The 55756-nt window shown below is 63.9% G+C and carries 56 protein-coding genes (2 of these 56 running past the window's edge); 25 read left to right on the forward strand and 31 right to left on the reverse strand.

The window, feature by feature from the left end:
- The 5 genes from EN845_RS11950 to EN845_RS11975 all read right to left on the reverse strand — a co-directional run.
- Window positions 1–198 carry the start of an RES family NAD+ phosphorylase gene (locus EN845_RS11950; protein WP_127278906.1) on the reverse strand. The gene continues 501 nt to the left of window position 1, outside the view, so only the first 198 of its 699 coding nucleotides appear in the window; the start codon lies at window positions 196–198; its stop codon lies beyond the left edge, outside the window.
- The gene (locus EN845_RS11955) at window positions 192–602 is read right to left on the reverse strand and encodes an MbcA/ParS/Xre antitoxin family protein (protein ID WP_127278907.1); all 411 of its coding nucleotides are present in this window, start codon (window positions 600–602) and stop codon (window positions 192–194) included. Before EN845_RS11955 ends, EN845_RS11950 begins: the two co-directional genes overlap by 7 nt.
- A gap of 331 nt (window positions 603–933) precedes the next feature.
- Entirely contained in the window at window positions 934–2367 is a 1434-nt protein-coding gene (locus tag EN845_RS11965; protein ID WP_127278908.1) for an aldehyde dehydrogenase family protein, read from the reverse strand.
- Between the two features lie 166 nt (window positions 2368–2533).
- Window positions 2534–2917, reverse strand: a complete 384-nt coding sequence (locus tag EN845_RS11970; protein WP_127278909.1) for an ACT domain-containing protein — start codon at window positions 2915–2917, stop codon at window positions 2534–2536.
- Window positions 2918–2919: 2 nt separating this feature from the next.
- Window positions 2920–3405, reverse strand: coding sequence for a GNAT family N-acetyltransferase (locus tag EN845_RS11975; RefSeq protein WP_127278910.1), 486 nt, complete (start codon window positions 3403–3405; stop codon window positions 2920–2922).
- Window positions 3406–4225: 820 nt separating this feature from the next.
- Here EN845_RS11975 and EN845_RS11985 point away from each other — a divergent pair.
- The 4 genes from EN845_RS11985 to EN845_RS12000 all read left to right on the forward strand — a co-directional run bounded on the left by EN845_RS11985 (window position 4226) and on the right by EN845_RS12000 (window position 6489).
- Window positions 4226–4603, forward strand: coding sequence for an ester cyclase (locus EN845_RS11985; protein ID WP_127870188.1), 378 nt, complete (start codon window positions 4226–4228; stop codon window positions 4601–4603).
- A gap of 73 nt (window positions 4604–4676) precedes the next feature.
- Window positions 4677–4958: a type II toxin-antitoxin system ParD family antitoxin gene (locus EN845_RS11990; RefSeq protein ID WP_127280280.1), complete on the forward strand. Its 282-nt coding sequence runs from the start codon at window positions 4677–4679 to the stop codon at window positions 4956–4958.
- Entirely contained in the window at window positions 4955–5239 is a 285-nt protein-coding gene (locus EN845_RS11995; RefSeq protein WP_127280279.1) for a type II toxin-antitoxin system RelE/ParE family toxin, read from the forward strand. The genes EN845_RS11990 and EN845_RS11995 overlap by 4 nt, the downstream gene beginning before the upstream one ends.
- A gap of 188 nt (window positions 5240–5427) precedes the next feature.
- Window positions 5428–6489, forward strand: coding sequence for a YeiH family protein (locus tag EN845_RS12000; protein ID WP_127280278.1), 1062 nt, complete (start codon window positions 5428–5430; stop codon window positions 6487–6489).
- A gap of 221 nt (window positions 6490–6710) precedes the next feature.
- On the opposite strand, the gene EN845_RS12010 is transcribed toward EN845_RS12000, so the two are convergent.
- Window positions 6711–7208 carry a GAF domain-containing protein gene (locus EN845_RS12010; protein WP_127280277.1) on the reverse strand — a complete coding sequence of 166 codons (498 nt, stop codon included), beginning with the start codon at window positions 7206–7208 and terminating at the stop codon, window positions 6711–6713.
- A gap of 323 nt (window positions 7209–7531) precedes the next feature.
- Between EN845_RS12010 and EN845_RS12015 the strand changes: the two genes are divergently transcribed.
- The 7 genes from EN845_RS12015 to EN845_RS12045 all read left to right on the forward strand — a co-directional run bounded on the left by EN845_RS12015 (window position 7532) and on the right by EN845_RS12045 (window position 14751).
- Complete coding sequence (locus EN845_RS12015) at window positions 7532–7786, forward strand: hypothetical protein (protein ID WP_127280276.1); 255 nt, start codon at window positions 7532–7534, stop codon at window positions 7784–7786.
- Complete coding sequence (locus EN845_RS12020) at window positions 7783–8049, forward strand: DUF1488 domain-containing protein (RefSeq protein ID WP_127280275.1); 267 nt, start codon at window positions 7783–7785, stop codon at window positions 8047–8049. Before EN845_RS12015 ends, EN845_RS12020 begins: the two co-directional genes overlap by 4 nt.
- 252 nt (window positions 8050–8301) lie before the next feature.
- Entirely contained in the window at window positions 8302–9345 is a 1044-nt protein-coding gene (locus EN845_RS12025) for a LacI family DNA-binding transcriptional regulator (protein WP_127870187.1), read from the forward strand.
- 62 nt (window positions 9346–9407) lie between these two features.
- Window positions 9408–10655, forward strand: coding sequence for a sugar ABC transporter substrate-binding protein (locus EN845_RS12030; RefSeq protein ID WP_127870186.1), 1248 nt, complete (start codon window positions 9408–9410; stop codon window positions 10653–10655).
- Window positions 10656–10966: 311 nt separating this feature from the next.
- Window positions 10967–11890, forward strand: coding sequence for a sugar ABC transporter permease (locus EN845_RS12035; RefSeq protein WP_127870409.1), 924 nt, complete (start codon window positions 10967–10969; stop codon window positions 11888–11890).
- A complete protein-coding gene (locus EN845_RS12040; protein WP_127870185.1) occupies window positions 11890–12747 on the forward strand; it encodes a carbohydrate ABC transporter permease in 858 nt (285 codons plus the stop codon). The genes EN845_RS12035 and EN845_RS12040 overlap by 1 nt, the downstream gene beginning before the upstream one ends.
- Window positions 12748–12768: 21 nt before the next feature.
- On the forward strand, window positions 12769–14751 hold the full coding sequence (locus EN845_RS12045) for a glycoside hydrolase family 127 protein (RefSeq protein ID WP_127870184.1): 1983 nt from the start codon (window positions 12769–12771) through the stop codon (window positions 14749–14751).
- Window positions 14752–14780: 29 nt separating this feature from the next.
- Here the strand turns inward: EN845_RS12045 and EN845_RS12050 are convergent, their stop codons facing one another.
- The 9 genes from EN845_RS12050 to EN845_RS12090 all read right to left on the reverse strand — a co-directional run bounded on the left by EN845_RS12050 (window position 14781) and on the right by EN845_RS12090 (window position 20786).
- Window positions 14781–15881, reverse strand: a complete 1101-nt coding sequence (locus EN845_RS12050; protein ID WP_127870183.1) for an acyltransferase family protein — start codon at window positions 15879–15881, stop codon at window positions 14781–14783.
- Between the two features lie 384 nt (window positions 15882–16265).
- Window positions 16266–16664: a DUF1801 domain-containing protein gene (locus tag EN845_RS12055; RefSeq protein ID WP_127870182.1), complete on the reverse strand. Its 399-nt coding sequence runs from the start codon at window positions 16662–16664 to the stop codon at window positions 16266–16268.
- A gap of 33 nt (window positions 16665–16697) precedes the next feature.
- Window positions 16698–17132: a DUF1801 domain-containing protein gene (locus EN845_RS12060; protein ID WP_127870181.1), complete on the reverse strand. Its 435-nt coding sequence runs from the start codon at window positions 17130–17132 to the stop codon at window positions 16698–16700.
- A gap of 6 nt (window positions 17133–17138) precedes the next feature.
- Window positions 17139–17360 carry a hypothetical protein gene (locus EN845_RS12065; RefSeq protein WP_127870180.1) on the reverse strand — a complete coding sequence of 74 codons (222 nt, stop codon included), beginning with the start codon at window positions 17358–17360 and terminating at the stop codon, window positions 17139–17141.
- A gap of 37 nt (window positions 17361–17397) precedes the next feature.
- Complete coding sequence (locus tag EN845_RS12070; protein ID WP_127870179.1) at window positions 17398–17790, reverse strand: VOC family protein; 393 nt, start codon at window positions 17788–17790, stop codon at window positions 17398–17400.
- 78 nt (window positions 17791–17868) lie between these two features.
- On the reverse strand, window positions 17869–18300 hold the full coding sequence (locus EN845_RS12075) for an SRPBCC domain-containing protein (RefSeq protein ID WP_127870178.1): 432 nt from the start codon (window positions 18298–18300) through the stop codon (window positions 17869–17871).
- A complete protein-coding gene (locus tag EN845_RS12080) occupies window positions 18297–18620 on the reverse strand; it encodes a metalloregulator ArsR/SmtB family transcription factor (RefSeq protein WP_127870177.1) in 324 nt (107 codons plus the stop codon). The genes EN845_RS12075 and EN845_RS12080 overlap by 4 nt, the downstream gene beginning before the upstream one ends.
- Window positions 18621–18996: 376 nt before the next feature.
- Window positions 18997–19725, reverse strand: coding sequence for a gamma-glutamylcyclotransferase (locus tag EN845_RS12085; RefSeq protein ID WP_127870176.1), 729 nt, complete (start codon window positions 19723–19725; stop codon window positions 18997–18999).
- 152 nt (window positions 19726–19877) lie between these two features.
- Window positions 19878–20786 carry a LysR family transcriptional regulator gene (locus EN845_RS12090; protein ID WP_127870175.1) on the reverse strand — a complete coding sequence of 303 codons (909 nt, stop codon included), beginning with the start codon at window positions 20784–20786 and terminating at the stop codon, window positions 19878–19880.
- A 98-nt stretch (window positions 20787–20884) separates the two neighbouring features.
- Between EN845_RS12090 and EN845_RS12095 the strand changes: the two genes are divergently transcribed.
- The 3 genes from EN845_RS12095 to EN845_RS12105 all read left to right on the forward strand — a co-directional run bounded on the left by EN845_RS12095 (window position 20885) and on the right by EN845_RS12105 (window position 25287).
- Window positions 20885–22108: an MFS transporter gene (locus EN845_RS12095; protein ID WP_127870174.1), complete on the forward strand. Its 1224-nt coding sequence runs from the start codon at window positions 20885–20887 to the stop codon at window positions 22106–22108.
- 52 nt (window positions 22109–22160) lie between these two features.
- Complete coding sequence (locus tag EN845_RS12100; RefSeq protein WP_127870173.1) at window positions 22161–22853, forward strand: DUF2270 domain-containing protein; 693 nt, start codon at window positions 22161–22163, stop codon at window positions 22851–22853.
- Window positions 22854–22953: 100 nt separating this feature from the next.
- On the forward strand, window positions 22954–25287 hold the full coding sequence (locus EN845_RS12105) for a cation:proton antiporter (protein WP_245511721.1): 2334 nt from the start codon (window positions 22954–22956) through the stop codon (window positions 25285–25287).
- Window positions 25288–25298: 11 nt separating this feature from the next.
- Here EN845_RS12105 and EN845_RS35470 read toward each other — a convergent pair whose 3' ends face one another.
- From EN845_RS35470 to EN845_RS12130, 6 genes are all read right to left on the reverse strand, one after another.
- Entirely contained in the window at window positions 25299–25442 is a 144-nt protein-coding gene (locus EN845_RS35470) for a hypothetical protein (protein ID WP_167531334.1), read from the reverse strand.
- Between the two features lie 111 nt (window positions 25443–25553).
- Entirely contained in the window at window positions 25554–26435 is an 882-nt protein-coding gene (locus tag EN845_RS12110) for an ABC transporter permease (RefSeq protein ID WP_127870172.1), read from the reverse strand.
- Window positions 26432–27391: an ABC transporter permease gene (locus EN845_RS12115; protein ID WP_127870171.1), complete on the reverse strand. Its 960-nt coding sequence runs from the start codon at window positions 27389–27391 to the stop codon at window positions 26432–26434. The genes EN845_RS12110 and EN845_RS12115 overlap by 4 nt, the downstream gene beginning before the upstream one ends.
- Window positions 27392–27399: 8 nt before the next feature.
- Entirely contained in the window at window positions 27400–29037 is a 1638-nt protein-coding gene (locus EN845_RS12120; protein ID WP_127870170.1) for an ABC transporter substrate-binding protein, read from the reverse strand.
- A gap of 40 nt (window positions 29038–29077) precedes the next feature.
- Window positions 29078–29851, reverse strand: a complete 774-nt coding sequence (locus EN845_RS12125; RefSeq protein WP_127870169.1) for a DUF427 domain-containing protein — start codon at window positions 29849–29851, stop codon at window positions 29078–29080.
- A gap of 13 nt (window positions 29852–29864) precedes the next feature.
- Window positions 29865–31217 (reverse strand): LLM class flavin-dependent oxidoreductase, encoded by a 1353-nt coding sequence (locus EN845_RS12130; RefSeq protein WP_127870168.1) that lies wholly within the window; start codon window positions 31215–31217, stop codon window positions 29865–29867.
- A 190-nt stretch (window positions 31218–31407) separates the two neighbouring features.
- Between EN845_RS12130 and EN845_RS12135 the strand changes: the two genes are divergently transcribed.
- From EN845_RS12135 to EN845_RS12155, 5 genes are all read left to right on the forward strand, one after another.
- On the forward strand, window positions 31408–33222 hold the full coding sequence (locus tag EN845_RS12135) for an ABC transporter ATP-binding protein (RefSeq protein ID WP_127870167.1): 1815 nt from the start codon (window positions 31408–31410) through the stop codon (window positions 33220–33222).
- Between the two features lie 76 nt (window positions 33223–33298).
- The gene (locus EN845_RS12140; RefSeq protein ID WP_127870166.1) at window positions 33299–33745 is read left to right on the forward strand and encodes a DOPA 4,5-dioxygenase family protein; all 447 of its coding nucleotides are present in this window, start codon (window positions 33299–33301) and stop codon (window positions 33743–33745) included.
- 72 nt (window positions 33746–33817) lie between these two features.
- Window positions 33818–34783 carry an ornithine cyclodeaminase family protein gene (locus EN845_RS12145; RefSeq protein WP_127870165.1) on the forward strand — a complete coding sequence of 322 codons (966 nt, stop codon included), beginning with the start codon at window positions 33818–33820 and terminating at the stop codon, window positions 34781–34783.
- A 554-nt stretch (window positions 34784–35337) separates the two neighbouring features.
- The gene (locus EN845_RS12150) at window positions 35338–36270 is read left to right on the forward strand and encodes a retron St85 family effector protein (protein ID WP_127870164.1); all 933 of its coding nucleotides are present in this window, start codon (window positions 35338–35340) and stop codon (window positions 36268–36270) included.
- Window positions 36270–37229 (forward strand): retron St85 family RNA-directed DNA polymerase, encoded by a 960-nt coding sequence (locus EN845_RS12155; RefSeq protein WP_127870163.1) that lies wholly within the window; start codon window positions 36270–36272, stop codon window positions 37227–37229. The genes EN845_RS12150 and EN845_RS12155 overlap by 1 nt, the downstream gene beginning before the upstream one ends.
- Window positions 37230–37364: 135 nt before the next feature.
- Here EN845_RS12155 and EN845_RS12160 read toward each other — a convergent pair whose 3' ends face one another.
- A complete protein-coding gene (locus tag EN845_RS12160) occupies window positions 37365–38156 on the reverse strand; it encodes a hypothetical protein (RefSeq protein ID WP_127870162.1) in 792 nt (263 codons plus the stop codon).
- A 479-nt stretch (window positions 38157–38635) separates the two neighbouring features.
- On the opposite strand from EN845_RS12160, the gene EN845_RS12165 reads away from it, so the two are divergent.
- Window positions 38636–39409: a reverse transcriptase domain-containing protein gene (locus EN845_RS12165; RefSeq protein WP_245511722.1), complete on the forward strand. Its 774-nt coding sequence runs from the start codon at window positions 38636–38638 to the stop codon at window positions 39407–39409.
- Between the two features lie 30 nt (window positions 39410–39439).
- Here EN845_RS12165 and EN845_RS12170 read toward each other — a convergent pair whose 3' ends face one another.
- The 4 genes from EN845_RS12170 to EN845_RS12185 all read right to left on the reverse strand — a co-directional run bounded on the left by EN845_RS12170 (window position 39440) and on the right by EN845_RS12185 (window position 43364).
- The gene (locus EN845_RS12170; RefSeq protein WP_127870160.1) at window positions 39440–39685 is read right to left on the reverse strand and encodes a MoaD/ThiS family protein; all 246 of its coding nucleotides are present in this window, start codon (window positions 39683–39685) and stop codon (window positions 39440–39442) included.
- A 76-nt stretch (window positions 39686–39761) separates the two neighbouring features.
- Window positions 39762–42026: a xanthine dehydrogenase family protein molybdopterin-binding subunit gene (locus EN845_RS12175; protein ID WP_127870159.1), complete on the reverse strand. Its 2265-nt coding sequence runs from the start codon at window positions 42024–42026 to the stop codon at window positions 39762–39764.
- Between the two features lies 1 nt (window position 42027).
- On the reverse strand, window positions 42028–42504 hold the full coding sequence (locus EN845_RS12180; RefSeq protein ID WP_127277000.1) for a (2Fe-2S)-binding protein: 477 nt from the start codon (window positions 42502–42504) through the stop codon (window positions 42028–42030).
- Window positions 42504–43364, reverse strand: a complete 861-nt coding sequence (locus EN845_RS12185; RefSeq protein ID WP_127870158.1) for a xanthine dehydrogenase family protein subunit M — start codon at window positions 43362–43364, stop codon at window positions 42504–42506. The genes EN845_RS12180 and EN845_RS12185 overlap by 1 nt, the downstream gene beginning before the upstream one ends.
- A 326-nt stretch (window positions 43365–43690) precedes the next feature.
- Here EN845_RS12185 and EN845_RS12190 point away from each other — a divergent pair, with 326 nt between their 5' ends.
- A complete protein-coding gene (locus tag EN845_RS12190; protein WP_127870157.1) occupies window positions 43691–44839 on the forward strand; it encodes an amidohydrolase in 1149 nt (382 codons plus the stop codon).
- Window positions 44840–44841: 2 nt separating this feature from the next.
- Here the strand turns inward: EN845_RS12190 and EN845_RS12195 are convergent, their stop codons facing one another.
- The gene (locus EN845_RS12195; RefSeq protein WP_245511723.1) at window positions 44842–46269 is read right to left on the reverse strand and encodes a PLP-dependent aminotransferase family protein; all 1428 of its coding nucleotides are present in this window, start codon (window positions 46267–46269) and stop codon (window positions 44842–44844) included.
- A gap of 76 nt (window positions 46270–46345) precedes the next feature.
- Between EN845_RS12195 and EN845_RS12200 the strand changes: the two genes are divergently transcribed.
- Window positions 46346–46972: an FMN-binding negative transcriptional regulator gene (locus EN845_RS12200; RefSeq protein ID WP_127870156.1), complete on the forward strand. Its 627-nt coding sequence runs from the start codon at window positions 46346–46348 to the stop codon at window positions 46970–46972.
- 82 nt (window positions 46973–47054) lie between these two features.
- Here the strand turns inward: EN845_RS12200 and EN845_RS12205 are convergent, their stop codons facing one another.
- Together EN845_RS12205 and EN845_RS12210 are read right to left on the reverse strand one after the other, a co-directional pair.
- Entirely contained in the window at window positions 47055–47984 is a 930-nt protein-coding gene (locus EN845_RS12205; RefSeq protein ID WP_127870155.1) for a sigma-70 family RNA polymerase sigma factor, read from the reverse strand.
- Window positions 47981–48739: an SDR family NAD(P)-dependent oxidoreductase gene (locus tag EN845_RS12210; protein WP_127870154.1), complete on the reverse strand. Its 759-nt coding sequence runs from the start codon at window positions 48737–48739 to the stop codon at window positions 47981–47983. Before EN845_RS12210 ends, EN845_RS12205 begins: the two co-directional genes overlap by 4 nt.
- A gap of 455 nt (window positions 48740–49194) precedes the next feature.
- Here EN845_RS12210 and EN845_RS12215 point away from each other — a divergent pair, with 455 nt between their 5' ends.
- Together EN845_RS12215 and EN845_RS12220 are read left to right on the forward strand one after the other, a co-directional pair.
- Window positions 49195–51816 (forward strand): serine protease, encoded by a 2622-nt coding sequence (locus EN845_RS12215; protein WP_167531335.1) that lies wholly within the window; start codon window positions 49195–49197, stop codon window positions 51814–51816.
- A gap of 307 nt (window positions 51817–52123) precedes the next feature.
- Window positions 52124–53182: an aminopeptidase gene (locus tag EN845_RS12220; RefSeq protein WP_245511724.1), complete on the forward strand. Its 1059-nt coding sequence runs from the start codon at window positions 52124–52126 to the stop codon at window positions 53180–53182.
- Window positions 53183–53230: 48 nt separating this feature from the next.
- Here EN845_RS12220 and EN845_RS12225 read toward each other — a convergent pair whose 3' ends face one another.
- On the reverse strand, window positions 53231–54124 hold the full coding sequence (locus tag EN845_RS12225; RefSeq protein WP_127277014.1) for a LysR family transcriptional regulator: 894 nt from the start codon (window positions 54122–54124) through the stop codon (window positions 53231–53233).
- Window positions 54125–54278: 154 nt separating this feature from the next.
- Here EN845_RS12225 and EN845_RS12230 point away from each other — a divergent pair, with 154 nt between their 5' ends.
- Entirely contained in the window at window positions 54279–54932 is a 654-nt protein-coding gene (locus EN845_RS12230) for a hydrolase (RefSeq protein ID WP_127870152.1), read from the forward strand.
- Window positions 54933–55269: 337 nt separating this feature from the next.
- Here EN845_RS12230 and EN845_RS12235 read toward each other — a convergent pair whose 3' ends face one another.
- Window positions 55270–55756, reverse strand: the 3' portion of a protein-coding gene (locus tag EN845_RS12235) for a GNAT family N-acetyltransferase (protein ID WP_127870151.1). Its footprint extends 74 nt past the window's final position; the window shows 487 of its 561 coding nt (coding positions 75–561); its start codon lies off the right edge, out of view; it ends in the stop codon at window positions 55270–55272.

The following is a 55756-nucleotide window of genomic DNA, read 5'->3' on the forward strand; positions in this document are numbered from 1 at the left end:
TGCGGCCGGCACCTTGCCGAGATCGCCGAGCTCGAGCCGAATGCGCGGGTTGGTCTTCTCCTCGACGGCGGCCAGCGCCTCCCAGTCGCGCGGGTCGGCGATGTCCTCGAACAGGTCGATCGGCGGATGGATGGAGCGGATGATGCGATAGGTCTGTGGCCAGTGGACGCGGCGCCGGACCGCCAGCCCACTCACCATGCACCACGCTCCGCGTCGAGCCATTCGCGCATCGCCGCGAGATCGGAGATGTCGCCGCGCAGCATCAGGTCGAGCGCCGACTGCCCGCCGAAAGTGGCATTGGGCTTGCGGATCCAGGCATAGCCGCGCGCCGGCTCGGTGAAGAGGTAGCGCAGCCCCTTGTGGATGCCCATCAGATGCGCCATGCGGGTGCGCAGGTCGCGGTCGATCCGGCCGATGCCGCCTTCCTTCCACCGTGCCCAGGTGCGGGCCGAAATGCCGCCAAGCAGCACGCAGGCCTCGAAGTCGGTGAGGTTCCAGGCCTTGAACAGATTGACCGTGGTGCGCGCCAGCGCACCGGCCTCTTCATCCGATATGGCCGAGCCGACCGCGGTCGGCGTCGTGGTGATGGCTTGAAGCTGCATGTTTAGACCTCGCTAATGGCAGATATATAGCATGTATCTGCCAATTGGCAAGGAGGGGGGGTATGGCTGAGCATATCAGTGTGGGCCTTGTGACCGAGACCGCTAATCGCCGAGGTCGGCGCCGCCCCTCATTGTCCTGCCGGACATTTCTCCCCGTATAGTGACGGGGAGAAAGATGCAGGCCGCAATGCCGGCGCCGCCTTCGCAATGCTGGAGATTGGCGAAATCATCCGCGAAAGCGTCCTTCTCCCGTCACTATACGGGGAGAAGATGCCGGCAGGCAGATGAGGGGCGGCGCCGGCCCCTCTCCAGCTACGCTGCGGCCAAAGAACTACTCCGCCGCCTCATAGCCCGCGATGCCCTTGATCTCGAGGAAATCCTCGAGCCCGTATTCGGCATATTCGCGGCCGTTGCCGGACTGCTTGTAGCCGCCGAAGGGCAGGCCGGCGTCCCATTGGGGATAGTTGATGTAGACATTGCCCGAGCGCATGCGCGCCGCCACGTCGCGGGCCTTCTGCAGGTCCTTGGCCTGGATGTAAGAGGCAAGGCCGTAGACGGTGTCGTTGGCCTGCTCGACCGCCTGCTCGACCGTGTCGTAGGGCAGGATCGCCAGCACCGGGCCAAAAACCTCTTCGCGCGCGATGCGCATGTCGTGGGTGACGTCGGCGAACACGGTCGGCCTGACATAGTAGCCGCGATTGAGTTCGGCAGGGCGGCCGGGGCCGCCGGCGACCAGCGTCGCACCCTCGTCGATGCCGCTCTGGATCAGGTCCTGGATCTTGTCGAACTGGACCTGGCTGACGACAGGGCCGAGCTTGGTGTTGGCGCCGTCGGCCGGGCCGACGGTGAATTTTTCAGCCGCGACCTTGGCGTATCCGGCGGCCTCGTCATGGCGGTCGCGCGGCACGAACATGCGCGTCGGCGCGTTGCAGGACTGGCCGCTGTTACCGAAGCAGCCGGCGACCCCCTTGCTGACGGCGGTGGCGAGGTCGACATCCGGAAACAGGATGTTGGCCGACTTGCCGCCAAGCTCCTGATGCACGCGCTTGACGGTGTCTGCTGCGGCCTTGGCCACCAGTATGCCGGCCCGCGTCGAACCGGTGAACGACATCATGTCGATGTCGGGGTGGCTGGACAGCGCCTGGCCGACGCCCGGGCCGTCACCGTTGACGAGGTTGAACACGCCCTTCGGCACGCCGGCCTCATCGATGATCTCGGCGAAGATGATGGCGTCGAGCGGCGCGATTTCGGACGGCTTCAGCACCATGGTGCAGCCGGCGGCGAGTGCCGGACCCACCTTGCAGGTGATCTGGTTCAGCGGCCAGTTCCACGGCGTGATCAGGCCGACGACGCCGATCGGCTCCTTGACCACGAGATGGTTGCCCTTGACATGGCGGAACTGGAAATTCTTCAGCGTCTCGGCCATCTTCTGCAAATGCGCGAGACCGACGCCCACCTGGCTGTCGAGCGCCATCTGGCGCGGCGCGCCCATCTCGCGCGATACGGCAAGCGCCAGGTCCTTGCTGCGCTTCTTGTAGACCTCGATGACGCGGTTCAGGATATCGAGGCGCTCCTCGACCGAGGTGAAGCCGTATGTGTTGAAGGCGCGCTTGGCGGCGGCCACCGCCTTGTCGACATCGGCCTTGGAGCCGAGCGAGATCTGCGCGAAGGCGTCCTCGTTCGACGGATCGATGACGTCGAGCGTGTTGGGCACCACAGGATCGACCCACGCGCCATCGATATAGAACTGCAGATCGTGTGACATGGTTTTCTCCCTGGGGGTGCCGCATGGCCGGTCCGGCCGTGATATCGGGCTAGAAATAACGATGCGCGAACGGCGCTGTCAAACGCAACCCCCGAAATGGTTGAGCCAGCGCGCCAGGGATTGAGCCAGAGCGCCAATCGTTGATCAGCGGCCGGCGATGAGCTGCCTAGAGCAGCGTATGCCCGGCTTCGCGCAGAAATCCTCTAGCCGCGGGCTCGTCTGTCGCTTTCACCAGCAGGTGGTCGCCATCGAAGGTCGATACCAGGAAGATGCCCAAACCGTTTTCCGACAGCGGCCTGATGACGGACAGCACAATGCCGGTTTCGTCGAACGCAAAGGGCCCCTGCAACTTGAAGGCGACCCAGTCGCGATCGTGCTTGACGGCATCCGGCACGCGATCCTGAAGGCAGGTGATCGAGAGCTCGTCGTCGGTTCTGGTGATGCTGACGAAGCCTGGTCCGTCAGCCCAGGCAGGAATGCCGTCACCGGCTTGAAGCCGCGAAATCGCATACAGGCCGGGGAGTTGCTTGAGCTTGATCCTGGCAGCCATCCTCACGCTCCGGTTGGTGGGCATCCAACAAGCCGCTTGCTCATATAGACCGTCGTTCCGTTCAGGAACGGCTCCTCCCGATCGATCGTATAGCCAAGCTTGCGATAGAGCGACACATTGGCTTCGAAGGCGCCGTTGGTCAACAGTCGCAGCTCCGCGCGTCCCGCCGCGCGCGCCTTGGTTTCCACGCGCTCCAGCAGCAGCCGGCCGATGCCCCTGCCCTGCGCCTGCGGCGCAACGCAGACATTCTCGACCCACAGGTGATCGTCGGCGAGCAAAGTCTCGATCATGCCGACGATGCGGCCGTCCTCGACGGCGAGATCGAACGGATGCTCGGCGACAGCCTTGTCGTAATCGGCACGCATCGGCAGCGGCTCGCGGCCGATCACCGGCACCCATCTGGCATAGGCGGCACGCACGATATCCCTGATCGCGGCGGCGTCGGCAGGCTCGGCCGGCCGAAACCGGATGGAAGGATTGGCAATCATCAAAAGGCTCCAGACATGAAAACCCCGCCGGCTGATGGTGCGGGCGGGGCGGGAAACGAACAAACCGGATCTATCGTGCCGGATTTATCGTCGCGCAATCAGCCTGCCGCTCCGCGCTATGCAGGAGCGGCCTCGCTTGGTGTTGGCGGGCGCGCGAGCGAACATGGCGGCAAGCTGGCGCAGGAAGAGCGGTGCGTCAAGATCTGGGGATTGGCCCAAGCCCCCGACTTCGTCATCCACGGGCGAAGCAAGGAGCGTAGCGACGCGGCGCAGACCCGAGGATCCATGCCGCGACTTCCAGGCGCCGCAGCGGTGCAGAATCGGGCTCCGCTGCACCTGCCACCAAGGTCGCGGCATGGATCCTCGGGTCTTCGCGACGCCGCCCTCATCGCCCTGCCGGGCACTTCTCCCCGTATAGTGACGGGGAGAAGGGGCTGGCGGCAGCCTCGGCGTCCTCCTTGCAACGCAGGTGATTGGCTAAACCGGCGATTGCAGCGTCCCTCTCCCCGTCACTATACGGGGAGAGGATGCCGGCAGGCAGGTGAGGGGCAGTGCCAGCGCTCGAAAAATGAGCGAATTCGAAATCCGAAACGATTGCCCTGTTCAACACTCCTGCGCCGTCGGCCTAGACAGGATCTTGTTGATGTCGACCTCATCCGGCTGGGTCGTAGAGCGCGCACGCCTACTGCGACATCAGCCTGCTCGCTGCTGGTCGATGCATTCCGGTACCGGGGGCTGGAACGTCTGGACTGTGCCCACGGTCGTTCTATCTTCCGGTCGAGCATGATCTCGTCCAAGCGTCAGCAACGGAGCCATCACCGTGACCGAAACCGATCTCTATCGAGGCTATATCGACTGCCTCAACAATCAGGATTGGCAAAGGCTGCATCGCTTTGTCCATGACGAGGTGCATTACAACGGCGACCGCGTCGGATTGTCAGGCTACCGCGACATGCTGGAGCGGGATTTTCGGGAAATTCCCGACCTCTATTTCGATGTGCAACTGCTGATCTCCGATCCGCCTTTCATCGCCAGCCGCCTCCAGTTCAACTGCACGCCCAAGGGAACGTTCCTCGGCCTGCCCATCAATGGCAAAAAGGTCTCCTTCAGCGAGAACGTCTTCTATGAATATCTGAACGACAGGATCAGGAACGTCTGGTCGGTGATCGACAAGGCGGCGATCGAGGCACAGCTTTGATGTCATGCGCCACCTGGCCTCCTTGCGGCCGGTGGTAAACTTGCCTACTTTGCCCAGGTAGGAGAACCCGCCGATGGCGAATGTCGAGAAAGTGAGCGTTGCCCTCACGCCCGAAATGGCAACCATGATGCGCGAGGTCGTTGCGGCGGGCGAATACGCTTCGGCGAGCGAAGTCATGCGCGAGGCCTTGCGCGAGTGGAAGTTTCGTCGGATGCAACGCGACCAAGCCATCGACGAGCTAGGCCGGCTTTGGGACGAAGGCATGGCAAGCGGCGATCCGGTCGACGGCCGCGATGCCTTCGCCCGGATCAAAGGCAAGCTTGATGCGAGGATTGCCGAGCGCACATCGCGATGACGCTACGCCTTCGACCGGAGGCCGAAGCTGATATCGAAGCCATCGCGCTTTATATAGCCGAGGACAGTCCTGCGGCGGCGTTGCGTTGGTATGACGAAATCCATGCCCATTGCGAACGCATCGCCGACATGCCGGGCATGGGCATTGCCCGGCCGGAAGTGCGACCGGGCTTGCGCACGTTCCCTGCGGGAAACTACTTGATCCTCTATCGCCAAACGGACGACGGTGCGGAGATCGTGCGTGTCATTCATGGCGCACGGCGGTGGCAGGACTTGTTGTAGCCCGACGGATTGCGTTCTCGCAGCTCGGTGCGATGCATCGCCAAGCCATAAGCAATGCGCCCACGCGTCCTTGAGACCGTTTGGACGGCCAATCGTTCGTAAAAATAGATCATTCCAACCAAAATAATTCGTTGGAAAGATCGATTATGAAATGGCATTTCCCCGGGATACCCGCCTGGAGAATTGCATTGTCTTCCCTGACCCGCATCGCGAACGATATTCCGAAAAGCAGGATTTCCGCCGATCTGGCGCGGGGCCGCAAGCGCCTCGATTCCCTGTGGAACGGCATCATCCCCGGGATCGTGCTGGTGTCGATGATCACGGCCGTCGCCTTCTCCGCCCGCAATGTCTCCGGCTTCGCCTTGTTCAGCCCGATGATCCTGGCCGTCGTGGCCGGCATGGTCTATTCCAATGTGCTCGGCACGCCGGCGCACGCCAGGGCCGGCATCGCCTTCTCGCAAAAGCGCCTGCTGCGCTTCGCCATCGTGCTGCTCGGCTTCCAGTTGACGCTCGGCCAGGTGGTTTCGATAGGCGCCAGCGGCGTCGGCATCGTGGCGGCGACCCTTGGCGCCACCTTCCTCTTCACCATCACGCTCGGCCGGCTGATCGGCGTCGATGCCAAGCTGGCGCAGCTGATCGCCGCCGGCACTTCGATCTGCGGCGCCTCGGCGATCGTGGCCACCAACATCGTCACCGACGCGCGCGATGAGGACGTCACCTATGCCGTCGCCTCGATCACCTTGTTCGGCACAGTCGCCATGCTCGGCTTCCCGCTGCTGGCGCCGCTGCTTGGCCTCGACCAGCACGCTTTTGGCCTGTGGGCGGGCGCCTCGATCCATGAGGTGGCGCAGGTCATCGGCGCCGGTTTCCAGAACGGCACCCAATCCGGCGAGATCGCCACCGTGGCCAAGCTGACGCGCGTCGCCATGCTGGCGCCGATGGTCATCGCGCTCGGCCTGATGGCACGCCGCAAGAGCGGCGACCCCTCGGCGGCGCGCCCGCCCATGCCGTGGTTCGTCGCCGCCTTCGTCGCCGTCGTGGCGCTGAACAGCCTTGTGGCGGTACCGGCCGAAGTGAAGCAGGCGATAGTGCTTGCCACCACCATCATGCTGACCATGGGGCTCGCCGCCATGGGCCTGCAGGCCGACATTTCGCAGCTTCGCTCGCGCGGCCTGCGCCCGCTGGCGCTCGCCTTCTGCGCCTTCCTGTTCATCGGCGGCTTCAGCCTGATGCTGGTGAAGCTGGCCTGATCCGCCTGTCCCTGCGCGTGAAGGCATAGGGGCACACGGCATCTGTCAAAACAAGGGCTTAGAGCAATTCCAGGAAAAGTGCGTAGCGGTTTTCCCGGGAGAAGCGCCTAGCGCTTCCCCTTGGGAGTTGAGTAAAAACAAGAAGTTAGAGCGGGTCAGAGATTCTATCAAACTCTGAACCGCTCCAGGAGGCCTTGTCTGAATCTGATTGTGAGCCGGATTCAATCCTCGAACGAACTCGCCGCGACATAGATTGCCGCCAGCGCCTCGATGCCGGCCTGGTCGGCACTGTCGAAACGGCCGGGCGTCGGGCTGTCGAGATCGAGCACGCCGAAGACACCCTCCTCGTCTTCCAGCAGCACCACCAGTTCGGAGCGCGAGTCGGCGTCGCAGGCGATGTGGCCGGGGAAATCATGCACGTCCTTGATCAGCATCGAAGTGCCGAGCTCGACCGCCGTTCCGCACACGCCCTTGCCGACAGTGAGGCGCACGCAGGCCGGCTTGCCCTGGAAGGGGCCGAGCACCAGTTCCTCGTCCGATGCCAGGAAGTAGAAGCCGGCCCAGTTGAGGTCGGGCACCATCTGGAAGATCAGCGCCGAGGTGTTGGCGGCGTTGGCGATGGAATCGCCCTCGCCCTCCAGCAATGCCTTCAATTGCTTGGCGAGGTCGCGGTAGAATTCGGCCTTGTTGGAGGCGTCGATGGCCTTGGCGGCAAACATGGCTTGTCTCCGTATACAGAATCGCGGTTCCGTTTTCCGCAAACGCCCCCAATCGACCACCGGACCATCCTAGGCAATTTCAGGAAGGTGCGAAACGGATTTCCGTTCGAAATAGCGTCCGTTGGCACCTCGGCCCGACCTACATTTCCCGGAGGCAAGGATAATCTTGGCCGCGGGAAAATATTCAAAAGTATTATTTCAGCGCTCGCTTTCTCGGTGCCCGCAAAGCGCCAAATAATTCGAAAGATTGAATTTTTCCTGCCGAGCGCCTATTTATCGGACAAGTTCGTTTTCACGATTTCAGCATGAAGGAGATTTGTTCGATGGCCGATGGCAATCAGACTCTGATGGAAAAAGCCCAAGCCCGCTTTGTCGACAAGCAGAAGAAGACGGCGGAGCACAACAAGGCGACCGCTGAATACATGTCCGAGGCGCGTGCCAGGGAGATCAAGACGAAACGGCTGAGGGAGTTGCGGCTGGCCAAGGAAGAAGCCGACCGCGTGGCCGAAGCTCTGAACCCGACGCCGAAGGCGAAACGGGTGGCCAAGAAGGCCGCCGCAACGGGGGTCAAGACATGAGCCTGACCTTCCCCAACCGCAGCCGCAGCTATGACGTGGCCGGTCAACGCATCCGCTTCGTCGGCCATGACGGCATGCTGCAGATTTCCTTCTCCGTGGCCGCCGATGCCATGACCAGGATGCAGCCCGACACCACCGCCGACGAGGCCGGCTATCTTGCCGCCTTCGACAGGTCGAGTTCCACGATCCACGACGTCGCCGCCAAGGCCTACAGCCGCACCCACAAGAGCTTGTATGTGCTGACATCGGATGATTTCCGCTGAGAAGCTGCCGAAGCGGTCTTGAGTCCATGAATGCGCACGGCGACCTGTGAACCCGGCACCGATTGGCCGCGCCCCCCGCGAAATCCGATCGCGCCAGCGACTGCAATTTTTCTCTTGAACAGGTCTTTGATGTGCCCTAGCTTGAGTTGAGAAAAGGTTTTTCCAAACAGTCCCGATCAGGCTCGGCCATTGGCCGGGCCTTATTCCGGCCGATAAGGGAAAACCTTTTCCCAGCTAAGGATTCTTGCCGCGATGGCATCGGACGATCAGCCAGCTCCGGTCTTTCCCAAGCCCGTCACCTTGCGCGACGTGGCCGCCCGGGCCGGCGTCAGCGTCGCCACCGCCTCGAAGGCGCTCAACGGCCAGGGGCGCATGACGGCCGAGACCCGCGAGCGCATCCGCGAGACGGCGCGCAGCCTGGGATTTCGTCCCAACAGCCTGGCGCAGAGCCTGCTGAGGCGGCGCTCCTTCACCGTCGGCCTGCTTACCAACGATACCTATGGCCGTTTCTCGCTGCCGCTGATGTCGGGCATATCGGACGCCCTGGTCGATGCCGGCGTTTCGGTGTTCCTGTGCAATGTCGAGGAGGATCCGCGCCTCGGCCAGCTCCATGTCGAGGCCATGCTCGACAAGCGCGTCGACGGCATCATCGCCACCGGCAAGCGCATCGACCGCCATTTGCCGGTCGACCTGTCCAACCTGCGCGTCCCGGTGATCTACGCCTTCACCCAGCCCGATCCCGACGCCGTCGCCTTCGTCTCCGACGATGGCGGCGGGGCGCGGCTGGCGATCGAGCATTTCCGCCGGCTTGGCCGCAAGCGCATCGCCCATGTCACTGGCCCGGCGAGCTTTGCCGTGGTGCACGAACGGGCGCAGGCTTACCGCGCCGTCCTGACGGAGAACGGCCTGCCGGTGATCGAGCCGCTGCTCGGCTCCTGGTCGGAAGCCTGGGGACATGACGCCGTGGCGAAACTGTTCGATGGCAACGGCGAAAAACCGGACGCCGTCTTCTGCGGCAACGACCAGATCGCGCGCGGCGTCATCGATGCTCTGCGCGAACGCGGCCTCGGCGTGCCCAATGATGTCGGCGTCATCGGCTTCGACAATTGGGAGATCGTGGCCGAGGCGACCCGCCCGCCGCTGACCTCGGTCGACATGAACCTGGCAGCACTAGGCCGCGAGGCCGGGCTGACCCTGCTTTCCCTGGTCGGCGGCAAATCCGCCGCGCCAGGCATCAGAAAACTGCCGTGCCGGCTGGTGGTGCGTCAGTCCTGCGGCCGTCCGCCGGACGGCTGAAACAAAGCGCCACGCGATCGGCGCCAAGCCGCGGACAGCGGCCAACCCTGGAGGAGGAGAACATGAGGAACCTGATTGCCAAACTGGCCCTGGCCGCTGCCGCTCTGGGCTGCGGCCTGCAACTTGCCGCCGCCGAGACCGCCAACATCTGGGTGCGCGCCGACGGCTCGAACTTCATGCCGAGGATCGTCGACGCCTTCAACAAGGCGAACAAGGACCAGGTCAAGCTCGACATCATCCCCAATGCCGAGATCATCCCGAAATATGGCGCGGCCGCCGCCGGCGGCACGGCGCCCGACGCACTGTCGCTCGACCTGATCTACACCCCGTCCTTCGCCGCTGCCGGCCAGCTCGAGGACATCACCGACTGGGCGAAGTCCCTGCCCTATTTCGCCAGCCTGTCGCCGGCGCATGTGAAGACCGGCACCTACAAGGACCATATTTACGGCCTGCCCTTCTCGGCCGACGCCTCGGTGCTGATCTGGAACAAGAAGCTGTTCAAGCAGGCCGGCCTCGACCCCGAGAAAGGTCCGACCAACTGGGCCGAGATCGAAGCCGATGCCGAGAAGGTCAACGCGCTTGGCGGCAACATCAAGGGCTTCTATTTCTCCGGCAATTGCGGCGGCTGCAACATCTTCACCTTCACGCCGCTGATCTGGGCCTCTGGCGGCGACATCCTGTCGGAGGACGGCTCCAAGGCGACGCTGGACAGCCCGCAGCTGCGTGGCGCCATCGATCTCTACCGCTCCATGGTCAAGAAGGACCTGGTGCCGGCGGGCGCGCAGACCGACACCGGCGCCAATTTCTTCGCCGCCTTCGCCGCCGGCAATATCGGCATCTCGCCCTCTGGCGCCTTTGCCATCGGCGCGCTCAACACGCAGTATCCCAATGTCGACTACGGCATCACCTTCCTGCCGGGCAAGGATGGCAACTGGTCGTCCTTTGCCGGCGGCGACAATTTCGTCGTCACCAAGGGCACCAAGAAGCTCGCCGTGGTGAAGGAGTTCCTGGACTTCGCCTATTCGCTCGAGGGCCAGACCATCCTCGCCAAATACGGCAGCCTGCCGGTGCGCGGCGACATCGCCAAGGACGCGCTGAAGGATCTCGATCCGCGCTACCAGATCGCCGCCGAGGCGATGGCCAAGGGCAAGACCCCCTACTCGGTGGTGTTCAACGATTTGATCAACTCCGCCAACGGCCCATGGACGCAGATGATCAATGAGGTGTTCTTCGGCGACGACGTCGATGGCGCGATCGCCAACGCCCAGGAAACCATGCAGTCGATCATCGACCAGGCGCCGCAGAAATAGGCGCCTGTCCGGCCGCCCGCCTGTCTCCCTGGGCGGGCGGCCGGAAATTGTTTTGGTTCAAATGGCAGGGCTATCGCGTTGAGAAGACTCGGTTGCATCTCCGCTTCGGAGCGTCGGAGGGTTGGTTCTCCCTTCTCCCCTTGTGGGAGAAGGTGGCCTCGCGAAGCGAGGTCGGATGAGGGGTGCTCCAGCTTGGCAACAAGTTCGAAATCGCACCTGCCTCATTGCTTGGCGCACCCCTCAACCGTCTCGGCGCTGCGCGCCGATCCACCTTCTCCCACAAGGGGAGAAGGAAGAACGAGCGCCCAGCCATGACCACCATCACAACCACCGCCCCGCCCCGCGCCCGCAAGCTCGTCGGCGCTGGGCGCCGGCAGTGGATCGGCCTGCTCTATGTCGCGCCGGCGGTCGCGCTCGTCATGCTGTTCTTCGTCATCCCGCTCGGCATGACGGCGTGGATGTCGCTGCACAATTGGCCGCTGATGGGCGAGCATTCCTTCATAGGCCTCGGTAATTACTGGGCAATCCTGCGCGATGCCAGGTTCTGGAACGCGCTGAGGTTCACCGGCTACTACACGCTGATCGTCACCATCGCGATCTTCGCCGTCGCCTTTCCGCTGGCGATCTTCATCGAGCGGCCGCGCCCGTTCACCAATGTCTACCGCACCATGTTCTTCATGCCGGCGGTGGTCGGCTTCGCCTCGGCGAGCCTGCTCTGGTCGTGGCTGCTCAACGTCGATTCCGGCCTGTTCAGCCCCGCCGCCTACGACCTCGGCCTGATCGACAGGAAGTTCAACCTGCTCGCCACCTTCCAGCCGGCCTTCTGGTCGATCATCGCCATGGTGGTGTGGAAAGTCGCCGGCTTCACCATGATCATCCTGATGACCGGCCTGCAATCGATCCCGCAGGACCTGCAGGAGGCCGCCGTCATCGACGGCGCCGGGCCGTTCGCAAGGTTCCGGGCGGTCACCTTGCCGCTGATGCGCCGCACGCTGGCGCTGGCGCTGATCCTGTCGGTGGCCGGCTCGATCCTCGCCTTCGACCAGTTCTACATCATCCTGCGCGGCGGCCCGCGTAACCAGACGCTGACGGCGGTCTACTGGATCTTCAACCAGTCGTTCGTGTCGTTCAAGCTCGGCTATGGCGCGGCGCTGTCGATGGTGCTGCTGGTCATCCTGGTGGCGCTCAGCCTCGTCCAGCTCTGGCTGCTGCGCAAGCCCGAGGGGCTCGACTGATGGCGCAGGCGATATCAGCCAGAGGCAAGCTCGCCGCGCGCTTGGCCAGGCACTCCACCGGCATCATCGCCTCGCTGCTGTTCGTGGCGCCGATCGTGTGGACGGTGCTGTCGGCCTTCAAGCCGGCGCAGGAGGCGCGCCTGCCACCGCTGCCGCCCTGGCCGACCACGGGCTTCTCGCTCGAGAACTATCAAACGCTGAACAGTTTCGGCGACGGCCTGTGGGTCTCGGCGCAGAACAGCATCTATGTCTCGGTGATGACCGTCATATTGTCGGTCATCGTCAGCGTGCTCGCCGGTTACGGCTTCTCGCGGTTTCGGTTTCCGTTCAAGGACCTGTTCTTCGTCCTCATCCTGTCGACGATCATGATCCCGTTCCAGTCGATCCTGACGCCGATCTTCCTGGTGCTGACCAAGCTTGGCCTGCACAACACGCTGACCGGGCTGGTCGGCGTCTATGTGACGCTTCAATTGCCGTTCTCGATCTTCATGATGCGCAACGCCTTCGACGCGGTGCCGCGCGAGATCGAGGAGGCCGCTCGCATGGACGGCGCCGGCAACGCCACCATGCTCATAAAGGTGATGCTGCCGCTGGTCTGGCCTGGCGTCGTCACCATCGCGCTGTTTGCCTTCCTTGGCGCCTGGAACGAGTTCCTCGCTGCCCTGGTGCTGATGACCGACCAGTCCAAATTCACGCTGCCGGTGATGATGACGGCACTTCAGTCGGGCCGCTTCGGCGCCATCGACTGGGGCGCCGTGCAGGCGGGCGTCACCGTGATGATGGTGCCGTGCCTGATCCTGTTCCTGGCTTTGCAGCGCTTCTACATCCGCGGCCTGATGGCCGGGGCCGTCAAGTAATCGATCGAATGGAGTGAGTTCATGACAGCATCGCCATCCCCCCGGCCCGCCACCACAGCCAGGCCCAAGCTCGCCTTCCGCCCGCTGCCGGTGCCGCAGGTCGACGTGCGCGGCTTCTGGGGCGACCGCGCCGAGGCGGTCGCGACGCGCACCGCCGACATCCTTTACGACCGCTGCGTGGAGGCGCGCATGCTGGAGCAGATCGATCCCGATCGTCCCTCGCCCGGCATCGTCATTCCCTTCCACTCGCCGTCGCCCGACGAGGCCGCCTCCCCCGGATTCACCGGGTCGACGGTGACCACGCAGATGTTCTGGGATTCCGATCTCGGCAAGACGATCGAGACATCAGCCTATTCGCTCTACCGGCGCAAGAATCCCGAACTGGAGAAGAAGATCGACGCCGTCATCGACATGTATGGCAGACTGCAGCAGGAGGACGGCTATCTCTCCAGCTGGTACCAGCGCATCCAGCCCGGCAAGCGCTGGACCAATCTGCGCGACTGCCACGAGCTTTACTGCGCCGGCCACCTGATCGAGGGCGCGGTCGCCTACTACCAGGCGACCGGCAAGCGCAAGCTGCTCGATATCATGTGCCGCTATGCCGACCACATCGCCTCGGTGCTCGGCCCGGAGCCCGGCAAGAAAAAAGGCTATTGCGGCCATGAGGAGATCGAGCTGGCGCTGGTCAAGCTGGCGCGGGTGACCGGCGAGCGGAAGTACATGGAGCTGGCCAAATACTTCATCGACCAGCGTGGCCTCGAGCCGCATTATTTCGACGAGGAGGCGCGCGCTCGCGGCGCCGACCCGAAGGCCTATCATTTCAAGACCTACGAATACAGCCAGTCTCACATCCCGGTGCGCGAGCAGGACAAGGTCGTCGGCCATGCGGTCAGGGCCATGTATCTCTATTCTGGCATGGCCGACATCGCCACCGAATATGGCGACGACACGCTGCGTGTGGCGCTCGACCGGCTGTGGGACGACCTCACCACGAAAAACCTCTATATCACCGGCGGGCTCGGGCCGTCGGCGCACAATGAGGGTTTCACCAGCGACTATGACCTGCCCAACGAAACCGCCTATGCCGAGACCTGCGCCTCGGTCGGGCTGGTGTTCTGGGCCAGCCGCATGCTCGGCATGGGACCGAACGCCCGCTATGCCGACATGATGGAGCGCGCGCTCTACAATGGCTCGATCTCCGGCCTGTCGCTCGACGGCTCGCTGTTCTTCTACGAGAACCCGCTGGAAAGCCGGGGCAAGCACAACAGATGGAAATGGCACCGCTGCCCCTGCTGCCCGCCCAATATCGGGCGCATGGTCGCTTCCATCGGCAGTTATTTCTACAGCCTGTCCGACGATGCGCTGGCCGTGCACCTCTATGGCGACTCCACCGCCCGCTTCGACATAGCGGGCGTGCCGGTGACGCTGACGCAGGCGAGCCGCTATCCCTGGGACGGCTCGGTCGAGATCACGGTCGAGCCGCAGGCGCCAGTGGAGTTCACGCTGCATCTGCGGGTGCCGGGTTGGAGCTCCAGAGCGGGCCTCGCCGTCAATGGCGAGACGGTCGACATCGAGGACGTGACCAGCGACGGCTACGCCGCCATCCGGCGCAACTGGAAAAAAGGCGACCGTGTCCGGCTCGATCTCGAAATGCCGATCGAGCGGCTCTATGCCAATCCCGAGGTCAGGCAGGATGCCGGCCGCGTCGCGCTGTCGCGCGGGCCGCTGATCTACTGCGTCGAGGCGACCGACAATGACACCAGCCTGCATCGGCTGACCCTGCCGCGCACAGCCGGCATCGAGGTGCATGACGAACCGGACCTGCTCGGCGGCGTGGTGACGCTTGCAGCCACGGCGCAAGCCGATGCCGGCGACGGCTGGCAGGACGGGCTCTATCGCTCCGAACCGCCGGCCAAGGTCGAGACGCGCCTGACCGCCATCCCCTATTTCGCCTGGGATAACCGCGAGCCCGGCGAGATGCTGGTGTGGCTGCGGGACGGCTGAGGTTGGCGGCAGGGCCTCTTGCGGCTTTGTTATGTCCGGCTTGACTGGGTGGCGGCGGCAGGCAGCGGTGTTTTCGACGCAGCTTGCGCGGCGCTGCCGTCGTCGACATGCGCCCAGGCTGGCCGCTCGAACAGGAACATGCCGAAACCGATGCGCTGGACGATGAAGTAGAGCACCACCGGGCTGATGGTCGAGACCAGCAGCACCGCCAGGCTGAGCATGCCGGTGTCGGTCAGGAGGCCGCTCGCCAGCGCGGCGCCGCGAAACAGCGACATCGGGATGGTGAAGGCGACATAGACGACCAGCGAATGTTCGCCGAGCCAGCGCAGCCATTCCATGGCCGGGAATTTCGACAGGAAGCCGCCAAGCACGCACAGCGCCACCGCCCCGGCGACCGCCAAAGTGAGATGCAGCGGCGGCCATGCCGCCAAGCCCATCCGCATGCCGACCGGCTGCATGGCATAGCCCGGCGAATAGACCAGCAGGCCGTTGACAACAGCCCACAGGAGCAGCCCGGCGACGGCCAGCGCCGGGCGGGCCCGCGTCCATTCGACGAGCCTGAACACCAGCGGCGCCATGACGAAGCCGACGTAGAAAAAGACGAAATAGGCCGCGAATTGTTCGACCGCGTAGCTATCGGGATGCGGCGCCCACATCTGCAGGCAGGCGGCGATCGGGATGACGATCCAGGCAGGGACCGCAAACTGCCGCAGCAGTTTCGCGGCAAGGCCGAACACGGCTAGCATGTAGATGAACCACAGGACGCCATAGGGCTGCACGACGGCCATTGCGAGGTCGTGCAGCATGCCGGCGGGGTCCCTGCTGAAGATGCCGATCTTCAGGCCGATCGAGATAATCGCCCACAGCACGTAGAAATAGAGGTAATGGACGACGCGCCGGTCGACATAGCGCGGCCATGGCCGGTCGATCACCTGCGACAGGAAAAGTCCGGAGATCAGGAAGAATTCGGGCATGCGAAACGGCGTCGCGAAGCCGATGACATAGTGGAGAAAGCCCACCCCGCCCGTGTACTCGCCGGTGTTGTAGGCCGAGTACATCATGACCACGAGGATGATCGAGAGGCCTTTGGCCGTGTCCACCCACGGCATGCGCATCGGGCTGCTGTTCATGGCGGCGAATCCAAACCCGGCCGGCCCGGCTGGCCAGCCTTCATCCGGCCATGTCTAGCACCATCAAGCTTCCCAGATCGTAAACGTGGCCGATCGCTCGCGGCGACGAAACCATTACAGCTTTGACCGTCGGCGCTGCCCCTCACCTGCCTGCCGGCATCCTCTCCCTGTATAGTGACGGGGAGAGGGAAGCTGTATCAGCGTTGCAAAAAAATGCGCGGCGTTGCGGCAGCCACTCTCGCCCCATTTACGGGGAGTTGAGGAGCGATCCGCGCAGCGGACGAAAAGCCAATTGCTTGGCTTTTCGAGTGACGAACGTCCGGCAGGACAGTGAGGGGCGGCGCCGACGTTGACAGTTATGCCTAATGGCGATGACGCGGCAGACTACCTTCGCGCCTTCGACTTGTTCAAAGCCACGGCGGCGCGCACCAGCGCCTTGAAGGCCTCCTCGTCCACCTCTTCGCCTTTCTGGAAGTCGATGGCGCGCCGTGTGTTGCCTTCGAGACTGGAGTTGAACAGCCGCGCCGGATCGGGCAGCGCCGCACCCTTGGCGAAGGTCAGCTTGACGACGGCCTTGTAGGTCTCGCCCGTGCAAATCATGCCGGCATCCTCCCACACCGGCACGCCGCGCCATTTCCACGTCTCGGCCACGTCGGGATCGGCTTGATGGATCAGCGCGCGCAGCCGCCCCAGCATTTCGCCGCGCCAGTCGCCCAATTCCTTGATCCTGCCGTCGATCAGTTCGGAGGGAGATTTGCTCGCCTGCGCTTCCGTGGTCGTCATGATGTTTCTCCTTCGAACTGACAAATAGAGCGCTTACATGCGCTCGCCAGGCAATTGGCTGGCCTGCTTCACCCAGGCGCTGAACCGCGCCTCATCGAACGCGTCATCCTCGCGGATGTCGAGATAGCGGGTATCCCCGCTCTTGGACGCGCCAGGCGGCACCGGGTCCAGCGATTTGCCGCGAAAAAAAGCCACCTTGATGTATTGCGTGAAGCAATGGATGCCGAGGAACCAGCCCTCGCCTTCGACGCCATAGAGCGGCGAGTTCCATTTGACCGCCTTCCGCACGCCGGGCACGGCGCGTTCGATGAGCGCATCGAGGCGTTGGCCGACCTCGCGCTTCCAGCCGGGCATGGCCGCGATATAGGCCTGCACCGGCGCATCACCATGGCCCTTGGCGATCCGCGGGTTGCCGCCGGAAAGCAGCTTCGGCTCAGCCTTGGCGGCTGGTTTGGTCGATTTCGCCATCCGCCCCTACCCGTTGGCGCGCTGCGCGACGCGCCCTTTCGCGACATAGGGCAGCACGAACATATAGAGGCCGCTGAACAGCAAAAGGAAGAGCGGCGGGAGCGGCGAATAGACCACCCAGGCGGGCGGCTGCCCGAACGCCATGGTGGCGAAGTTCGCGGCGACAGTGATCGTGAAAATCATCGACAGCCAGCGATGCGCCTGCCGTATCCCTTTGCTCCAGTCCAATTCTGCCTCCTTGTGCTATGTGTTGAAACCTGGCGCCTTACCAGCGCGCCAGCTCCGTGATCTGGATGAGATTGCCGCAGCCATCGTTCACCTGCGCGATGGTTGAGCCGGTCACCGCGGTCGGCGCCATGGCGAAGGCACCGCCATTCGCCTTGATGCGCTCATGATCGCCCTTGATGTCGTCGGTGAACAGCATCAGCGCCGGCTGGCCCTGCTTGAAGATCGCCTGCTGGTAGGTTTTGGCCGCCGGGTTGTCGTTCAGCGCCAGCTGCAATTCGGTCCCGTCCGGCTCTTCGGCCGAGACGACCGTCAGCCAGCGGAACGGCCCATTGCTGAAATCGGCCTTCTTGGTGAAGCCGAGCACACCGGTGTAGAAGGCGAGCGCCTTTTCCTGATCGTCGACATAGATGCTGGTCAGTTTGATCTTCATCGCATTTCTCCATGGGTTTTGCTGGCGCAGAACCGCCCTTTGATACTGCTGTGTGGTTTTCAGCCTGGCCGGGAACGCTCAGTCCGTTCGCGCCAGAAGCTCTTCCAGCTTCTGCAGGAATTGCGGCCAACCCATCTTGGCGCCGCCATAGGCCCGTCTCTGGTCGGGCCGGAAACCGGCCTGCTCCATGCGCAGATGGGTTCCCGTTGGAGTCGGAGTAAGCGTGAAAGTCACCACGCTCCTGAGATCGAAGGCCGGATCCTGGTGCGCCAGGTTCCAGGTATAGGACAGCGTCCTGTGCGGCTCGACGGCAAGCACCTCGCAATCGAGCACGCCGCCCCAATCGGCGCTGATGTTGAAGCGGTGGCCGACGACGGGATTGAAATCGTTCTTCATCAGCCACTCCTCGATCAGATGCGGTTGCGTCAGCGCGCGCCAGAGTTTTTCGGGCGGATGGGAAATCTGCCGCTCGACGACGACAGTGCGGGTCTCCTGGGCACTATCGTTCACTGGTCCATCCTTTTGAGTAAATCCTCGAGGTCGTCGAACCGGCTTTCCCAGAACCCGGCCATCTCACGCGTCCAGTCCATCAGCGGCGCCAGCGCGGCAAGCTGCGCGCTGTAATGCGTCTGGCGGCCTTCATGGCGGTCGCGCACCAGCCCCGCCTGCTTGAGCACGCCCAGATGCTTCGACACCGCCGGCTGCGAGACGCCGGCCTGTATCGTCAGCGCCCCGACCGTCTGCTCTCCCTGTTGGCACAGCCGTTCGAAGATCGCCCGCCTTGTCGGGTCGGCGAGCGTCCTGAATATCATGTCATGAGCGTCCGGCATCCGAGATCGATAACCCGTTGGCTATTGGTTGACGTATAACCACAGAGATATATGTTCGTCAAGCGGAAGATTGGATGGCGGTTAGTCGAAGCCCAAACTTCGTCATCCTAGGGCGAAGCAGGAGCGAAGCTCCGTCGCGGAGACCCTGGGATCCATGCCGCGACCTTGATCGAGGGTGCAGCGGAGCAGAATTCCGGACCGTGGCGGCGCTTATGTGTCACGGCATGGATCCCTTGGGCTGCGAAGCAGCTCCTCGGGTCTGCGCCGCGTCGCTTCGCTCCTTGCTCCGCCCGTGGATGACGAAGCGGTGGGCGGATCCGCCAATCACCAACGCAGGCGATCCATCGACGCAGGCGACTGGTTCCGTGATAAGCCATTAGACCCCGGCATGCACCCGCCCGATCTCCTGCGCCACCAGCTCCTGCAGCTGCCACAGATTGCGGTCGCGTATGCCGCAGGCGTCGAGGTGGCGGATCGTCTCGAACAGATATTGCGCGCCCGAGCCCCAATGGCCGACGGCGCTCGCCAGCGTCGCGGCGACCGCCTGCTTGTCCAGTTTGCCGGCGTAGCGCGAATTGGCCGGGTCGACGACGAAGCCGAGCGCCCGGCTCATCCCGCCTTCGGTCCTCACCCACAGCCAGCGCGGCACGTTGACGGCGGGCAGGATGGTCATTTCGCGGCGCAGCAGCGCCTCCAGATTGTCGGCAACCGGCTCGGCGATCTCGAACACCATGCCCTGGCACTGGCCGCCACGGTCGAGCGCCATCATCAGGCCGGGCTGATCGAGCGTGCCGCGAAAGCGTTGCACGGTGAAGCAGAACGACCGGTGCCAGCCCCGCGCCACCGCCCGTTCGCCGCCCCTCACCTCGCCGGCGGGCTTCCACAGCAGCGAGCCATAGGCGAACAGTTTCAGCGGCCCGGCCGGTGCCGAGGCCAGGATCTCGTCGCGAAACCGCGCATAATCCTGGTCAGTCATATAGACCATGCCCGGCGTCGGCCCGGCATCCTCGACAACGCGCATGGTGCGCGCCACCAGCGCCTCGGTCAGCGCCATCGGTGACTTGCGCGCGGGTTTGCGCGGTGCGGCGGAAATCGGCTTGTTCATTTTCGTGCCTCGGCCATGGCAGCCATGTTGCCGAAGGCAAAGGGATTCTCAAGAGCCATAACCGTTGGAACCTGGAATCGGCACTTGAGCAATTCCGCGCAGCAGCTTGATCGGATTCGAGAAATTCTGGCGAAATTCAACGTCCCGCGCACCTACGACACCAGCGGCATCGGCACCTTCAGCCCGTCGACCAGTGCGTCGCGGAACAGCGCGATCGGACGCGCCAGCCGCCCGGCCGGCGGACGGTGCAGCAGCCAGGCGCGCACTTGCGGCTTGAAGTCGGGACAGTCGATCACCTCCACCGCGTCGCGCCAGCGGCTGTCGGCGAAAGCGCCCGGGGTGACGATGCCGATGCCGTGGCCACGAGCCACCAGCGACATTCTGAGGTCGACGCTGAGCGCCTCCACCCCGACCTGGAACGGCAGCCTCGCGGCCTCGAAACTCTGCTTGATGAAGGCGCGAAAACCGCAGCCGTTTTCGTTCATCACCCAGGCGAAGCGCGACAGGTCGGCGAGTTTCGCCGGCTTCGGCACGCCAAGGCTGGGGGACGCGACCAGCAGCACCGATTGCGCGCCGAGATCGTCGCAGACCAGTTCGTCCGGCGGCGCCAGGCCTTCGGCAAGGCACACCGCCACCGCGTCGAGCTCGCTGCGCGCCACCTGCTCCACCAGCCTTGGCGACCAGCCCGAACTGATGCGCAGCGTCAGTTGCGGAAAGGCGGCGCGCAGGCTGTCGAGCGGCAGCGCAAGTGCTGCATCCGAGAGATAAGGCATGATGCCCAGCCGGAACTCGCCCTTGACCTCGCCTTGCGGCGAGACGCCGGCCTTCAGATCCTCCAGCGAACGCAGCACGCGGCGACCATGCTCATAGGCCTCGCGTCCTGAGGCGGTCGGCTTCAGCGGCTTCGACTGGCGGTCGAGAAGTGCTGTCGCCAGCCCGTCCTCGAGGTTCTGGATGCGGCGTGTGACACCCGGCTGGGTGAGGTTGAGCCTTGCCGAGGCGCCGACGATCGAGCCGGTTTCCACAACGGCGACGAAGGCTTCGAGATCATGGATGTTCATGCGCACCTCGCATAATCATTATCGAATTTATTGAATTGTAGCATGATAATGCTTTGGCATAAAGTCCTTGCACGATATGCAGCTTCATTGAGGACTTCATGCTCGATACCAATGACGGCCAAACAGCCGGCCGGCTTCCGGTTCAAACCATCACCGCCCCGCAGACGCTGCTGTTTGCCGCCTCCACCGGCATCATCGTCACCAATCTGTTCGCGCCGCAGACACTTGTCGGGCTGATCGGCCCGTCGCTCGGCGCTGGCGCCGCGAGCGTTGGCCTTGTCGCCATGGTGACGCTGCTCGGCTATGCCGCCGGCCTGTTCTTCCTGGTGCCGATGACCGACCTCGCCGAGAACCGCACCCTGATCCTGCGCATGCTGGTCGCGGCGGCATTGGCGGCCGGCGTGGCGGCGCTGGCGCCCACCATCGCCTCGCTGCTGATCGTCCTGTTCGGGCTCGGCGCCGCCTGTTCGGCGATCCAGATTCTGGTGCCGATCGCCGCCTCGATGGCCCCGCCCGGCGAGGCAGGCCGCGTCATCGGCGACGTGATGAGCGGGCTGATGATCGGCATCCTGCTGGCGCGGCCGTTGGCCAGCCTCGTCGCCGACGCCTGGGGCTGGCGCGCCTTCTACGGCCTCAGCGCCGCCGCCTTGACGCTGCTCGCCATCGTGCTTGCCTTCACGCTGCCGCGCCGGCGGCCGGTGGCGAAATCGTCTTATGGCAAGCTGATCGCTTCACTGTTCCATCTGCTGCACGAGGAGCCGGTGCTGCGGCGCCGCGCGCTGACGGCGGCCCTGGTGATGGCGGCGTTCAGCCTGTTCTGGACGGCGGTCGCCCTGCGCCTCGCGCAGCCACCCTTCGGCCTTGGCCAGCGCGGTATCGCACTGTTCGCTTTGGTCGGCGCCGGCGGTGCCGTGGTCACGCCTTTGTTCGGCCGCGCCGGCGATCAGGGCTGGACGCGATCCGCCACCATCTTCTGCCATCTCGTGCTGATCGGTGCGATGGCGCTGGCGGCCTGGGCCGGCTCTTCCTTGTCCGAAACGTCCTGGACGCCGCTCGTGCTGATGGGCATCAGCGCCGTGCTGCTCGATATCGGCGTTACCGGCGATCAGACGCTCGGCCGCCGCGCCATCAACCTGCTGCGGCCCGAGGCGCGCGGCCGCCTCAACGGCCTGTTCGTCGGCATTTTCTTCATCGGCGGCGCCATCGGCTCATTGCTGGCCGGTGTTGCCTGGGCCTGGGCCGGGTGGCCGGCGGTCTGCGCCATCGGCGGCGCCTTTGGGCTCGTCGCACTGCTAGTCGACTGGATCGGCGGCCCGGAATGACCGCCTGCCGGAACGACATTGCCTCATAAGCGTTGTCGGCTGGGAGGAAGTCATGAACGATGCGCCGGCAACGCCCGTCGGCAGACCGCTTTCGCCAGGCGAACTGGTCACCGTTATGTCCCATTTCCATCGCGCCGAGATCGCCCGCATGGCCGGCTGGCGCGACCGCCTCGACCGCACCAGCAATTGGGCGATCACCGTTGTCGCGGCGATGCTGTCCGTGTCGCTGTCGACGGCCAGCGCCCATCACGGCGTGCTGCTGTTCGCCATGCTGCTGGTGCTGCTTTTGTTGTGGATCGAGGCGCGCCGCTATCGCTTCTTCGACGTCTACCGCGCCCGCGTGCGCCAGTTCGAGCGCCATTATTTCGCGCAGATCTTCTCGCCGCAGCCCGATTTCGCCTCCGACTGGCTGCTGGTCGTCGGCGAGAGCCTGCGCACGCCAAAATTCCTGGTTTCGCAGCGCGTGGCGCTGGCGCGCCGTCTGCGCCGCAACTACCTGCACATGATGCTGATCCTGCTGCTCGCCTGGATCCTCAAACTGTCGACCCCGAGCCTCATCGATCAAGGCGTGCCGGTCGGCTTTGTCGGCACAATGCGCGAGGCCGTCGGCGCGGCGGCGCTCGGTCCCATCCCGGGCGCGGCCATCGTCGCCGTGGTTGCCCTCCTCTATGCCGGCCTGCTGGCGGCCGCCTTCCTGACGCCAGGCGACGACGGCGAACTCTCCTTCGGCGACGTCCACGTCTGACCTCGATGCCGGACGCCAACAACTCGCGACGGATGGCTGCAACGCAAACGTCGGCCGCGCGTTGTGATGGTCAGTCCGCGGCGGCGTCTTGAAGGGACCCATGATCCATCCATCGGCAACGAGGCCGCACGGTACAGCGGCCGCCCTTTCGCTGGCCATTTTCGTTCTGGCGCCGGCAAACCACGCGCTGGCCGCGCAGCCGGCCGGCCACGCCTCGGGCATCGGCGGCTCGGCGGAGGGATTATTCGTCGCCGAGATCGTACTCCTGCTTCTGGTCGGCCGTGGCCTCGGCGAAATCTTCCAGCGCTATGGCCAGCCGGCGATCATGGGCCAGCTGATCGGCGGCATCCTGCTCGGGCCGTCGCTGTTCGGCTGGATATGGCCGGACGCCCAGCATCTGATCTTCTCCACCGATCCCGCGCAGAAAAGCATGATCGATGCCGTCTCGCAGCTCGGCATCCTGCTGCTTCTCCTGCTTACCGGGATGGAGACGGATCTGCGCCTCGTGCGGCGGGTGGGCGCGGCCTGTTTTTCGATCTCGATCACCGGCGTCGTCGTGCCCTTTGTCTGCGGCTTCGCGCTGGCGCAGGTGCTGCCGGATTCCCTCCTGCCCGAGCCGGGTGAGCGCATCGTCGCCGGACTGTTCCTCGGCACCGCGCTGTCGATCTCCTCGGTCAAGATCGTCGCCATGGTGGTGCGCGAGATGAACTTCATGCGCCGCAATCTCGGCCAGGTCATCGTCTCCTCCGCCATCATCGAGGACACAATCGGCTGGCTGATCATCGCCGTCACCTTCGGCATCGCCACCAATGGCAGCCTGCAGGTGCTGCCGCTCATCATCACGGTGGTCGAAGTGGCGCTGTTCATGGTGTTTTCCTTCACCATCGGCCGCCGCCTGGTGTTCACCCTGATCCGCTGGAGCAACGACTCCTTCCGCAGCGAGTATGCCGTCGTCACCGTCATCATCATCATTATGGGCGTGATGGCGTTGATCACCAATCTGATCGGCGTCCACACCGTGCTCGGCGCCTTCGTCGCCGGCATACTGGTCGGGGAATCGCCGATCCTGTCCGACCACATCGAGGGCCAGCTGCGCGGCGTCATCACGGCGCTGTTCATGCCAGTGTTCTTCGGCATGGCCGGCTTGTCCGCAAACCTCACCGTGCTTGCCGACCCGACGCTGGCGCTGCTGACGCTGGCGCTGGTGCTGATCGCCAGCATCGGCAAATTCTCGGGAGCCTTTCTCGGCGGCCGCCTGGCCGGCATGTCGCTGAAGGAGGCGACCGCCGTCGGCAGCGCCATGAACGCGCGCGGCTCGACCGAGGTCATCGTCGCCTCGATCGGCCTGTCGATGAACATCCTGTCCCACAATCTGTTCACCATGATCGTCACCATGGCCGTCATCACGACGCTCGCCATGCCGCCAATGCTGCGCTGGGCGCTCGGCCGGCTGCCGGTCGGCGATGCCGAAAAGCAGCGCGTCGACCGAGAACTGCTCGACGAACGCGGCTTCGTCTCCAAACTGGAACGATTGCTGCTGCTCGTCGACGACAGCCCGGTCGGCAAGTTCACCGCCTATCTCGCCGGGCTCGTCGGCGGCGGCACCGGCATGCCGACCACGCTGCTCCACCTCGAGGACGGCAAACTGCCCGGCCCTGCCCGCGACAAAGGCCCCGAGCGGGCCTCGAAACAGGTCAAGAGGGGAGCGGCCAGAAGCGCCAGGGCTGTCAGCAAGGCCGAGGACACGCCCGTCGACAAGATCCATCTCACGGCCCGCGCCGAGCTTGAAGCCACCACCGAAACGATCGCCGCCGAGGCCCGCAAGGGCTACGGCCTTCTGCTGGTTGGGCTCGACAACGCGCTGACCGGCAAAGGCACCTTCAGCGGCACGCTGAACGATATCACCAGCGGCTTCGACGGCCCGCTCTGCCTGGTGCTGAATGGCGCCAAATCCAGCGGCAGGATGCCGATGCTGCGCGCCGGCGCGACCATTCTGGTTCCCGTCAACGGCACCGAGGTCGCGCGGCGCGCGGCTGATTTCGCGCTGGCCCTGGCGCGGCCGCACCGGGCGCGCGTCAAAGTCCTTTATGTCTCGCAGGCCCGCAAGGGCAGCCGGCCAGGCTCGGTTTCGCACCGCCGCGAGGAGGCCGTGCTCAAGGATGTCGCCGATCTCGCCGACCGCTATGGCGTCGCCGTCGAGACCGCCATCAGAACGCGCGCCACGCCCGACCAGGCGATCGCCCGGGAAGCGGCCAAGGGCGCGGCGATGGTGGTGATGGGCGTCACCCAGCGGCCGGGCGAAGAGCTGTTCTTCGGCGACACGGCGACCGCCGTGCTGGCCGCCGTCGCCTGCCCTGTCGTGCTTCTGGCGAGCGATCGCGTCAGGCGAGCCGACGCCGGCGCCGAGGAGGCGACAGCCGAGACCGGCGCCTGATGTCTATGGTCCTATAGGCCGAGGAACTGCCGCCCGATCAAGTAGCCCAACGCCGCCGCGACGAGCGGGAACAGCGCCGGCGCGACCCTGCTGAACAAGGAAATGCTCGTGTCCTTGGGCGGCACATAGCGTGCATTGCCGAGATTTTTGGTCATTGCGTACCCCACGCGCACCGATAATTAGCAGATGCTTATTGATGCATGGCCGAATTAACGGGTTGTAAAGAAATTCGATCGAATAGCCGACCATTGCATGGCGCCCACAGCCTATTTATCGCCTTGTTCGAAAGCGCCGATGCCTTGCGCGATGAGGTTGGTGGCCATGACCAGCGAAATGATCGCCGCCGAATTGAACACCACCACCCACCATTTGCCGCCGGTGAGGAAGCCGTAACCGTCGGCGATCGCCAGCCCCCAGTCGGCCGATGGCGGCTGGATGCCGAGGCCGAGGAAGCTCAGCGTCGCGATCGAGAAGAAGGCGTAGCCGAGCCGGGTGATCAGCTCGATCAGGATGGCTTCCCGGACATTGGGCAGGATTTCCAGGAACATGATCGCCAGCCGCCCTTCGCCGGCAAGCCGGGCGGCGCTGACATAGTCGCGCTCGCGCTGTTCGCGCGCGGCGGTGCGCACGGTGCGCGCCACCAGCGGCGCATAGGCAAGGCCGATCACTGCGATGACGGTGAGGTTGGACGGGCCGATCGCCACCAGCGCCATCGTCACCAGCACGATGAAGGGCAGCGACATGACCGCGTCGAGCAGCCGCGCGCCGACGGCATCGACCAGGCCGCCAAAGGTGCCGAGAACCAGGCCGATGACGCTGCCCGAAGCAACACCCGCCAGCGTCGCCAGCGGCGCCACCAAAAGGATGTCGCGTGAGCCGACGATGATGCGCGAGAGCACGTCGCGGCCGAGCTGGTCGGTGCCGAACCAGTGCACCGCGTCGGGCGGCGTCATCATCGACAGGAAATCCTCGGCATAGGGATCGAACGGCACGAAGAGCGCGCCGAACAGCGCGCAGGCGACCCAGAACAGCAGCACGACCGAACCGATCGCGGTCGACGGCGCCACGTCAGGCAAGGAACCACGCAGTCGGCCGATCCAGGAGAGCCTGATGTCGCCGCGCACCGGGGATTGCGCCAGATCGGTCATGGCGCGCTCCGGCGGCGCTGGCGCGGATCGAGCAGCGCCTGCAGGAGATCGCCGATCGCGGCCGTCGACACGAAGATCGCCGCCATCACCAGCACGCCGGCCTCGAGCATCGGAAAGTCACGCGCCTTGGCGGCGGTCAGCACCAGATTGCCGAGCCCCTGTATGCCGAACAGCGCCTCGATCACCACCAGGCCGCCGAGCAGGAAACCGCTCTGCGTGGCGATGACGGCGACTGTCGGCACCAGCGCATTGCGCAGCACGTGCTTGAACAGCACCTGCGAGGGGCTCAAGCCTTTGAGGATGGCGGTGCGGGTGTAGTCGGCACCACGCGCCTCGATCACCCCGGCCCTGGTCATGCGCGCGACATAGCCGATCAGGTTCAGCACCAGCGGCAGCGCAGGCAGGATGAGGTAGTAGCTGGACGTCCAGAAGCTGGCCCCGTCGGGCGCAGCACCGGTGATCGGAAACCAGGCCAGCCACAGGCCGAAGACCATCAGCAACAGCAGGCCGGAGACGAAATCGGGTACGATCGAGAGCGAGACGCCGGTCAGCACGATCAGCCTGTCGGCAAGGCTCCCCGGGCGCAGGCCGGCGGCGACGCCGGCGCCGATGCCGATCGGCACGAGGAACAACAGCACGACGCCGGCCAGTGCGGCGGAGTTCCTGATGCTCTCCAGCACGAACGGCGCCACCGGGGCGCGCATCGACAGCGAGTCGCCGAAATCCCCCGTCATCGCCCGGCTGAACCAGTGCCAGTATTGCGCAAGGATCGGCTGGTCGGTGCCGAGCTTGCGGTTCAGTTCGGCGACCGCCTGCGCATCGGCGAACGGGCCGAGCATGACGCGGCCGACATCGCCGGGCAGCACCTGCCCGGCGAGGAAGACCAGCGCGCTGACCAGCCACAGCGTCAGAAGCAGCGAACCCGCGCGCGCCGCCAGAGGCCTGACGACCGCCATCGAGGCGATCACACGAACGACACCTTGTCGAGCAGCAGATGCGAGATGGCGGTGAAGCGCACGCCTTCGACCTTGGCGCTGACGATGCGGCTGTATTGCGAGAAATAGCTGATGATCAGCGGCGTCTCGTCGAGCAGCAGGGTCTGGATCTTGCCGGCGGCGAGCCGCTGCGCCTGCAGGTCGCGCGCCTTGCCGTAGTCGATGAGCAGGGCATCATAGTCCGCATTGTTGAAATGCGCCGCGTTCCAGGCGCCCGAACTCTTCAGCGTCGCGTTGAGGAAGATGTCGGGCGTGCCGCGATGGCCGAAATCGGTGATGCCGAGATTGGAGTCCAGCCACGGCGAAGAACCGAATGTCGCCGAGCCGTAATAGGCATCCTGCGGCAGCACGTTAAGCTTGATGTCGATACCGGCCTTTTTCGCGAAGTTCTGGATGATCACCGCATAATCGGGAATGTCATAGGCGCGCTCGGTGGTCAGCGTCACCTCGAACCCATTGGGCACGCCGGCCTCGCCGAGCAGGCGCTTGGCCTCGGCGATGTCCTGCTTGCGCTGCGGCACCGACGGATCGCCCGAGGGGAAGATCGGCGCGAACGGCGTGTCGTTGCCGACGACGGCGCGGCCCTTGAGCAGGCCCTTGACCACGGCCTCGCGGTCGATGGTCAGCGCCAGCGCGCGGCGGATGCGCTTGTCGGTGAACGGCGCCTGGTCGGTTCTGAGATGCGCCGGATCATGCGAGCTTGCCTGCACGCTGAGCAGCTTGAAGTTGGGGTTGCCCTCGATCGCCAGCTCCAGCCGAGTGGTGCTCGGGATGACGTCGAGCTGGCCGGCCTGCAGCGCCAGAACCTGCGCCTGTTCGTCGTCGAAGAACTTGATCTCGACGCGGTCGGGCAGCGCCTTGTCGCCCCAATAGTCGGGGTTGCGCACGAAGCTGGCGCCTTGCTTGGGGCGGAACGATTCCAGCTTGAACGGGCCGGTGCCGTTGAAAGTCTTCTCGAAGTCGCCGGCATAGTCGGCCGGCACGATGACGGCGTTGTAGACGTCGGAGGAGACATAGAACGGGAAGTTGCTGTTCGACTGGTCGAGATCGAAGTCGACCGTCTCGTCGTCGACGACCTTGGCGCCGCCCTTGGATAGGATGCCCTTATAGGCCGACAAGGCCGAGGAGCCGCTGGCCGGATCGACCAGCCGTTCGAAGCTCGCGACCACGTCCTTGGCGGTCACGGTGCGGCCGTCGTGGAATTTCACGCCTGGCCTCAGCTTGAAGGTCCAGCGCCTGGCGGTCTCGTCGGCTTCCCACGACAAGGCAAGCTTCGGCTGGAGGCCGTCCTTGGGATCGTCGAGGATGAGATACTCGCCGACCTGGCTGATCACGCCGATGCTGGCCGGATCGGTGATGGTGACGGGATCGATCGCCTTGGTCGGCTGGCCGAGGCCGACGCGCACCGTGCCGCCGGCAGTCGCCGCGCGCGCCGCGCCTGGCGTGAACAGCCCCTGCGAGGCGGCAAAGCCGGTGAGGCCGAGAAGTGCCGCGTATTTCAGCAGGTCGCGGCGCTTGAGAAAGCCTTGCGCGTATTCGTCCACCGCGACATTCCAGATGTCGCCGGATTGATTGCGCAGAAGATCGATGTCGGAACGTTTCGTCATTGTTTTTCTCTCTTGATTTGAATGGCTTTGAAAGGGAGCGTCAGGCCGGCTGGCCGTCGAGATGGATGCGGTCGACCGCCTGCGGATAGAAGGCGATCAGGCCCTTGATTTTCGCGACCTCGTCGATCGGCTCGCGATAGCTCCAGGCGATGTCGGGGCGAACCGAACCATCCCCGAGCAGGCCCGACCAGTAGGAGGCGATGCCCTTGTAGGGACATCGCGTCGTCGAACTGGACGCCGTCAGCCGCTCCAGCCGGATATCCTCCGGAGGAAGGTAGAAACGCGTCGGCAGATGGGTCTCGAACAGGAGCACCGGACGATGGCTGTCGGCGATGATCTCGCCGTCGAACCAGACCTCGACATGGCTGGAACTCCGCAGCACGTCGATGCGCGCATAGGGATCGCGGGCGTGGACGAAGACTTCTTCCTCTTCCTCGAACCACTGGTCGATCGACTTCCAGGTGAAGGCGATGCGGCCGGCGAGCGGCGCCAGGTTTTCATCCGGCGGCGCCGTGAACGACCACGCCGCGTTGGCGGCGCGCTTGTCGCCGCTGTCGATGTCCCAATAGGCGGTCTCGCCGCCGACCGCATGCGGCTCGCGATGCAGCGACGGTTTCAGCACCGAAGGATCGACCGCGGACGGCGGGAAAAAATAGATCGGCAGGAAATGGTTGGAGCGCAGCACCAGCACGTTGCGGCTGTCGGCGATGGTGCGGCCGCCGAACTTGACGCGGATGCGCTTGGGGCTGTTGAGCACGTTGACGAGACGCGGAGCGGTGGCTTCGCGGGGCTGGAGATTCGGCGCGGCGGTCATGGCTTCTCCCCCCTCAGGACACGGCGCGCGCATTGGCGCGCTGCTCGGCGAAACGATTGGCGGGGCGGGCAAGGCCGAAGCGGTCGCGCAGCGTGCCGGGCGCGTATTCGGTCGGCACGAGGCGGCGCCGCTGCAGTTCCGGCACCACCTGCTCGGCGAAATTCACCCAGTCCTCGGGCAGCAGCGGGAACATCAGGTTGAAGCCGTCGCAGGCGCCGGCGACGAACCAGTCTTCGAGCTGGTCGGCGATCTGCTTCGGCGTGCCGGCCACCGTCGGCACCGAGCCGCTGTTGGCGAGCTTGCGGGCGATGTCGCGCAGGCTGAGATTCTGCTTCGACCATTGCTTGACCCGGGCGAGCGAGGTGCGCCCGCCATTGAAGGTGCTCTCGTCCGGCAGCGGCGGCAGCGGCCCGTCGGGCGGATAGGCTGAAAGGTCGATGCCGCTCCAGCTCGACAAAAGGTCGATGCCGACCTGGTCGGGCAGCAGCGTCTGCAGGTATTCCTGCTTGTCGCGGCCCTCGGCCTCGGAGGCGGCGACGATCGGCAGGATGCCGGGCAGTATCTTGAAGCTTTCCGGCCGCCTGCCGTGGCGGGCCAGCCGCTCGTTGATGTCCTGCCGGTATTTGATGCCGTCTTCCCGTGTGGAGAAGATGGCGAAATGCACGTCGGCCTGGGCGGTGGCGAAGTTCTTGCCGTCCTCGGACGACCCGGCCTGGACGATCAGCGGATGGCCCTGCGGCGGCCGCGACACGTTGAGCGGCCCGCGCACCTTGAAATGCTTGCCCTTGTGGTCGATCGGATGGACCTTGTCGGGATCGGCGAAATAGCCCGTCTCCTTGTCGATGAGGAGCGCCTCGTCCTCCCAGCTGTCCCACAGCGCCTTGACGATATCGAGGAATTCGCCGGCCCGCTCATAGCGGAAGGCATGCTCGATATTGCCGTCGCGGCCGAAATTGCGCGCCTCCTCGTCCATCGCCGAGGTGACGACGTTCCACGACGCCCTGCCCTTCGAGATATGGTCGAGCGAGGCAAACAGCCGCGCCACATTGTAGGGCTCGCTGTAGGAGCTCGATGCCGTGGTGATCAGGCCGATATGCTTGGTGACGCCGGCCAGCGCCGACAGCAGCGTCAGAGGTTCCAGCCGCGCATTGGCGTAGTGCGCGACGCCGCTCTTCACAGAATCCCAGATCGACACGTGGTCGGCGACGAAGATGGTGTCGATCGTGGCCCGCTCGGCCGCCTGCACCAGCTCGCGGTAATAGTCGAAGTCGAGCACCTCGCGCCCCGGCGCGCGGGGGTGTCGCCAGGCCATGCGGTGGTCGCCCTGCGGGTTGAAGAAGAACGCGCTGAGGATCATGTGCGACATGCCGGTAGCCTTCCCTGTCCATGCGGAAATCGTCAGGCGCGGCGGCGTGCGGCCGTGCCCTGAAAACCTTCCAGTCGGCAAAAGTTAGATTGCGCCCGGGCTTAATTCGAGTAATTTTATAGAGATTGTTCTATGTGAAAGCGGAAGCGATTGCCCCCGATCGCCGCGCGGACAGAAAGTGGTTTCGGGCATGTCCTCTTCATCGTCGTCTTCGGTTCTGAGCGTCGAGCACCTCTCGGTTTCCTACCGGGGCGCCCGGCGCATCCATCGCGCGGTCGACGACATATCGCTCGGGATCGGCCAGGGCGAAGCGCTCGGCCTGGTCGGCGAATCGGGTTCGGGCAAGAGCTCGGTGGCGCTGGCGGTGCTGCGCTATCTGCCCAGGCACGCCCGGGTCGAGGCCGCGCAACTCGCCTTCGAGAACCGCGAAATCCGCGACCTCTCCGCCGTTGAGCTCCGCCGGTTGCGCGGCGACCGCATCGCCGCCGTCTACCAGCATCCGGGTTCGGCGCTGAACCCGAGCATGACCATTGGCGGCCAGATCACCGAGACGATCCTGCGCCACCGCCCGATGCATCGCGACGACGCCCTTGACCGCGCGGCGCAACTGCTCGGCCGCGTCCGCGTCGCCAATCCGGAGCGCGTGCTAAAACTTTATCCGCACGAACTGTCGGGCGGCATGCAGCAGCGCGCCAACATCGCCATCGCGATCGCGCTCGACCCGGCGCTGCTGGTGATGGACGAGCCGACCACGGCGCTCGACGCCAGCGTCCAGTCCGAGATCATCGCCATCCTCGACGATCTGCGCCGCGAGCACCGCACCTCGATCCTGCTGATCAGCCACGACATCAACCTCATCAGGCGCTCCTGCGACCGCGTCTCGGTGATGCAGTCCGGCGCGATCGTCGAGACGGGTGTCGCAGAAGAAGTGTTCGACAGCCCGCGCCACGCCTATACCAGGGCGCTGGTCGCGGCGATCCCGACGCTGACCCGCACCAAGCGCGACGGCAGGCTGGCCGAGGATGCGAGCCCCATCGACCTCGCCTCGCCCCCGCCGGCCACCGATAGCCTCCCCGCCCGGCCGCGCGAGATCGCCGTCTCCTGCCGCGGCATAAGGCAGTCCTTCGGCGGCCAGCCGGTGCTGCATGGCATCGATCTCGACATCGCCGCCGGCGAGACGTTCGGGCTGATCGGCGAGTCCGGTTCCGGAAAATCGACGCTGGCTCGCATCGTCACCGGCTTGCAGCCGCCGACGGCGGGCACGGTCGAACTGTTCGGCAAGACCGTGGCGCCGCTGGTCGAGCGGCGCCAGCCGGCCGAGCGCCGCGACGTGCAGATGGTGTTCCAGTCGCCAGACCGCACGCTCAACCCGCGCCAGCGCATCGGCCGCATCCTCGGCCGCCCGCTGCGCCGCCTGGCCGGCCTGCCGCGCCGCGCCGTACCGCAGCGCGTCGGCGACCTCTTGGCCTCGGTGCGCCTTGCCCGCGCGACGGCGGAGCAGAAGCCCGGCACGCTGTCGGGCGGCCAGCGCCAGCGCACGGCCATCGCCCGCGCCTTCGCCGGCCTGCCGAGGCTGGTGGTGCTGGACGAGCCGACCTCGGCGCTCGACGTCTCGGTGCAGGCGACGGTGCTCAATTTGCTCAACGATCTGCAGAAGAAAGAGGACACCGCCTATCTCTTCATCAGCCATGATCTCCGAGTCGTGCGCTACATGGCCGACCGCATCGGCGTGCTCTATCGCGGCCGCCTGGTCGAGACCGGTTCCTCCGACCAGATTTTCGCCGGCCCCAACCACCCCTATACGCAGATGCTGCTGGCGGCGTCTTCCAATGAGGGGCGGACCATGGCGGAAGCCGCCATCGAAGCCGGCCCTGATAATGCCCTTGCCGGCTGCGCCTTCGCCGGCCGCTGCCCGCTGGCGGAAGACGCCTGCCGCAAGGCCGAACCTGTCGCGCGGGAAGTTGAAGCAGGCCATGTCATCGCCTGCTGGAAACGCGCCGGCTGATCACGGCTGAAGACAAGCCGCCCGCGCTTCGGCTAGAGTTGTGCCGGGGCACGACACGGGCGAAGGGAGCATCGAGATGAGCGAAGCCAGTTCAACGCCGGCCGGGCAACCCCGACCGCCCAGTCCAAGACAACTCGCCGAGATCGCCAGCTACCACGCCCATATCTATTACGGCGACGCCGCCCAGCGCCAATACGCCGAATGGCTGCGCCAGCGCATCGCCGAACGGTTTCGCGTGCGCCTGGGCAGCTGGCGCGACGAGCCGGTCGGCCCGCATGAGCAGGCCATGTACCAGGTCTCCTTCGCCACCGAAATCTTCGCCACGCTGGTGCCCTGGCTGATGCTGAACCATGGCGGCCTCAGCATCCTCATCCACCCCAACACCACCAACCCCAAGCGCGACCACCTGATCGACCCGATCTGGATCGGAAAGGCATTGGGCGTGCATGGCGAGGTGCTGGGGGAAGAGGATGAGGCGGAAGAGGCGCTGGAGGTGAACACGGAGCCGACGCTGGAAGCGTGAGGGGGCGCCCAGACCCGCGATGAGGGCGCTCTCGCGAAGCGGCGGTTTGAGGATCCCATGGGGAATGACCAGATGAACAACCAACCCTTGGCTGCCGAAACCTTGCCCTATCTGTCATCGGCGCTGCTCGACCGCCTGTCGATCTCGACAGTCGACATGGTCGACGAGATCGAACGCCAGATATCAGGCCAGAGGCGGGGCGAGGTCTGGTGCGCGCCGAAGGCGGTCGTGCTGCCGGGCGACGACCGCTACATCATGGCGACGCTTGGCGTTGCGTCGACGCCGCCGGTGCTCGCCACCAAGTCGCTGGTCGTCAATCCGCGCAACGCCGGGCGCGGACTGCCCACGCTGAATTCGCTGATCACGCTGCTCGACGCCGAAACCGGCCTGCCGCTTGCCCTGGTCGACGGCAATTGGGTGACCGAGAAACGCACGGCCGCCTTGAGCGCCGTCGCCGCCAGGCGCATGGCCAGAAGCGACGCGTCATCCCTGGCCTTCATCGGCTGCGGGGTGCAGGCCCGCGGCCACCTCGAAGCCTTCGCCGACCTCTTCCCCTTGCGCGAAATCCGCGCCTTCGGCCGCGGCACCGCCAACCGCGACGCGCTGTGCCAGATGGCGCGCTCGCGCGGGCTGCAAGCAATCCCCTGCGACACGGCACAGGCCGCGATCGAAGGCGCCGACATGGTGGTGACGACGGTGACCCTGGTGCCCAGGCCCGAACCATTCCTCGACGCGAACTGGCTGAAGCCGGGAAGCTTCACCGTGATGACCGACCAGGCCCTCCCCTGGCTGCCCGAAACGATGCACCGCTTCGACCGCATTGTCGTGGATGATCTGGAGCAGGAGAAGAACATGGCCAAGCCCATGGTTGATCCCGGCCTGGTTGTGGGCGACCTGACAGGGTTGGTGTGCGGGGATTTTGTGGGGCGGCAGAGCGCGGGCGAGACGACGGCGTTTGTTTTTCGAGGGCTGGCGGTTGGGGATCTGGCGGTGGCGGCGCTGGCGTATGGGCGCGCCAAGGTCGCGCTTGGGGCGTAGGGAGCGTAGGAGCGCGTTTCCGCGTGTGGCTAGATAGGGGAAGCGGACTGGCTGCTTGTGATCTGCCTCCGGCACCTCGCGGGAGAGGTCGGCGTGGGAGAGGCCATCACCTTTACGAACATTCGGCATAGGTATCTGACCAATACGGCCATCCTCCTTAAATCGACGCGCTGACGACCCCGTCCGTGATATTCGTCATGCTGACGGGCAACCTAATCAGCTGCAGGTTGGCGGACCAGAAATTACCTCGTCTAACCCGCCCATGCGCCAGTATTCACAGTCACTTAACTTTGGGCCTCTTGCTCTTCACAATAACTGGGGGCACTGTCCTTGACAGAACCTGAGGGGGGTGAGAAACAGTGTGCAGCTTACGCGAAAGGCACCTCGTGTGCTTGGTCCGACGTTTCGTCAGACCTCATCTGATTGTCGGGTTTTATGCGGTGTGGAATAACGCGTGGTTCTACCGCCACAAGTGGCCGCTCCGCTCGGTAAAACCCCACCTTATCCCACACCTCCAAGGGTAAGTGATCGCCGGGGGTGACATTACTGATCTGGTGGATCGCATCGACGCGAACTCAATTCGCGTGATGGCACCAAGCCCGATCATCTTGCTTTGCGGGGGACCGATTGAGGTTGAGACCCCGAATCCGTCCTCACTGCGCGAAGCTTTCACACGCATCTATGAACGACCAGGGCTGAACGCATACGCGACCGTTACCCCTGAAGAGTTTGAAATCTTTGCCCCTCATGGGCAATATACCGACTGGCTCAGTTTTGAGAGCGAATTCGCCCAAATAGTAGATCTCATTGTGCTGTTTTCGGAAAGCTACGGCAGCGTCGCCGAGCTGGGCGCCTTCTCCATGGTCGAGGAAATCGCATTGCGACTGCTCGTCGTAATCGACGACAGGAGTTACAACGACAAATCGTTCATAAAGCTGGGGCCGATCCTCTACCTTGAGAGCAAATACGGAAAGTCCTCGATCTGTGTCGTCAACCGCAACGACGTGAAAATAGAGCGGATTACGAACGTTGAGGGTGTTGACCTCGACCGATTGGCTGAAAACCTGATTTCAGCCATCGAGGCAAGGCGCCAGGACTATAAGGAACACACCACTTTCGATGCCAGCCGCCCTGGTCACCTGATCAAATTAATCGTCGGATTAATCCAGCACTACGGGGCTCTCACTGCCGTCGAAATAGAGGTTTTGTTGTACGCGCTAGAGCTGAAAGTCCCGACTACCAAAATCCCAGATTACCTGCTTTGTGCGGCGAACGCAGGCTGGATCGTCAAGGACAAGCGCGGCCTTCAGGAATATTACTGCGCCAAGCCGAATATCAAGCAGGCTGTGACGTATAAGATCCGCAAGGATATAGCAGCCGAAGACAAGGATCGTGACCGGTGGCGCACCCGCGTCATCGCGTATTGGAAGGACAAGGAACCGGTTCGCTTCAGTAGTATCCAATCTGCTCTGAAGGGCGCACTGTGATGGTCGGCATCATTGAACTGCTCGCAATCAACACAGGCATGGATACTGGACTGGTAGAACGGATCATGGTGACCGCTCCTGTCCGGTACAAAACCTATTTCATTCCGAAGCGGCATGGCGGTCTAAGGAAGATTTCACAGCCGGCTCTGGAAGTGAAGGTTCTCCAGCGGGCGTTGATCGAAGTCCTCCTAAACGAATTGCCGGTGCACGACGCCGCGACCGCCTACCGCACGGGTATGTCGATCAAAGACAATGCTCTAAGGCATGCAGGGCACGGTCCAATTATGAAAATGGACTTCAAGGAGTTTTTCCCTTCCATCTTCGCACGAGATTGGGACCAGTATTGCGAAACCACTGAGGTGCTCACCGAACCGAGGGAGATCTATCTTACAACCAGGTTAATGTTTCAACGACCGCGCGACAGTTCATTGCTACGTCTCGCAATCGGTGCTCCCTCGTCGCCAGTCCTGTCTAACGCGCTCCTGTTCGAATTCGATGAGATGCTGACAGCCGAAGTAGCAAAAGACCATGTCGTTTACACTCGCTACGCCGACGACCTCACCTTCTCCGCGCCGCGCACCGGTCACCTCGTCAATGTCGAAAAGGCGGTGAGGACGGTTATCAAGGCAATCAGACGTCCGAAGCTTACGATTAACGAGGACAAGACCCAGCGCATTACGACAAAGTTCGGTCGCCACGTGACCGGGCTGACGCTTACCAACGATGGAGAGGTTTCGGTCGGACATGAGCGCAAGCGCCAGCTCCATGCTGCGGTCCATCGTGCGCTTCACGGCAAGTTGGATGTTATTGAACTTGGCAAGCTTAAAGGTATCCTTGGATTTGTTAACAGCGCCGAGCCAGAGTTCATAGTGACGCTTCGTAAGAAGTATGGTAGCAAAATAATAGATTCAATTCAGAAGACGCCTGTCCCACTCCGGCCTCGGCCGTTTAAGAAATGATTGGCGTTGTGATGCTGACCGCTTGCTACACTAAATCCTTGCTACAGAATTCCAGCCGTCGCTATAAACACGGCGACCAAGCCTAAACTCTCACCGTGTGATGCTGCCCACGCGATAATGCAGCGGGAACCACCATCAGCCTTTGGCATAAAACGACACTAAGACCTGCGCTGCTCCCACCAGAAGCAAGCCGACCGTCAGGATTGCCAGGATTGTCTGCTGCCATTGGGCGCGCGCAAACCGTTGGCTTTCGATTTGAAAATCTGTCAGGCCGCCCAGGCCGGTTGGGGACAGGCGATAATCCGCGCCTTCATTGATGAGGTAGCCGTCGGCCTTGAGCGAATCGAGGACAAGGCGGTAGTGGTTCATCGTCTGCAAACTTTGGGGATGGGAGAAGCTCCTCAAGCTGTAAAGTTCGCTTAACAGCTTCGGTGCGCTGGTCTGATACTGAAGGCTAGTGGTCGTCTTCCGGACAAACATGTCCATGACCTCCATGCGATCAAGCCGCACCAGTCTTTTTCGGTTGAAGAAGAACTGCCCTGTCTTATCAGCCCAAATCGCCATCTTCGCATAACCGGTTAGCCACTGAAGAATGAACAGCGATGGCGACTTAGTGCGCAGTTCGTACCCCTTGAGGTAGTGGCGGATAACAATCCGGTAATCGCTCAAAAATCGGTTAGGTATCGCGGCATCAAACCCAGCTTCGCCTACGCCATTGAAGTAGATGCCCTGCGGGCCTTCTTTAGTCAGCGCTCGCACCAAGAGGTTCTTGGTGGGGTCATGGCGCTCAAACAATTCGACCTGATGAAAATTATTGCCGAGCGCGTTGGGAGGCGACAACGGTATGCGGTCGGGTGCTGGTGTGCGCTGAGCTATGGCTATCGCAAAGCGATAGATGATGTTTTTGATTTTACGAATCAGGTCCATGTGCCGCCTCCCGCCGGCAATATAGACGCCTCGCCTCGCGAGTTTTAGGGCAAGATCCTGCTATCGCAGATGGCGGCATGGGCGGATTTACGGCACGCCGACTAATATTTGATCGACCACCACCGATTGCCATTGTAAAGCCCGGATCGCATCCATATCTGCCGTTCGACTTCGGCGCTAGGCTGCACCTCGCGCTGGCCCAACGGACCTGGATGTGACCTGATGGAAGCACCTTGGGACTGGGCTTCGGGAATACCTTCTCTCAGTTGACAACTCCATCGTGAAGATGAGGTTGCAGGTATGCCGGAGTCTAGCAATGGAGGATACGCCCATGATGAAAAATCAGAAGCGCCTTCACCTTGCTGCATCGGTTCTGACTGTTACACTTCTGCTTTTGCAGAATGCGGAAGCAGTAATTGATCTGATCAGCAAGGTGGTCAACTATGCCCGGTCCATTCGAAAATTTTCTGCATTCCTACATGAAGAATGGGAAGCCGATCTTCGTTCCGAACCCGTTTGGCGAAGAACTGGGCAGAAAGCTCAAGCGTAGAGTCGAAAAAAAATACACATTCGACAAATTCATTTACCACTTTAAGGAGGGCTCGCACGTCGTTGCCCTTCACAGGCACCGCAAGAACGCGTTTTTCTGCCGTGTCGACATCAGCCGCTTCTTTTACAGCATCAAGCGCAACCGGCTGAAGCGCATCCTCAAGGACATTGGCATTCCGAAGCCGGAATATTACGCCAAGTTTTCTACGGTCAAAAACCCGTTTGAAGGCGGGGGCTACGTGCTGCCGTATGGGTTTGTGCAGTCCCCTATCCTCGCGACCCTCGTGCTCGCAGAATCACCCATCGGCACGTATCTCCGGGGACTTCCCGCGACCATTGCGCCGTCAGTTTATATGGATGACCTTTGCCTGTCGGGGCCTGACCATGCTGCCTTGAAGGAGGCCTTTGACGGTTTGGTGAGGGCAGTAGCAGAAGCTGGCTTTACCTTGAACGATGACAAGACCCGAGAGCCCGCAGAGAAGATCGATATCTTCAATTGCTTGCTAGAGAACGGCAACACCGCCGTGCTCCCTGAGCGCATTGACGAGTTCTTCGCAGAGGATCGCGAAGCCGCGGCCGTCGAGTCCTTCGAGACTTACGTGGACATCGTGCAATCCAAGACCTGGCGGATTGGGGAATCCAAGAAACGCCGCCGCAAGGCATTTGAGGAACGACGCAAGAAAGCTGCGGTCCCGACCGCATGAAGCGTCGATACCTTGCGCAGGGCCAGCCCCTCACCCCCCAGCCAATCTCGGCAGCAAAAAAATCTCCGCCCCCGGCGGCAGCGTCTTCCCCCAAGTATCCCGATAAATCACCCCGTCGATCGCCACCGCGATCCCGCGATCGATCCACGGCTCGAAACCGGGATACTGTTCAGCCAGTTTCCTGAACAGTTCCCTGATGTCCTTGGCCTCGACCTCGACCTTGCTCCGCCCCCCGGCAAGCTGGCTGAGCGCGCCCCAGAGCGTGACTTCGACCATCGCGCGCCGGAGCCTCCTATTCCTGATGGGGCATGATGTTATCCGAAAACCGCTTCGCACTTTTCGGCATCATGCCCTACCCTTCCCGTTCCGCCTCGATCGCCGCCAGGATGCGTGGCGGCGACATCGGGATGTGCGTCATGCGCACGCCGGCGGCGTTCGAGACCGCGTTGGCGATCGCCGCCAGCGGCGGCACGATCGAGGTTTCGCCGACGCCGCGCACGCCATAGGGGTGGTTGGGGTTGGGGATTTCCAGGATCTGCGTGTCGATCATCGGCAGGTCGGAGCAGACCGGGATGCGGTAGTCGAGGAAGCCGGCGTTCTGCAGCCTTCCATCCTTGCCGTAAATATACTCCTCGTTGAGCGCCCAGCCGATGCCTTGCGCGGCACCGCCCTGGTACTGGCCCTCGACATAGGTCGGGTGCACCGCCTTGCCGGCATCCTGCACCACCGTGTAGCGGATCACCCTGGTCGCACCCGTCTCGGGGTCGACCTCGACGTCGCATATATGGGTGGCGAAGGAGACGCCGGCGCCGTCGGCGACGAGCTCGCTATGGCCGGCGATCGGCCCGCCCGTGGTGCCCGACTTGGCCGCGATCTCCTTCAGCGACAGTTTGCCGAGATTGCCGTGCTTCTCGCCCTTGGCGACCGCGTGGCCCTGTTCCCAGACGACGTCGTCGACGGAGATGTCCCACATCTGCGCGGCGCGCTCGCGCAGGATCAGAATAGCGTTGCGGGCGGCCGAGATGGTCGCCATCGAGGACGAGAAGGTGCCGCGGCTGCCGTCGGTCATGTCGTTGTAACCGAGGCTGGACGTGTCGGCGACCACCGCCTTGAGCTGGGCATAGTCGATGCCCAGTTCCTCCGCCGCCACCAGCGACAGCGAGGCGCGGGAACCGCCGACATCGACGGTACCCACGGCGAGCGACACCGAGCCGTCCATGCCGATGTTCAGGTCGACGCAGGTCTGGCCGCCGAAATTGAACCAGAAGCCGCAGGCCATGCCGCGCCCCTGGTTCTTCTTCAGGGGCGCCTTCATGTGCGCATGGGCCTTCACCGCTTCCAGCGTCGGGCCGATGCCGATCGGGCCGTAGACCGGGCCGTAGGACGAGCGCGTGCCTTCCTGGGCGGCGTTCCTGATGCGGAACTCGACCGGGTCCATGCCGAGCTCCTTGGCGAGCTCGTCGACAGCACTTTCCACCGCGAAGGCCGCCATCGGCGCCGAGGGCGCGCGATAGGCGGCGGTCTTCGGCCGGTTGACCAGCACTTCGAAGCCGACGGTCTTGACGTTATCGAGCTTGTAGCAAGCGAACGCCGTCATGGCGCCGATCTCGGCCCATGAACCGGCATAGGGGCCGGCGGAATAGCGCAGCGTGGCTTCCGCCGCCGTGATGGTGCCGTCCTTGCGGGCGCCGATCTTGACGTCGATCGAGGTGGCGCTGGTCGGCCCCGAGGCGCGGAACACCTCGTCGCGCGTCATCACCAGCTTCACCGGGCGGCCGGCCTTGCGCGACAAAGCAAGCGCCACCGGCTCGGCCCAGACATGGGTCTTGCCGCCGAAGCCGCCGCCGATCTCGGACGAGGTGACGCGCAGCTTCGAGGCTTCCATGCCGAGCAGTTGCGCGCAGTGCTGGCGGTAGACGAAATGGCCCTGCGTGCAGACCCACAGGTCCGCCGTGCCGTCGGAGCTGACATTGGCCACGCAGGCATGCGGCTCGATATAGCCCTGGTGCGTCTGCTCGGTCTTGAACGAGCGCTCGACGATGAAGTCGGCGTGCCCAAAACCCTGATGCACGTCGCCATGGCCAAACTGGCTGCGCTTGGTGACATTGGAGGGCTTGACCGGCTTTTCCTCCAGCCCCTCGGTGAAGATCGTGTCGTTGATCAGCGGCGCGTGGTGCTGCATCGCCTCGTCGACGTCGGTGACATGCGGCAGCACCTCGTAGTCGACCACGATCAGCTTCAGCGCCTGCCTGGCGGTGTGGGCATCGATCGCCGCGACAGCCGCCACCGCATGGCCGTCATAGAGCGCCTTGGTGCGCGCCATGCAATTGTCGAGGATGTCGTACATGGCGGCATCGCCATCGGTGAGATCGGGCAGGTCTTTCGCCGTGATCACCGCTTTGACGCCCGCAAGCGCTTCCGCCTTCGAGGTGTCGATCTTCCTGATCTTGGCATGCGCGTGCGGGCTGCGCAGCACGCGGCCGACCAACTGGCCGGCCATGTTGAAGTCGGCGCCGTAGCGGGCGCGGCCGGTCACCTTGTCGACACCGTCGGGACGGATCGGGCGCGTGCCGACGGAAGCGAATTTACGCCCCGAAAAACGCGGATCGAAATTCATCTCAGGCTCCCTTCATCACGATTGCCGCGTCCTGGACGGCGCGCACGATCTTGTCATAGCCGGTGCAGCGGCAGAGATTGCCGGCCAGGCCGAAGCGGATTTCCTCCTCGGTCGGGTCGGGGTTCTTGGCCAAGAGGTCCTTGGCCGCGATCAGGAAGCCGGGCGTGCAGATGCCGCATTGCAGTGCGGCATGCTCCAGGAACTTCTGCTGCAGCGGGTGCAGCTTGTCGCCATGCGCCATGCCTTCGACCGTCTCGATGCGGCGGCCTTCCGCTTCCGCGCCGAGCACCAGGCACGAACACACCAGCCGGTCGTCGAGGATGACGCTGCAGGCGCCGCAGTCGCCCGTGCCGCAGCCTTCCTTGGCGCCGGTCAGGCCGAGCCGGTCGCGCAGCACGTCGAGCAGCGTCTCGTCGGGTTGGCACAGATATTCAATCGTGTCGCCGTTGATCGTGGTTGAAACCGCTACGCCAGCCATCATTTGCCTCCTGCACGTGCATAGGCGGTCTGTGCGGCTCTGCTGGCCAGCACGCCCGCAACCTTGCGCCTGAATTCTATTGTGCCGCGCTTGTCGTCGATGGGGCGGCAGGCCCCGGCGCAGACCTTGGCCAGCCGCTCCAGCGCTGCCTCGTCAAGCTTGCGGCCGATCAGGGCCTCGGCCCCTTCTTCCACCAAAAGCACGGTCGGCGCCGCGGCGCCGATGGCCACGCGGGCCGCCGTCACGACGCCGGCCTCGTCCAGCGTCAGGTTGACGCCGGCGCTGACCACGGCGATGTCCATCTCCGTGCGTGGAATGAACCGCAGATACGCGTCGGCCGAGCGCGGCGCTTGGCTGCCGAGCAGGATCGCCTCGATGATCTCGCCCTTGGCGAGCGATGTCCGGCCCGGCGCGGTCGGCACGGTCTCGACGGCAATGGTTCGCTTGCCCGACGGGCCGACGACCACTGCCTTCGCACCTGCCGCCACCAGCGCCGGCACGCTGTCGGCCGCCGGCGAGGCGTTGCATAGATTGCCAACAATCGTGCAGCGTCCCTGCACCTGCTTGGAACCGATCAGCTTCGCCGCTTCGACGACGCCGGGCCACGCCTTCTTAAGCGCGGCGTTCTCACCCAGCACGGCGCAAGGCACGGCAGCGCCGATGCTGAAGCCGTCGGCGGTTTCCCTGATGTCGCGCAAGCCGGCGATGGACTTGATGTCGATGATCAGTTCGGGTTCGACAAAGCCGCCCTTCATCCTCACCAGGAGGTCGCTGCCTCCGGCAAGGATGGCGGCCGGGCCGGCCGATCCGGCCAGTTGGCCGACGGCGTCTTCGATTGAAAGCGGACGTATGTAGCGCATCGTCTCCCCTTGGTATGGCGATTTCAGCGACCGTTATAAACAATCGTCTCATAATGACCATCCGGTTCATGGTCTGAGGCGATTGGGCCAGATGCCGCAGGCGCTGGTGCAACGGGTCTTGACCGCGCCTTGCCGGGCGCCGATCCTCCCGGCCAAAGGGAGGAGCTTCCGGTTAAGACTACACGCTGGACCCGTTCAAGGCGCTCTGCCCCAACCGCGTGAAATAACGGGTGCGAAGGTTTCTGGCCCGCCAAAGCCCGGAAGTTGGACCGTGGCCGGCACGGCCGTTTATCGCTAGCACGGGAATGCAGCGGAGGCCGAAAAGCATGACCCTGACCAATCGCGATATTGTCGAACTGACCGAATGGCGGCGCAAGCTGCACCGGCAGCCGGAAATCTCGAACGAGGAGGAGAAGACGGCTGAAGCGGTCGTCGCCTTCCTCGGCGACACCGGGCCGGACAAGGTGCTGACCGGGCTGGGCGGGCACGGCGTCGCGGCCATCTACGACAGCGGCAAGAACGGACCGACCGTCCTGTTTCGTTCCGAACTCGATGCGTTGCCGATCGAGGAACTGTCGGGCGTGCCGCATGCATCGCAAGTGCCGGGCAAGTCGCATATGTGCGGCCATGACGGGCACACCGCGATCCTGGCAGCGCTTGGCCGCCAGTTCGGCCGCGAGCGGCCAGCCAGCGGCCGTGTCGTGCTGATGTTCCAGCCGGCGGAGGAAACCGGCAATGGCGCGGCCGGCGTCGTCGCCGATCCGCGCTTCGGCGAGATCGCGCCGGATTTCGCCTTCTCGCTGCACAATCTGCCCGGCGTGCCGTTCGGCGAGGTCAGGCTCAAGCCCGGCGTGGTCAACTGCGCCTCGCGCGGCATGCGCATCGTGCTGGAAGGCAAGACCGCGCACTCCTCCATGCCCGAGACCGGAACCTCGCCCATGCCGGCGATCTCGGAACTGATGCCGGCTCTGCCCGCGCTCGGCCGCGCGACCTTCGCCGATGACGACTTCTCCATGGTCACCGTCACCCACGCTGAGATGGGCGAAGCCGTGTTCGGCATCGCGCCCGCCCATGCCGAGGTCTGGGCGACGCTGCGCACCCGCCGCGACGAGCGCATGGCGGACCTCTGCGCCGCCGCCGAAACGCTGGTCACCGAGATTGCCGGCCGGCACCGCCTCTCCGCCAGTTGGGACTATCACGAGATCTTCGTCGCCAGCGTCAACGCGCCCGACGCGGTCGAGCATCTGCGGCGCGCCCTCGACGAAGAGAGCGTCACGCATGGCGAGGAAGCCCTGCCGATGCGCGCCTCGGAAGATTTCGGCCTGTTCGGCCACAGCGCTTCGTCGGCGATGTTCTTTCTCGGCGCCGGCAAACGCCACCCTGCCCTGCACAATCCCGACTACGACTTTCCCGACGACCTGATCCCGATCGGCTCGAAGATCTTCATGCGCACGGCGCGCAACCTTCTCGGCTGATTTCAGCGGAACCCGGCCAGCACCGCCGCCAGCACCGCCACGCCCTGCCGCAAGGCATCCACGTGGAGCCCCGCATAGCCGAGGATGAACCCCGCCACGGCCGGCTGTGGCCCAGCCGGGTCGTAGAGCGGCGTCACCGGATGGAGGCCGATCCCGGCGGCCTGCGCGGCCGTGACGATCGAGGCAACGCGATCGGCGCCGACGCCGTTCAGCCAGATGACCAGATGCAGTCCCGTATCGGCGCCCTCGATGGTGACCGATTGGCCGAGCCTGTCCGCCAGCGCCCGCAGCAGCAGCGCCCTTCGCTCGGCGTTCTTCCTGCGGATGGCACGCACATGGCGCTCATAGGCGCCGCTGGCCAGCATATCGGCCAGCGCGTCCTGCTCCAGCAGCGGCGAGTGTCGGTCCGTCAGGCGCTTGGCCGTGCTGAAAGCCTGGCGCAGGCCGGCGGGAACGACGAGATAGCCGAGCCGCAGCGTCGGCGACAGCGTCTTGGACAGCGTGCCGGCATAGATGACCATATCCGCGTCCAGCGTCCGCAGCGGCGGGATGGGGGCGACGTCGTAGCGGTATTCGCCGTCGTAATCGTCCTCGATGACATAGGCGGCTTCCCGCGCCGCCCAGGCCAGCAGCGCGCGCCGGCGCGTCGCCGACAGGACGCCGCCGAGCGGAAACTGGTGCGAGGGCGTCACATAGGCGAGCCGCGCCGGCGGCAGCGCGTCCGTCCTCAGCCCGTCGCCGTCGACGGCAATGGGCGTGGCGACACCGCCCGCCGCCGCGAAGGCCTGGCGGGCAAGCAAATAGCCGGGGTTTTCGATGACGAAGCGGTCGCCCGTATCGAGCAGCAGCCGGGCGCAGAGATCGAGCCCTTGCTGCGAACCGTTGACGATCACGATCCGGTCCGGCGTGCAGGAGATGCCGCGCGCCCGCCAGAGATAGCCTTGCAGCGCGGCGCGCAGATCGGCCGAGCCCTGCGGATCGCCATAGGCCAGCCGCGCGCCGCGCCGCGCGCTGGCCCTGTTCATCGCGCCCCGCCAGGCCAGCACCGGAAAGTCGGCGCCCGACAGGTCGCCATAGCGGAAATCCGCGACCCGCGCCGGCTGCATCAGGGCTGGCACCGGCAGGCCGAGCAGGCGCTGCGCGAAGGCCGAGAGGTGACGGGGCGCGGCCGCCATGGCGGGTTTGGGCGCCGCCGTGGCCCCCAGCCCCTGCGCCACTTCAGCGCGCGCCCCTGCCCGCGAGATCAGATACCCCTCGGCGATGAGCTGGCTGTAGGCCGCCGTCACCGTCGTGCGCGACGCCCCCCATTCGGCGGCGAAGACCCGGGTCGACGGCAAACGGTCGCCGGGCTGATAGGCGCCGCCGTGGATCTGCTGCTTGATGGCCGCGACGATGCGGCGCGCGGCTCCGTCCGCATTCAACTGGACCACCTCAACTCTTCGAAACTGGATATTCCAACAGGCCAGATTGTCTGGCATCTGTGGCTGCAACGCAAGGAGTTCGACCATGTATACGCCGCCCGCTTTCCGCGATGACGACAAGGACAGCCTGATGGCGACGATCCGCGCCGCGCGGCTGGCAAATCTCGTCACCGCCACGGCGGACGGACCGCTGGCCACCCCCTTGCCGCTCTTTCTCGACGAGACGGAGGGCGAGCACGGCGTCATCCATGGCCATCTGGCCAGGGCCAACCCGCAGTGGCGTATTCCCGCGATTGGCGACGGGCTTGCCGTCTTCATGGGACCGGACGCCTATGTGACGCCGTCCTGGTACGCGACCAAGCAGGAAACCGGCAAGGTCGTTCCGACCTGGAACTACGCGGCCGTTCATGCCTACGGGCCGGTCGAGTTCTTCGACGATGCGGACAGGCTGCTGGAGGTCGTCACCCGGCTGACCAACCTGCATGAGGGTGCGCGCGATGCGCCGCGCTGGGCGGTGTCGGACGCGCCGCCCGACTTCATCCAGTCGCAGCTTCGCGGCATTGTCGGCCTGCGCATGCCGGTCGTGAGGCTCGAAGGCAAGCGCAAGATGAGCCAGAACCGCAATGCCGCCGACCGCGCAGGCGTGGCCGCCGGGCTGGCCGCGAGCGAGCGGCCGTCCGACCGCGAGGTCTCCACCCTCATCCCGTCGTGAAGGCACGACGCCGCGCCTCGATGCGGCGGCCCGCGCCCGCCGCCGGCAGGCGTCGATCCGGCCCGCGACCGGCTGTCTCCTGTCAGCGCCCGCCGCCACCACGGGAAGCTCCGGCTTCCCTTGCCAGCACCAGTTCCGCGTCGTCGAGAACGTAGCGGACATAGCGGTAGTCGCGAATGAAGCTGATCCGGCCTTCGCGCCATTCCAGCCACATGAAGTGATTGGGCTTCGCGGCGGTCCGGTCTTCGAACACCGCGATCACCTCGCGGCCCTCGACCCATGCCGGCCTGAGCCACAAGCCGTCGCTCTTGGCGTAGATCGTGAAGAACATGCCGACGTCGGCGGCGCCCGCGCGCGGCGGGTGCATCGACTGGTGGAGCCTCGCATCGTCGGCAAGCAGCGCGCGCAAGCCCTCCCAGTCGCGCTGGTTGAACATGTTGACGTAGCGCACGATAGCGGCGGAGGCGATGCGCGCATCGGGACGCGGATCGGCCTGCGCGTTGATCTGCCGAAGCCGGGCACGGCCGCGCGCCAGATGCCCCTTCACCGCATCGACCGTGATGCCGAGCAAGGCGGCGATGTCGGCCAGCGGCTCGTCCAGCACATCCCTGAGGATGACGACGCTGCGTTGCGGCACGGGAAGCTCCGCGAAGCGCGACACGGCGGTTTGCACGGCTTGCCTGCGCATCACCATCTCCACCGGGTCGGCCGCGTCGGCAATTTCGAGCGCCGCCTCGATCGGCTCGGCCACGCGGATCGCGCGGCTGCGCAACAGGTCGAGCGCCCGGTTGTGGGCGATCCGGAACAGCCAGGGCCTCAGCTGCGGCACCTCGCACAACGCGTCGAGCGCCACGAAGGCGCGGGCAAACGTATCCTGCACGACGTCCTCGCCGTCGATGACCGATCCCATCAGGCGGGCGCAATAGCGGTGCAGTTCCGGCCGCAACGCGGCGGCAAGGGCAAGCAGCCCCTCCCGCCGGTCGCGCCCCACGGCTGATTTTTCGTCGCTCAAGGACCGGTGCCCTCCATGATCGTCACGCCCGCGTCGCCGCTGAGGCCGAAGACGACGCCCTCGGCATAGGCCGGGTCCTCCAGCAGCGAGACGACCCTGTCGCCGAACGCCCGGGGCGGCATCGGTGCGCCGAAGCGGGCGACGAATTGTTCCGGCGTGATGCCGATCGAGCCGGCATAGGCGCCGGCGGCCGCATCGCCGATCCCGGTGCCGAGGATTATCTGGCGGGGCAGGATCGCCTGGAAGCGTATGCCGAGGTCTTTCTCTTGCGCCACGCCATTGGCGTATTTGGCCATGAACCACAACATCCGCTTGGACCCACCATAACCGCCCGACATCTGAGATCCGGTGACGGCGGCGCCGCTCGACCCGACCAGCACCCGGCTACCCGGCTTGAGCGGCAGGTTCAGCGCCGCCTGCAGCCAGTAGAGCCCGGCCTTGACGTCGGTCTCCCAGGCGACGGAGAAATCCTCCCACTTCAACTGGTCCAGCCGCCCCATGCGCGGCGTCGCACCGGCGTTGAGCACCACTATGTCTGGGCGCACCTCGCCCAGAATGCGATAGGCCGCGTCCTCGTCCGTGACATCGGCCGCAATGGTGGCGACCCCAAGCCGCGCCGCAACCGCCTCCAGCGCCTCGGCGCCACGGGCGACAACAGTCACCTCGGCGCCCTGCTCGACCAGCGCTTCGACCAGGCCGAGGCCAAGCCCCCGGCTGCCGCCGGTGACCACGATTTTCTTGTCCTTGAGACTCATTGGACCCTGCTCCAGTGTTTCACTGTAGCTAAGACGCTTGAGGATCGGGAAAAGAGTCAGCGGTGCGCGAGATTTGGTGATGGCGTCTGGATATGACCCCGCCAATATGGGGCCGTCAGCGGACCCGCCGGTTCTGGTAAGGACGGTCGAGAATGCAGACATTCAACGCGGTTGGTCCAAAGCAGGAGATGAGCGCAAGGTGCGGCAGAATGGCGGCATTAGAACAAAAGAAGAACATCATCTATTAGGTTGCTTGTATGAACCAGTCTTTCGACAAGGGAACGAACTGGCTTCTCCAAATGAACTGCTTAATGCATGACTCAGGTCTCCCGAACTGAATCAGGCCTCTGCACGCGCAAAGCGATCGTTGAGCAGCAAGCGATTGCCAAAATGACCGCAACGGCAAAGGATACGTTGGGGCAGTTTTACGAATGCGTGTGGGTTCGGGTGAGATCATGTTCAGGCAAACAATCTTCGCCGTGGCGGCTGGCCTCTCCGTCCTGATGCTTCTTTGCACGCTTCCGAGCCACGCGGAGACGCTCCGTCTGAACGCATCCATGCATTGGGTGATCCTCGCGGCTACCCCAGACCCGGACATCGCAATTGGCGTCGCCAGGAGCTACGGCGGGCTCACACAAGGGGCGCAAGTTCTTCAGGCTAGGAATGGCTCCTACACGGTGGTTACCGGCCCGGTCAGTGCGCGAAACATCGCGGATGCCAAGGCACAGATTACGAAATGGGACTCGTTGCCCGTTGATGCCTATCTTTCATCCGGATCCGAGTTTGAGCGAAAGACCTGGAGTTTTTCGTCGCCTATTCTCGCGAGCGGTAACTACAAGGCTGGCGCGGCCACGAGCGTCCGGTACCAGGACATTCGGGTTGATCTCAGTGCCGCGCCGCATGGCGACATGTCGGTGCCGGTGGTCAGCGTCTGGGAGGGTGACAAGGCGGCCTTCAGCTTCATCGGGTCAGACGAATATGCGATGCCTTCGGCTGTTCTCAGTGCCAATATTGTCTGGCTCGATAAAACGTCGAGTAAGCCACAGATTGTGATCACGACATTCACTGGCGGCGCCCATTGCTGTGTCAAAACGGTTCTTATCGGAAAGACCCCCTCCAATACGTGGCAATTGGCCAAGGGAGAAGATCTCGACGGAGGCGGATACGGGCTTGAGGACGTCGACGGTGATGGCAATGCCGAACTGATCAATTCCGACAATCACTTCCTCTACGCTTTCAGCTCGTATGCGGACTCTTTTTCTCCGATCCGGATCAGCAAGTTTGTTGACGGCGGATTGATCGACGCCACGGATCGACCGGCGATGCAGCATCGCTTAGTTCAGCACGCGAACCAACTTGAGTATGCCGCCAGACGACAACCAGATCTCTGGCATTCAAATGGCTTCCTGGCTGGGTGGGTGGCTTCGAAGATTCTCGTGGAGCAGGGCGCCCAGGCGTGGTCCCGCATGACGACGAGTTATACCGCTATCTCGGATTTTGGCCCTGAGACGTGCGCGAACGGTGGCGCGGTAGAAGGATGTCCGCCTGATCTGGTGCGGAAAATCCCTTTCCCCACGGCTCTGCTAAAACTTCTCAAGGAGTTGCGCTACACCCCACTCCCCAACGTCACGGATGGGCCTGGCAGCGCAGCGTCGACGCCGGCGGACTACAATGCAGCGCGGACGGCATTTGAAAGCATGCCGCTTGAAACACGCTACCAGTTCCAGATGCTGCTAGGCGTGGCCGGATACTGGCCTGCCGTGAGCAATGACCATTTTGGCAGACGCCTCTTCGAGGCGATCCAGAGCTTTCAAACGGACAATCACCTCCCTGTCACGGGTTCGCCGACCCAGGAAACGCAAGGCTTTCTGGCACAGGCCGCTTCGCCGTTGCTGCAGCAATGGGGGCTGAAGGAGATTTCACACCCCGCGGCTGCCTCACGGCTTTGGGTTCCTGCCGGCATTGGACTGAGTCAGATTCCGACCAAATCGGGGTACAGCTTCGCTTCCAGCTCAGGGATCGCGATCTCCTTTGACTATTACCCCGGGAGCAACCTTACAGCGAGTTATGACTCGCTCTTGAGGTATGCCGGACAGTATCAAATTGTCTACAAGGTGAAAAAATCCCGGTTCTTCGCCTTGAACTTCCTCGATAACAATCGGAACACCTATGCCAGATACGAGGCTGCGTTAGGGGGCCTCATCGGCTTCACGATCAGTTGGCAAGCCGACTCACCGCTTCACGGCGAGCGCCTTTCAACCGTGATGTCCGATCTGTTTCGAGCGAATGTCGAGCTGTTGCAAGAGCGCGTTCCGCCAAGCGCCTTGGTGGGAGCCACCACCAGCGCCTCCGCCAACCCTCCGCCAGCGCCTTCGGTTGAACCGCCTCCCGCACCACAGCAAGCTGTCTCGCCAGCCCCGCCCGAAGGAAATGGCGCTGACCAAGCCGAAAGCCTCACTGGCGATACCGGATCCGGCTTCTTTGTGACGCCCTCGGGCCAGTTGGTGACGAACGAGCATGTGGTTCATGAATGCAAGACCATAGCAGTGCAATTTCACAATGCGACGTTGCCAGCAAACCTGATAGCTCGTGACCCTGCAAACGATCTGGCCGTTCTCGACACGCACAATCCAGGCATGACCGCTGTTTCGATACGTGAAAGCGCCCGGCTGGGTGAAGGGATCGCAGTGTTTGGGTTTCCGCTCAATGGCATCCTGTCCAGTGGCGGAAACTTCACCTTGGGAAATGTGACAGCGACGTCAGGCTTGGGCGATGACAGCAGGCATTTGCAGATTTCGGCGCCCGTCCAGCCCGGCAACAGTGGCGGGCCGCTTTTGGATCTGTCCGGCAATGTTGTCGGCATTGTTCAGGCCAAATTCAACGCGATCAGGATGGCTTCAGTAACCAATGACATCGCTGAAAATATCAATTTTGCGATAAAGTCTGAGATCATAACAAGCTTTCTGAAATCGAATGGCATTTCATATTCCGTCGGCGATCAATCGAATGTGCTGAAGCCTGAAGACCTCGCAGATCGCGCCAAAGCTTTTACGGCTCTCGTTGTTTGCTTGAAGTAGGTTAATAGTTAGGGAGGCGGCCAGGATAGTATTCCTAACGTCGGCATCAGTGACTACCTCCTCCATATCGATCCCGACGATATCTGCTTCAGGACTAGGTGAAGCCGATATCTGCGGTCGAGATTGCGCAACCGAGAGGCACAACATTGCAGACGGCGATGTCTGCTTCTAGGTGCAAGCAGAGGGTGGTTGCATGGCAGCCATATGGCCTGAGGCCGGCGGCGAACCGGCAGCTTCGAGGGCATGCCCAGTGGACGGTCCGCGAGACATATGCTCCATGGGCAAGTGACGAAGCGGCGGGGAAGAAGTGAAGCGCGTTTTTCGATTGTTTGCCGCGGCGATCATGGCGTCCGCAGTGGCCGGCTGCACCAGCATTTCCTACTATGCGCGATCCTTGGAAGGTCATGTGCGGATCATGGCCGCGCGCGAAGACGTTGGAAAACTGATCCAGGCTCCTTCGACCCCACAGGCCTTGCGCACCAGGTTGACGTCGGCGAGCGCGATCAGGCGGTTCGCCACGGACGAACTGGCACTGCCCGAAAACAGCAGCTATCGCAGCTATGTCGACATCCACCGGGATGCCGTGACCTGGGCCGTCTTTGCCGCCCCGCAATTTTCGCTCACGCCAACAACATGGTGCTTTCCGGTTTTCGGATGCGTTCCGTACCGGGGTTACTTCGACCGGAAATCCGCGACGGAGAGCGCTGCCGCACTTCATGAACGGGGGCTGGACGTCTATGTCTCCGGCGTCACCGCCTATTCCACGCTGGGCTGGTCCAGTGACCCGCTGCTCAGCACCATGCTGCGTCAGGACGACACCTATCTCGCGAGCCTCATCTTCCATGAACTGGCGCATCAGCGCCTCTATGTGAATGGCGATTCCGCATTCAACGAGGCTTTCGCGGTTGCCGTCGAAACCACCGGGACAAGAAAATGGCTCCGCGCGGCCGGCGACCGCGCCGGCTTGCGCCGCTACGAAGCCGATCGCAGGCGCAGTGCCGACTTTCTCGCACTGGTGTCAAAAACCCGCGACGAGTTGAGGCAGGTCTATCAAAGCTCCCGTAGCCCCGAGGAGATGGCGGCTGAAAAGGCAGCCACGCTCGACAGGCTGCGGATGCGCTACCGGCAAACGCGCGACAAACGCTGGGCCGGATACCGGGGATACGACGCCTGGTTCGATGCCCCGATCAACAACGCAAAGCTCGCCGCGACTGCCGTCTACGGCGAACAGGTTCCGGCGTTTCTCCGCCTGTTCGACCTGTGCGCCGGCGATTATCCCAGGTTTTACGCATCCGTTCGACGGATCGCGGATTTGCGCCAACCTGCCCGCGCCGAAGCGCTCAAGGCCGCCGCCACCTGTGATTGATTTTAATAAGCGAACGCAATTGTTGAAGGGTTCCGCCTCGTTCTTGCTTTAGCGGTCGAGACCCCAAACATCTGGATGTCGTGCGAAATACTCGATCAGCATTTCGATGAGGACCCGGACTTTCCGTGTGGGGTGCCTACCCGGCGGCCGGACGACATACACGCCTGCCGAAGGCGGGGGATAGCGCGTCATCACCGCAACGAGTGCGCCGGAGGCCACATATTCGTGCGTGATGCAGTCGGGGAGCCAGGCGATGCCGAGTCCAGCCGCCGCGGCAGCGGCAAGCGCCGTAGCGTTGTCGGCCTTGAACCTGCCCTGCGGCTGAGCCGTGACAATCTTGTCGCCATCCACGAACTGCCAGGCTTCCGTTCCTTGCATGAGGGCCTGATGGTCGACGAGTTGCTCTACCTTCTCAGGTGAACCGTGCGCCTTGATGTAATCCGGGCTTGCGACAAGCTTTCCATAGATCGGCCCGACGCGCTTCGCGATCAGGTTGGAGTCCTGAAGGTAGCCAACCCGGATCGCGCAATCGAAACCTTCGGCGATCAGATCGACGAAGCGGTCGCTGTAGGAGCTATGGATGTGGAGTTGCGGGTGGTGTTGCGCCATTTCCGCAAGCACCGGAGCGAAGTGGGTCGGGCCGAAAGAAAGCGGCATGGCAACCCTCAGGCGGCCGCGCAGTTCTCCGGTTGGGAGGATCGTTTCCCTGGCCGTGTCGATCTCGGCGCTGGCGCGTGCCGCATGATCCCTGAACGTGATCCCCGCCTCCGTAAGCGCCGCACCCCGGGTCGTTCGTGCAAGAAGCTGAACGCCAAGTTCCGCTTCAACCCGAAAGAGCCGCCGACTGACGATTGACTTGGAAACGCCGAGCCGACGCGCGGCGGCCGATACGCCCCCTGCATCGGCCACTACGACGAATGTCTGTAGATCTTCAATGTCCATTCCGGCGTTCCTCATTTCGCAACACAGTATGCCTGACCATGGCACTACCGCATCACCAAGAGGAACAGCAAATTGCGTCCAGGCAACGCCGCCCGCTGGCGCATGTCTCCCGTGAACCCAGTGCCGTCCATGGCGGCAGAGAAAGGAAGTCTTGATGACCCCTCGCAACGGCCTTGATTCGCTTCTTCGTCCTGAAGACTCGGTCCTCGTTCTGATCGATCACCAACCTTGTCAGCTCGCAAACCTGAACAGCCACGATCCGCACATGGTGGTCAACAACACGACCGCGCTGGCGAAGCTGGCAAAAGCCTTCAATGTTCCGGCCATTCTCACCAGCGTGATCGCGGCGCGCGGTGGACTTCTCTTTAAGCAGATCACCGACGTATTTCCGGACCAGGAAGTCGTCGATCGCACCTGGGTGAATACCTGGCAGGACGAGAATGTGGTGAACGTCGTCAAGGCGACCGGCCGCAAGCAGCTGATCATCGCCGGCCTGTGGACCGAGGTCTGCGTCGCAATGCCGGTGATCCAGGCCGCCGGTGAAGGCTGGGACGTGACCGTGATCACCGACGCGTCGGGCGGCATTTCGAAGGAGTCTCACGAAGTTGCCATCCAGCGGATGATCGCGGCCGGCGCGAACGTGATGACCGTGATGGCGCTCGCTGGCGAATGGCAACGCGATTGGGCGCGCACCGAGCATGTCGAGGATCTGACCGAGATACTCATCCAGCACTTCGGCGGCAGCGGCATCGCGTATCTTTGGGAGCAGCAGCTTCTCAATACGCCTGTGCCGAGCGCCAAGGGCTGAGCTGAATAGGGATGACGAGCATTCGGGGCGATGCGTCGCGAGGGAGTTGAATACGTATCGGGTCTCGTCATCCCACGCCGCCTCGCCAGCCTCACCGCACTGGCTTTCGGCGGCGGCGCCGGGCACTGATCGCCTTGACTGGTGATCTTGTCGCGGCGGATATGCGCTCGACGCCGGCACCTCGTCCAGCTGGTCCATGGGCCAGTGCTTGCGAGGCGCGGACGGATGCTGGCCGGCATCATTTTCGTGGCCTTTGAGGCGCCGGTGATCTGATCTGCCCTGAACCGCGGAAAGCCCACGCGATCCAGGGATCATCCCTCGGCGGATGCCTCAAAGCCTAGCAGCCTGGCATCGCATCGCCCGCCAACAGTGACGTTCCGACGTCTGCGTCGAGCACGAAGCGCTCGCAGTGCTCGCCGTCGGACTCATCGATGAAGCTCTCGACATGGTCGAAGCCGAGCTTCGCCAGGATCCGCAGCGACGCGACGTTGCGGGTCGCCGCCTCGGCCGTCACCCGTTCGAGCGCGAGGGTTTCGAAGGCGTAGCGAAGCACTTCGCGCGCGGCCTCGCTGCCCAGCCCCTGCCCCCAATGCGCGCGCCCGAGCACAAATCCCAATGCGGCCGCCTTGGCGTCGGTTGCGAAGGACAGGGTGATCGTCCCGATCGCATCCGACACACCTGCCTGGTCTATCGCCCATTTGATCGCCTTGCCGTCGGCGAACCGCTGACGCGAAAGCGCCAGCCACCGCGCGCCCGCGCTCATGTCGTCGGGAACGGGATCGCCGGCAAGGGAGGCGGATTCGACATCGGTGGCGCGCGCGAAC

Origin of the sequence: Mesorhizobium sp. M8A.F.Ca.ET.202.01.1.1, assembly GCF_004791595.1 — a bacterium.
Lineage (GTDB): Bacteria > Pseudomonadota > Alphaproteobacteria > Rhizobiales > Rhizobiaceae > Mesorhizobium.

What these genes read in the sequence shown, in the direction of transcription:
- EN845_RS11955 (WP_127278907.1), bottom strand. Translation starts at nt 602, where the DNA reads ATGCAGCTTCAAGCCATCACCACGACGCCGACCGCGGTCGGCTCGGCC.
- EN845_RS11965 (WP_127278908.1), bottom strand. Translation starts at nt 2,367, where the DNA reads ATGTCACACGATCTGCAGTTCTATATCGATGGCGCGTGGGTCGATCCT.
- EN845_RS11970 (WP_127278909.1), bottom strand. Translation starts at nt 2,917, where the DNA reads ATGGCTGCCAGGATCAAGCTCAAGCAACTCCCCGGCCTGTATGCGATT.
- EN845_RS11975 (WP_127278910.1), bottom strand. Translation starts at nt 3,405, where the DNA reads ATGATTGCCAATCCTTCCATCCGGTTTCGGCCGGCCGAGCCTGCCGAC.
- EN845_RS11990 (WP_127280280.1), top strand. Translation starts at nt 4,677, where the DNA reads ATGGCGAATGTCGAGAAAGTGAGCGTTGCCCTCACGCCCGAAATGGCA.
- EN845_RS11995 (WP_127280279.1), top strand. Translation starts at nt 4,955, where the DNA reads ATGACGCTACGCCTTCGACCGGAGGCCGAAGCTGATATCGAAGCCATC.
- EN845_RS12010 (WP_127280277.1), bottom strand. Translation starts at nt 7,208, where the DNA reads ATGTTTGCCGCCAAGGCCATCGACGCCTCCAACAAGGCCGAATTCTAC.
- EN845_RS12015 (WP_127280276.1), top strand. Translation starts at nt 7,532, where the DNA reads ATGGCCGATGGCAATCAGACTCTGATGGAAAAAGCCCAAGCCCGCTTT.
- EN845_RS12020 (WP_127280275.1), top strand. Translation starts at nt 7,783, where the DNA reads ATGAGCCTGACCTTCCCCAACCGCAGCCGCAGCTATGACGTGGCCGGT.
- EN845_RS12025 (WP_127870187.1), top strand. Translation starts at nt 8,302, where the DNA reads ATGGCATCGGACGATCAGCCAGCTCCGGTCTTTCCCAAGCCCGTCACC.
- EN845_RS12030 (WP_127870186.1), top strand. Translation starts at nt 9,408, where the DNA reads ATGAGGAACCTGATTGCCAAACTGGCCCTGGCCGCTGCCGCTCTGGGC.
- EN845_RS12035 (WP_127870409.1), top strand. Translation starts at nt 10,967, where the DNA reads ATGACCACCATCACAACCACCGCCCCGCCCCGCGCCCGCAAGCTCGTC.
- EN845_RS12040 (WP_127870185.1), top strand. Translation starts at nt 11,890, where the DNA reads ATGGCGCAGGCGATATCAGCCAGAGGCAAGCTCGCCGCGCGCTTGGCC.
- EN845_RS12045 (WP_127870184.1), top strand. Translation starts at nt 12,769, where the DNA reads ATGACAGCATCGCCATCCCCCCGGCCCGCCACCACAGCCAGGCCCAAG.
- EN845_RS12050 (WP_127870183.1), bottom strand. Translation starts at nt 15,881, where the DNA reads ATGAACAGCAGCCCGATGCGCATGCCGTGGGTGGACACGGCCAAAGGC.
- EN845_RS12055 (WP_127870182.1), bottom strand. Translation starts at nt 16,664, where the DNA reads ATGACGACCACGGAAGCGCAGGCGAGCAAATCTCCCTCCGAACTGATC.
- EN845_RS12060 (WP_127870181.1), bottom strand. Translation starts at nt 17,132, where the DNA reads ATGGCGAAATCGACCAAACCAGCCGCCAAGGCTGAGCCGAAGCTGCTT.
- EN845_RS12070 (WP_127870179.1), bottom strand. Translation starts at nt 17,790, where the DNA reads ATGAAGATCAAACTGACCAGCATCTATGTCGACGATCAGGAAAAGGCG.
- EN845_RS12080 (WP_127870177.1), bottom strand. Translation starts at nt 18,620, where the DNA reads ATGCCGGACGCTCATGACATGATATTCAGGACGCTCGCCGACCCGACA.
- EN845_RS12085 (WP_127870176.1), bottom strand. Translation starts at nt 19,725, where the DNA reads ATGAACAAGCCGATTTCCGCCGCACCGCGCAAACCCGCGCGCAAGTCA.
- EN845_RS12090 (WP_127870175.1), bottom strand. Translation starts at nt 20,786, where the DNA reads ATGAACATCCATGATCTCGAAGCCTTCGTCGCCGTTGTGGAAACCGGC.
- EN845_RS12095 (WP_127870174.1), top strand. Translation starts at nt 20,885, where the DNA reads ATGCTCGATACCAATGACGGCCAAACAGCCGGCCGGCTTCCGGTTCAA.
- EN845_RS12100 (WP_127870173.1), top strand. Translation starts at nt 22,161, where the DNA reads ATGAACGATGCGCCGGCAACGCCCGTCGGCAGACCGCTTTCGCCAGGC.
- EN845_RS12105 (WP_245511721.1), top strand. Translation starts at nt 22,954, where the DNA reads ATGATCCATCCATCGGCAACGAGGCCGCACGGTACAGCGGCCGCCCTT.
- EN845_RS35470 (WP_167531334.1), bottom strand. Translation starts at nt 25,442, where the DNA reads ATGACCAAAAATCTCGGCAATGCACGCTATGTGCCGCCCAAGGACACG.
- EN845_RS12110 (WP_127870172.1), bottom strand. Translation starts at nt 26,435, where the DNA reads ATGACCGATCTGGCGCAATCCCCGGTGCGCGGCGACATCAGGCTCTCC.
- EN845_RS12115 (WP_127870171.1), bottom strand. Translation starts at nt 27,391, where the DNA reads ATGGCGGTCGTCAGGCCTCTGGCGGCGCGCGCGGGTTCGCTGCTTCTG.
- EN845_RS12120 (WP_127870170.1), bottom strand. Translation starts at nt 29,037, where the DNA reads ATGACGAAACGTTCCGACATCGATCTTCTGCGCAATCAATCCGGCGAC.
- EN845_RS12125 (WP_127870169.1), bottom strand. Translation starts at nt 29,851, where the DNA reads ATGACCGCCGCGCCGAATCTCCAGCCCCGCGAAGCCACCGCTCCGCGT.
- EN845_RS12130 (WP_127870168.1), bottom strand. Translation starts at nt 31,217, where the DNA reads ATGTCGCACATGATCCTCAGCGCGTTCTTCTTCAACCCGCAGGGCGAC.
- EN845_RS12135 (WP_127870167.1), top strand. Translation starts at nt 31,408, where the DNA reads ATGTCCTCTTCATCGTCGTCTTCGGTTCTGAGCGTCGAGCACCTCTCG.
- EN845_RS12140 (WP_127870166.1), top strand. Translation starts at nt 33,299, where the DNA reads ATGAGCGAAGCCAGTTCAACGCCGGCCGGGCAACCCCGACCGCCCAGT.
- EN845_RS12145 (WP_127870165.1), top strand. Translation starts at nt 33,818, where the DNA reads ATGAACAACCAACCCTTGGCTGCCGAAACCTTGCCCTATCTGTCATCG.
- EN845_RS12155 (WP_127870163.1), top strand. Translation starts at nt 36,270, where the DNA reads ATGGTCGGCATCATTGAACTGCTCGCAATCAACACAGGCATGGATACT.
- EN845_RS12160 (WP_127870162.1), bottom strand. Translation starts at nt 38,156, where the DNA reads ATGGACCTGATTCGTAAAATCAAAAACATCATCTATCGCTTTGCGATA.
- EN845_RS12165 (WP_245511722.1), top strand. Translation starts at nt 38,636, where the DNA reads ATGAAGAATGGGAAGCCGATCTTCGTTCCGAACCCGTTTGGCGAAGAA.
- EN845_RS12170 (WP_127870160.1), bottom strand. Translation starts at nt 39,685, where the DNA reads ATGGTCGAAGTCACGCTCTGGGGCGCGCTCAGCCAGCTTGCCGGGGGG.
- EN845_RS12175 (WP_127870159.1), bottom strand. Translation starts at nt 42,026, where the DNA reads ATGAATTTCGATCCGCGTTTTTCGGGGCGTAAATTCGCTTCCGTCGGC.
- EN845_RS12180 (WP_127277000.1), bottom strand. Translation starts at nt 42,504, where the DNA reads ATGGCTGGCGTAGCGGTTTCAACCACGATCAACGGCGACACGATTGAA.
- EN845_RS12185 (WP_127870158.1), bottom strand. Translation starts at nt 43,364, where the DNA reads ATGCGCTACATACGTCCGCTTTCAATCGAAGACGCCGTCGGCCAACTG.
- EN845_RS12190 (WP_127870157.1), top strand. Translation starts at nt 43,691, where the DNA reads ATGACCCTGACCAATCGCGATATTGTCGAACTGACCGAATGGCGGCGC.
- EN845_RS12200 (WP_127870156.1), top strand. Translation starts at nt 46,346, where the DNA reads ATGTATACGCCGCCCGCTTTCCGCGATGACGACAAGGACAGCCTGATG.
- EN845_RS12210 (WP_127870154.1), bottom strand. Translation starts at nt 48,739, where the DNA reads ATGAGTCTCAAGGACAAGAAAATCGTGGTCACCGGCGGCAGCCGGGGG.
- EN845_RS12215 (WP_167531335.1), top strand. Translation starts at nt 49,195, where the DNA reads ATGTTCAGGCAAACAATCTTCGCCGTGGCGGCTGGCCTCTCCGTCCTG.
- EN845_RS12225 (WP_127277014.1), bottom strand. Translation starts at nt 54,124, where the DNA reads ATGGACATTGAAGATCTACAGACATTCGTCGTAGTGGCCGATGCAGGG.
- EN845_RS12230 (WP_127870152.1), top strand. Translation starts at nt 54,279, where the DNA reads ATGACCCCTCGCAACGGCCTTGATTCGCTTCTTCGTCCTGAAGACTCG.